Here is a 57,671-nt window from a genome sequence, read left to right on the forward strand (position 1 = left end):
AGCCGCACGCTCGGCATTGCTGATGCGCCGCGGTCGCTCGGATGCTGCGTCGACGAGTACGACCGTCGTAACGGCGCGGGTGTACAGCGTGCGGGGCTCGACGCCGGTCGGCGAGTACACCTCGTAGCAGACGTCGAGGCTCGCCCCGCCCATATTGCCGATCCAGAGTTCGATGTCGACGGGTTGGCGCTGATAGGGGATCGGCTCGAGGTACTCCACCTCCTGCCGTGCGATGAGCGTGATCGTGTTGGAACCGGGCGTGGCGTCGAGCACCGCCGTCGACGCGCCGACCGCGTGCTCGGGTGTGTCGTCGTTCACCCAGAAGGCCTGGATGCGAGCCTCTTCGAGCAAACCCAGCATTCGGGCGTTGTTCACGTGCCCGTAGGCGTCGAGATCACTCCAGCGCAACAGGGTCGGCACGTGCAGGCGCATGTCAGTCTCGTGTGAGCTTGCGGTACGCCGAGCGGTGCGGCTTGGCCGCGTCGGGGCCGAGCCGCTCGATCTTGTTCTGCTCGTACGACTCGAAGTTGCCCTCGAACCAGTACCAGTTCGCCGGGTCGTCTTCGGTGCCCTCGTACGAGAGGATGTGGGTCGCGATGCGGTCGAGGAACCAACGGTCGTGGGTGATCACCACCGCGCAGCCGGGGAACTCGAGGAGGGCGTTCTCGAGGCTCGACAGCGTTTCGACGTCGAGGTCGTTGGTCGGTTCGTCGAGAAGCAGGAGGTTTCCGCCCTGCTTCAGGGTGAGTGCCAGGTTCAGTCGGTTGCGCTCACCACCGGAGAGCACCCCCGCCTTCTTCTGCTGGTCGGGGCCCTTGAATCCGAATTGCGAGACGTAAGCCCGCGACGGGATCTCGGTCTTGCCCACGATGATGTAGTCGAGCCCGTCTGAGACGACCTCCCACAGGTTCTTGTTCGGGTCGATTCCGCCTCGGCTCTGGTCGACGTAGGAGATGTCGACGGTCTCGCCGATCTTCAGTTCGCCACCGTCGAGCGGCTCGAGTCCGACGATGGTCTTGAACAGCGTCGTCTTGCCGACACCGTTCGGACCGATGATGCCGACGATGCCGTTGCGCGGCAGGCTGAAGCTCAGGTTGTCGATCAGGATGCGTTCTCCGAAGCCCTTGCGGAGCTTCTTCGCCTCGATCACCTGCGCGCCGAGACGCGGACCGACGGGGATCACGATCTCTTCGAAGTCGAGTTTGCGAGTGCGCTCGGCCTCGGTCGCCATCTCTTCGTAGCGGGCAAGACGTGCCTTCGACTTCGCCTGGCGGCCCTTCGCGTTGGAACGAACCCATTCGAGCTCTTCGGAGAGGCGCTTGGCGAGCTTCTGGTCTTTCTTGCCCTGCACCTGCAGGCGTTCCTGCTTCTTCTCGAGGTAGACCGAGTAGTTGCCCTCGTAGGCGTAAAGGCGACCGCGGTCGACCTCGCAGATCCACTCGGCGACGTGGTCGAGGAAGTACCGGTCGTGGGTGACGGCGAGCACAGCGCCGGGGTACTTCGCGAGGTGCTGCTCGAGCCAGAGCACGCTCTCGGCATCGAGGTGGTTCGTGGGCTCGTCGAGGAGCAACAGGTCCGGCTTCTGCAGCAACAGCTTGCAGAGCGCGACACGGCGCTTCTCACCGCCCGAGAGCACGGAGACCTGCTCGTCGCCCGGTGGGCAACGAAGGGCATCCATGGCCTGCTCGAGCTGCGAGTCGAGGTCCCACGCATCGGCGGCGTCGATGGCCTCTTGGAGGGTGCCCATCTCGGCGAGGAGCGCGTCGAAGTCGGCGTCGGGGTCTGCCATCGCGAGCGAGATCTCGTTGAAGCGGTCGAGCTTCGCCTTGATCGGGCCGACTCCCTCTTGCACGTTCTCGAGCACCGTCTTGGTCTCATCGAGCACCGGCTCCTGCATGAGGATGCCGACGGAGTAACCCGGGCTCAGCCGCGCCTCGCCGTTCGAGGGCTGGTCGAGGCCCGCCATGATCTTCAGGATCGTGGACTTACCGGCGCCGTTCGGGCCGACCACGCCGATCTTCGCGCCGGGCAGGAATGCCATCGTCACGTCGTCGAGGATGAGCTTGTCGCCGACCGCTTTGCGGGCGCGAACCATCGAGTAAATGTATTCAGCCATATCGCCTACCAGTCTATGGGGCGGGTCTGGCCGACGAGACAGCCGCCGGCGCCGAGCGGCGGGCGCACCGCGCCGTGGTATCCGCCCGATGCCGGGCCGTACTGCCCGACGAGGCATTCGCCCTGGAACAGCACCGAGAACTGCACCGAGTCGGTTGGCTTTCCCTCGGTTGTCACGTCGCTCGTGACTTGCATCTGCGCCTTGTCGAATCCGGCCGCGGCGAGCGCGTCGATGAAGTCACGGCCACCAGCGGCACCGTTCGCGGCGACGACGCCCGCGTTCACCCAGTCGAAGAACCCCAGGTTCTCAGCGGCCGACAGTTCTGGCCGGAACTCGGGTGCCGTCGGCGTCGGCGCACTGGACTCCGAGGGTGTCGGCCGAGCCGTCGAGGGGGCCGTGGGCTGCGGATCTCCGGTCGTGCAACCGGCGGTGCCTGCGATGATCGCGACAGCCGCGAGCGCCACAGCCGCGGATGTGCCGAAGCGCCGTCTCATCGTTCCCCTCACCGGCGGTGCCGACCGCCCGAGCAGAGTCTATGCGTTCGCGTTCGACCGTTGCCCGGGCGGCCCGCCGTGCGGCGTCCGCTCGATCGATCAGACGGTGGCCATCGCTTCGTCGAGTTCAGCAGGTTCAGCGACGTCGTCGCTCGCGTCGTCGTGGCCCTCATCGGACGTTGCAACGTCGGGCCACGCCGATACGGCGTGCTCGACGTCTTCCGCCGCACCGAACGCGTCGGCCGCATCGGCACCACCCGACGAAGCGTCGTCGGCCGCGGCATCCGCTGGGCGCACGGAGCGCACCTTCGCGTAGGACGTGACGCACCAGGCGAGGTCGTGTCCGATCGAATCCGCCTCGATCTCGACCGCGGTGCCCGACCTCTCGCCGGTTTCCCATGCACGCAGCCGGAGCCGCCCGCGCACGATCAGCCGTTCCCCTTTGCGGATCGACAGCTTCGCATTCGCTGCGAGCTGCCGGAACGCCGAGACGGTGTACCAGTTCGTCTCGCCGTCTTCCCACGTGCCCTTCGCACGGTCGAAGACTCGCCTGGTCGATGCCAGACGGAAGGACGTGATGGCGAGGCCCCCGTTGGTGACGGTGTGTTTGGGATCGGTTCCCACGACGCCGGTCACGGTGATGATGTCGGTCATGTGCTGCACTCCTCAGTCGGATGCCGCCGCGAGTCGACGGCACGCGGCTCCGAGGTGCGCTCGTGCCGGGATCGTCACCCCGGAGCCGCGAGCACCAGCATCACGCCCCTGCCGAAGCATCCGATGCCCTCATCGACGACCGGTGCAGAAGCAGCGGGTACCGGCGGTTGTGGAGGACGAGTGACCCCGGATGACGATGTCGGGCGGCACCGGCAGGACCAGCGCGGCGCATCGCCATAGAGTTGCAGCATGAGCTATGTCGCCCTCCCCGAACGCTATGAACGGATGCAGTACAACCGCGTCGGCCGCAGTGGCCTGAAACTGCCTGCCCTTTCACTCGGCCTCTGGCACAACTTCGGTCATGAGCGCCCCTACGACACGCAGCGCGCAATCGTGCGACGCGCGTTCGACCTCGGCATCACGCACTTCGACCTCGCGAACAACTACGGGCCGCCCGCCGGGAGCGCCGAGGAGAACTTCGGGCGCATTCTCGCCGACGATCTCGCCCCCTACCGCGACGAGCTCATCATCTCGTCGAAGGCGGGGTACGACATGTGGCCCGGTCCGTACGGTGATTTCGGTTCGCGCAAGTATCTGCTCGCCTCGCTCGACCAGAGCCTCGGGCGCCTCGGCCTCGATTACGTCGACATCTTCTACTCGCACCGGCCCGACCCCGAGACGCCCATCGAAGAGACGATGGGCGCCCTCGCCACCGCGGTGCGCCAAGGCAAGGCGCTCTACGCGGGCATCTCGAACTACGACCCCGCTCAAACTCGTGCGGCCGCCGCTGCTCTGGCCGCCGAAGGCGTACCACTGCTCATCCACCAGCCGCGCTACTCGATGTTCGACCGACACATCGAAGACGGTCTCTTCCCGGCGCTCGAAGAGGTCGGCGCCGCGAGCATCGTCTTCTCACCGCTCGCGCAAGGGCTGCTCACCGATCGTTACCTGAACGGTGACGTGCCCGCGGATTCGCGGGCCGCAACCAGCCGATTCCTCTCCGCCGATCGCATCAGCTCCGACTACCTCGAGCGCGCGCGCGCGCTCGACGCGATCGCGAAAGACCGCGGCCAGACCCTCGCCCAACTCGCGCTCTCATGGGTACTCCGCCAGCCGCTCGTGGCAAGCGCGCTGATCGGCGCCTCGAGCGTCGCCCAGCTCGAACAGAACGTGGCAGCGCTCGATGCCGCGCCGCTCACCGATGAGGAGATCGAGCGCATCGAGCCGCTCGCGGCCCACGGCACCGCGCTCGGCTGAGCCGGCAGCACCGATCGGATGTCGGTGGCCCTCCGTACTCTCGTGACATACACCAGCAGGGCCGGCTGCGTCACGAGAGGAACGACATGTCCGCCATCGCCATGAACGCCGCGCGCACGCGCGAACCGTTCCCCATCGATGTACCCGGCCTGCTCATCTCGCCGGCCGCTCCGGGCCTGTGGCGCGTCACTCGCCCGCACGGCCCGGTGCTCGGTCACATCGAGCAGCGCGGTGCGGGCACCGAGACGCGCTTCGGGGCGAAGCGGTCGGTTGCCGGCGGCATCCGCTCGATCGACCTCGGCGAGTTCTGGTCGTCGCGAGACGCTGCCGAGCTGTTCCGGTGACCGGGCCGCGAGTGAATTCGGGCACGCCGCCCGTGCTCGCCCGGCACGACAGCAACGCGCGGTAGCCTGCCGCCATGCAGTGGTGGAATGATCTCGTCTCCTGGCTCGGCTCGGCAGCGGCACGACCCGCGGTCTTCTCGGCCGCCGTGCTGTTCCTGGCGGTGCTCGCCGCCGGACTCCTCGCGGTGTGGATCGCCAGTATCGCGATCAAGCGGCTCGTCACGCAGCGCGACCGTGAGGCCAAGGCGACCGCGATCGCCGCGCTCGTCGACGCCGCGACCGAGGCCTCCGTCTGGAACTCGCTCACTCCTCAAGAACAGGTGCTCGTCGATCGCGCCGTCGGCCAGGCCGACATCATCGTGCGCCTGCTCCCGATCCGCGGGTCGGATGTCGCAGCGAACTGGGCTTCCCACCAATTGCATGAGCTCAAGCGCGCATCGGCGACGTTCGGTTACCAACTCGATCCCGCTGTAGTGGAGTTCCGCGATCGACTGCTCGAATGGCAGCGTCACCCGTCGCGCACGCGCCGGCAGTTCCAGAACGACCTCGCACGGTGGCGCACGCAGCGTCAAGATCCAGATCAAGCCGCTGTCGAGCAGCAAGACGCGTGGGTGGCCGAACAGCACCAGCAGCGCTACCAGGGCAGCGTCAATCTCGCCGAGCCGAGTTCGCCCACCGCCACGGCGAACACCGCGCCCACACCGACGCTGCAGACCGAGCCACTGCGCTGATCTAGTGCTCAGCTGAGTCGCGGCTCCGGCCGATTCGGCTCAGCTCGAGTGACTGATCAACGCCACCAGTCATCGAACATCGACACGGGCACCGTGCGCTTGTGCCGGGTCTGCAAGAATCTGGCCTCGATGCGTTCGGCGATCGCCTCGTCGATGTCGTGGCCTTCGAGGAACGCGTCGATGTCGATGTAGCTCAGCCCGAGGTTCGCTTCGTCGGACTGCCCCGGGTTCGCATCGAGCAGGTCGGCGGTCGGCGCCTTCAGATACAGACGCTCGGGCGCGCCGAGATGCTCGAGCAGCGCACGGCCCTGCCGCTTCGTGAGCCCGGTCAACGGCAGGATGTCGGCGCCACCGTCGCCGAACTTCGTGAAGAAACCGGTGACGGCCTCCGCAGCATGGTCGGTGCCGACCACGAGAAGCCTGTGCTCTCCCGCCAGCGCGTATTGCGCCACCATCCGCAGTCGAGCCTTGACGTTGCCCTTGCCGAAGTCGCTGAGGGGCGCCTGCGTCGCCGCCTCGTAGTCTGATGCGAGTCCGTCGACACCACCCTTGATGTTGAACACCACGGCCTCTTGCGGGTCGATGAACTCGAGCGCGAGTTGCGCATCGTCTTCATCTCGCTGCACACCGTAGGGCAATCGCGCCGCGACGAAGCGTGCAGGAGTCCCCTCGGAGACGAGTTCATCGACGGCCAGGCGGCACAGCCGGCCTGCCAGTGTCGAATCCTGTCCCCCGCTGATGCCGAGGATGAAGCCGCCTGCGCCGGTCGAGCGCAGGTAGGACTTCAGGAAGTCGATGCGCGCACGCACCTGCTCTGCCGGTTCGATGACCGGGACGACGTTGAGTTCGGCGATGATTCGCGACTGCAGCTCTCGCATTCCACGACGATACCGCTGAGATGTTTCCTGGATGCAAACAGGCGCGGCCGCGTCATCGCGCGGATGCCACCGGGCCTCCGCTAACATCGCGGCAAGTGCAACGCTGCCGGCCTTGACGAAGTTGCGGACTGACGGGAGTTCGGATGGATATCTCGATCGGAACCATGGTGCTCGTGCCGGCGATCGCCGTTGCCGCACCACTGCTCGTGCGGGTGATCGGACGCTGGGTCGTGATCCCGCTCGTCGTCTTCGAGATCCTGCTCGGACTCGCACTCGGACCTGCAGTCCTCGGCTGGGTGGTGCCCGATGCGTTCATCGGCCAGCTCGCCGACTTCGGCCTCGCGATGCTGTTCTTCCTCGCGGGCAATGAGGTCGACTTCCGTTCGATCCGCGGACGCCCCCTGAGCCGTGCCGCCATCGGCTGGATCATCTCACTCGCCGCGGGCATCGGGATCGCCGCGGTGCTGGTGGCCGAGCTCCCCGCGGCAGCCTTCATCGGCATCGCCCTGACCTCGACGGCGCTCGGCACGATCATGCCGGTGCTTCGTGATTCGGGCGATCTCGGCACCCCGTTCGGCATCGGGGTCATCGCGCTCGGCGCAGTGGGTGAGTTCGGGCCGCTGCTCGCGATCTCGATCTTCCTCAGCGGGCGCACTCCGTTGCTCGCCACGATCGTGCTCCTCACCTTCGCGGTCATCGCCGGCATCGCCATCTGGCTGGCCGCGAAGGGTGTGGGCAAGCGGATGCATCGGGTGATCACCGCGACGCTCCACACGAGCGGGCAGTTCGCGGTGCGGCTCGTCATCTTCGTGTTGCTCGCGCTCGTGGCGCTCAGCATCGTGCTCGACCTCGACATGCTCCTCGGCGCATTCACCGCCGGCGTGATCTACCGCTTGCTCATGACCGGCGCGCCCGAGCGCGACGCAGAGATCGTCGAGACGAAGCTCGAAGCCGTCGGCTACGGCTTCCTCGTGCCCGTGTTCTTCATCAACACGGGCGTGACGTTCGACCTCGAGGCGCTCTTCGCCGACGTCCGCACGACGGCACTTCTCCCCATCTTCCTGGTGCTGATGCTGATCGTGCGCGGACTGCCCTCGCTTCTCGCCGCACCGAAGGGCTCGAGTCGGCGCGACCTCGCGGCGACCGCACTCTTCGGCGCCACCGGTCTGCCGATCATCGTCGCGGTCACGGCCATCGGAGTCGACAACGGCGACCTGCCGAGCGGTACCGCCGCGGCCCTCGTGGGGGCGGGGATGGCGTCGGTGCTGCTGTTCCCGCTCATCGCACTCACGATTCGCAAGGGCCGGACTGATGCCGCCGCGAAGCAGCCGGACGACGATCCGTACTTGCCCGTCGAGGGGTGACCCGGCCTGCCCCGGTATGCTTGACACCGTCGCCCCCGTAGCTCAGCGGATAGAGCAGGAGCCTTCTAATCTCTTGGTCGCAGGTTCAATTCCTGCCGGGGGCACTGAATCCGGGCCCTGGAGTCGTAACTGCGTCGACGGGTCGTCCATCTCGGCTTCCGTCGCCGCCAGAGGCGCTGACCGTCAGCGTCGGAGCGCCCCGGTAGACTCACCGCATGGCTTCCTCGAGTGACCGATTGGTCTGGATCGACTGTGAAATGACCGGACTCGACCTCGAGGTCGACGAACTCGTCGAAATCGCCGTCGTCATCACCGATTACGAACTGAACCCCGTCGATGCGGGGCTCAGCATCGTCATCAAGCCCGATCCGAGCGCGCTCGAGTTGATGGGCGAGTTCGTCCGAACCATGCACACTCAATCCGGACTCATCGAAGAGATCCCGAACGGCGTGAGCGTCGCAGAGGCGGAGTACGAAGTACTCGAGTACGTGCTGAAGCATGTACCCGAAGAACAGAAAGCACCCCTCGCGGGCAACTCGATCGGCACCGACCGCGCTTTCCTTCTGAAGTTCATGCCTCGCCTCGATGCGCACCTGCACTACCGCAGTGTCGACGTCTCCTCGATCAAGGAACTCGCCAAGCGCTGGTTCCCCCGCGCGTACTTCAACTCACCACAGAAACACGGCGGACACCGGGCGCTCGCCGACATCCTCGAATCGATCCGCGAACTGCATTACTACCGGCGCGCGGTCTTCGTCGCCGAACCCGGCCCATCGACCCAAGAACTCCAGACCCTTGCGGCGACCGTCGTGGACGAGTTCGACGCCAAGGTGTAGTAGTCTCTTTGAGTTGCCAGATCGCTTCGGCGGTCGACACATGGTGGGTATAGCTCAGTTGGCAGAGCGCCTGGTTGTGGTCCAGGAGGTCGCGGGTTCAAGCCCCGTTACTCACCCCATGTGCTCCTGGTAGTCATGAGATGCCAGGAGCCTTCACCCGCTCCGAACGGAGTTGCTCGTGGAACTCGATGCCGAGGCGTTCGAAGCTCTCGTCGTCGATGAGCTCGACCAATTGCCCGACGACATGGTCGACGGCCTCGAGAACGTCGTCTTCGTCGTCGAAGACCGCCCCGAAGACGGCTCGCTCGACCTGCTCGGCCTCTACGACGGGTGGGCGCTGACCGAACGCGACCGGTACGGATTCGGTGAGATGCCCGACCGCATCATCCTCTACCGCGAGCCGTTGCTTTCGATCTCAGACGACGAAGATGAACTCCGTGAAGAGATCCACGTCACGCTCGTACACGAGATCGCCCACTTCTACGGCATCGACGACGCTCGCCTGCACGAACTCGGCTGGGCCTGAGTCCGACGCGTCGCTCCACCGGCCGCCCCGGCCGCTCGGGGGCATCGAAGCGGCGCTCAGGGCGCTGACGGGCCACCCGGGGCATTGACGCGCCGCTCGACTGGCCGCTACTGTATCGACTGATCACTTCTGAATCGTTTCATCACCAGATTCACTCCACACGTTGAGCACATCAAAGATGATTGGCCCGCATTGATCAACGCGCTTTCGGCACGCACGCCCGTCCGCCTCCTCACTCTCGCAACCCTGACCGGGGCACTCGTCCTCACCCCCACCGCTCCCGCGCCGGCCGCCGAGACGACCGCACCCACTTCGTGCGACGCGGCCGCCACGGCCGACGGCCAGGCGCCGGTACTGCAACTCGAACTCCCTGCCAACGCTTCATGGCCGGGCGCCGTGCCCGACTACACGTTCAATGCACTTCAATCCGCCGAACACGGCTTCGACCGCGTGGGGTATTGCCTCGAGACGACGAGCGGCACAGGCACGCAGTGGGCCTGGTCCGGTATGGACGCCTTCACCGCAGATCCTTCGCTGCTCGGCCTTCATACGATCCCGGGCCAGATGACGCAGCAGCGCGTGAACGACTTGGATGTCGCCTCGAACGTCGCCGGCGTCGCGACGGGTGAAGGTATGACGGGGTGGATCGAACACTGGCCGAACACCTACGAGCGTTACCGCAGCGGGCAAGTACAGGGCGCGACGAACGGCGCGTACGACGCCGACGACCAGCCGACCGTCGGGTGGTACGGCTCGTTCCAGATCCACCGAGTGAACACCGAACCGGGCGATGCCCAGACCCCGAGCACCGTGATGGCGCTCAACGGGTTCACCTCGCCGGGAACGCTGGACATCGGGTTCGGAGACGCACCCCGAGGCGGCACGGCGGAGTCGGATTGGACCTTCGCCCGCAATGCGGATTCGTTCACGAGCCGAACGCTCACGGTCTACACACGCTCTGCGGTCGTCGAGCTGAGCAACGCTCCGCAAGATCGGCAGCTCTTCCCGCGCGATGCCGACAACGGTGCGAACGTGATCGTCGCCGGTACCTCGGATGCCGTGGTCGAGAACGTCCGTCTCTCGGTCACGAGTGCCGGAGAGACGACGACGCAGGCGAGTTCGGACTCGTCGTTCTCGTTCGACACGCGCATCACGGCGGGCCTCCACGATTACGAATTCCACTTGGAGACCCAGATCGACGGCATCTGGCGCACCAGCGGCCGGTGGACCCATGTCGTCGCCGGCGACGTCTTCGTGATTCAAGGACAATCCAACTCGGAGTCCGCCGCGTGGCAGGACGGATCGGATTCGAGCACCGGCAATCAGTCGCCATGGGTGCGGACTTACGGCACGACGTCATGGCACCCCGACACCTCACGAGGCAGCCGTGCATGGCAATACGCCTACGGTGACATGACCTCCGCGAACAAGAACCAGGTCACCAATGTCGGCATGGTCGGCCAGTGGGGCATGCGCATGGGTGGCCTGCTCTCGCAAGAGCTTCAGGTTCCGGTTGCGATCATCAATGGCGCACACGGCGGGCAGCCGATCCACGTGTTCCAGCGCAACGATTCCGACCCGGATGACATCGGAACGAACTACGGCCGTTTACGGCAGCGCCTGGAATCAGCTGGGGTCCTCGATGACGTCAAGGCGGTGCTCTGGTACCAGGGCGAGTCGGACAACGGCGATACGGCTCGTCATATCGACGGCTTCACGAATCTGCTCGAAGACTGGCGAAGCGAGTTCGGCTCCAACATCCGCGGCGGCGCGCACTACTACGCCTACCAGCTCCGAACATCGTGCAACGGCGCGGGAAACGCGGCCCGCGGCGACGATATCGCCCTGCGCGAAGCGCAACGGAACCTTTCGCGGACGCATGGCGTGACCGTGCTCTCCACGACGGGGGCACCCGTCCATGACGGTTGCCACTTCGGATACGAAGGTGGCTACCAGATGTTCGGCGATCAGGCGGCGGCCGTGCTCCTCCGCGACCTCTACGGCGGGCCGAGCGCCGGCGTTGCCGCACCGAACCCGATCGCCGCAGCAGCAACGGCAGCGTCGAGCACGGAGTTCACCATCCAGCTCGACTCCGCCACCGATCCGTTGACCATCGACGCGAACATCACCTCGACAGGTGACTTCGTGGTGAACGGGTCATCGGCCAAGGTGACGAACGTGAGCTACCACGAGGGAGGAAAGCTGCTCGTGACACTGACCGGTGCCATCGGCGCGAATGCGACGGTGAGCTATCTGTCGCACTACGGCGCCGGCCCGATGATTCGCACCTCGAACGATGTCGGGCTGCTGGCGTTCGACCGACTCCCGGTCGCGGTCGGGAAAGCTGCGCCCGAGCTCGTGACGTCGATTCCGAATGCGGTGGCCGGGGTCGAGCACTCGGTTCGACTCGGCGCCACCGGCTCCGAATCCGCGCGATACACGGTGACGGAGGGCTCTCTCCCAGCGGGGTTCGTGCTCGACGCCACGAGCGGCGAGCTCGCGGGCGAATCCGAGGTCGCCACCACGGCAACCTTCACGGTTCGGATGGATTCCGCGACGGGCTCGAGCAGCCGAGCGCTCACGTTCGAGATCACTCCGGGTCCGATCACCGAGATCACCCTCTCAGCGGTCTCACTCTCGGCCACGGTGGGCGACTCCGTGGAGATCACCGTCTCGGGTGAGGACGCGTTCGGGAATCACGACGATGTGACATCCGAGGTGATCTTGACGAGTGATCAACCAGGCGACGTCATCTCGGGCAACCGAGTGACATTCACCCATGCGAGCGCGCACACGATCACCGCGACCGTGGGTGCGGTGTCGGCATCGGTCACGATCGAAGTCTCACCGGCGGCCACCGGCGGCAACGGAGGAGGAAACCCGCCCGGCGACACGGAGGGTGGCGGCGGCGGCGCGTCGAACGATCCCAACTCCGCGGGCGGGCTCGCCGCCACCGGCGTCGATCCAGGCATCGGCGTCGTCCTGGTGATGTTCCTCACCGTGCTCGGCGCACTCGCCGTGTTTCGTGGTCGACGTACGCAGCGCCGCACCGAGTAGTCGGGTCGTCCTGGGCATGAACGCGGCCGGGTTACGCTGATTCCATGAGCATCACCCCCGGCCGCATCGTGGGCATCGCCGTCGGCGCGATCGCGATCCTCGGCATCGGGGTCTACGGTCCGGCGATGCTCCTCGGTCCGCTCCCGGCCGTGAGTGTCACGGTCGATGACACCACTGCAGCGGCATCCGCTGTGGGCTCGCCCACCGCGATCTCGCTTCCCACCGCGGGCGCGAGCGCGATCGCCGTCCTCGCTGACGACGGCGCGCCGACGACGCTCGCCGTCGCAGGCGACACGGCCGCGGTTCCGATCGGCAGCGCCGCAAAACTCATCGCCGTGCTCGCGACCCTCGACTCCCTACCGCTGCCCGCAGACGGCGGTGCCGGCCCGGCCATCAACATCGGACCCGAGGACTACACCGACTACCTCCGCTACGTCGCGGAGGACTCGCGCACCCTGCAGGTCTCGCCCGGCGAGAGCTGGACGGAGCGAGACGTCGTGCGTGCAGTGCTGCTCGCATCGAGCAACAACCACGCCGACACGCTCGTGCGCTGGGCGTTCGGCGGCGTCAACCCCTATGTCAAGGCGGCCAATGCCTGGCTCGCCGAGCAAGGCTTCACCGAGACCCGGGTCGCCGATGCGACGGGCCTGTCGGGCGACAATGTCGGCACCGCCGAAGAACTCACCCGCCTCGCGGCGCTGGCACTGGCCGACCCGGCGATCGCGGCGATATACGACACGGTGGAGTCCCCAGCGGTCGCCGGGGCGCGAAACGTGCCAGACGTGGTCGCCCACCTCGGCGACACGGGAGTGCGCGCCCTCGCCCGCAGCTACACCGACCAGGCGGGCCTGACCTTCCTCTTCGCAACCGAGATCCCGGGCGCGGAAAGCGAACCCCCACATCGCCTCGTCGGAGCGATGTCGCTCATGCCCGACTACGAGACGCTCGACGCAGCCGTCCGTACGGCGGTTGAATCGAGCGCGCTCACCGCGCAGCCCGTCGAAGTCATCACCGCCGGCACGCCCTACGCGAGTGTCGAAGCGGCCTGGGGAGACCGAGCCGAGCTCGTCGCCACCGTGAGCCAGACGGATGTCTCGTGGGGCAACCCGGGCGGCGAGGCATCCGTCGCCGTCGAAGCCTTCACGACCGCGTCGGCGGGCCGTGACGTCGGCAGAGTGGTCGTGGCCGCTGCCAGCGGGGATCTCGGCTCGCCGCTCGAGTTGACGAGCGACATCGGCGATCCGGGTCCGCTCTGGCGACTCATGAATCCGGCTGCGCTCATCGGGGCGTTCTTCGCCGATCAGCAGGGCTGAACCGAGGACCGAGACGAAGGCTGAACGGGTGGGCGCGCAGCCTCCCGCGTGCGGTACGTTCAGTCGTTCTCGTCGTCGGACTCGACCGGGTCGGAGTCATCCGCATCGAAGCGGAACTGCACTCGCACCTGTCCGTTGACCTCGCGCTCGTCGACCGCGTCATACCAGAACAGCGACTCGAGACCGTCGACGGCGGCGACCATGCCGACGCGCTGTTCGGGCTTGCCGCCCACGAGGATGCGCTGCTCGAACTCGCCCTCGAGTGGACCGTCGAGGAACTCCGCGACATATTGGGCGCCTGTCGTGTCTGTGCTCATGTGACTACCGTAGCGCTCGGTCGCACCAAGGGGCAGGGCGCCGCGCGAGGGCGCCGGCTCAGACGTCGACGACGCGAACCCGGAGATCGGCGCGACGCGCGGGTCCTGTACGCGCGACGTATCGGCGCCACTGCCGTTCCCAGAGTTCCCAATACGGATCGAATGCACCGTCGTCTCGTGCCAGCGCCCTGCGTTTGCGCACTCGTGCAGAGGCCTCCACCCAGACATGCACCGCGTCGACCCGCGCAACGGCCGCGAACGCGCCGCACCCCTCGATGACCAGCGTGTTGCCGGGATCGCTCGACTCGATCGGACCCGGACGATCCGTCGCCCAGTCCCATTGCCGCCACTGCCCCACCATGCCTCTCCCCCGGCGGGCGATGAGGGTGTGCGACAACTCGGTGCCGGCCCGTTCGAGCCCGGTCCAGCCGCGGTAGGCGTCGTCGAGACGAACGAGGTCGGGCGTTCGACCGGGCCAGGCCCGCAGGATCGCGTCGGCGAGCGTGCTCTTGCCGGAGCCGCTGGGTCCGTCGATCGCGATGATCTGCGATCGCCCCGTGCGTACCCGAGTGAGCACGGCCCGAACGGCGGATGCCGCGGGGCCGACCTCGACACTCGAGCGATCGGTCACGACCACACCGGGTGAAAAGTACCGGCCCAGATGGCCGCGCCGATCGCGAGCGCGGCGATGCCGACGGAGAGTGCGAGGAGCGCCGCGTCCGACCAACCGACACGGGAGACGCGCGCCCAGGTGCGCGGTCGGTCGGACCCGAAGCCGCGTGCCTCCATCGCGGTCGCGAGTTTGCTTCCCCGCCGAATGGCGAGCACGAGCAGCGCGAAGGCCATGGTCGCGAACCGGCGGATGGCCCCATGATCGCCGATGCCGCGCGCGCGGCGCGACAACGCCATCGCCCGCCAATCCTCGATGAACAGGCCGACGAGGCGTGCTCCCGCGAGTGCGCCCAGCACGAACCTGCTCGGCAGGCGAGCGATCTGTGCGAGCCCGTCGGCGAGCTCGGTCGGGTCGACGTTCATGAACAGCAGCACCGCCGGCAATCCGATCGCGAGTACGCGCACGGTGACGGCGATGGCGAGTTCGATGGAGCCGTCGGTGACCCGCGCCAGCCAGAACGACCAGTACTCGGTGCCCTCGGGCCGCCCGTACAACAGCATGCTGAGACCGGCGATCGGTGCCGCGATGAGGATCGGCCAGGTGCGGGCCACGAGCACTTTCGGGGTCACACCGGCCATGGCGAACAGTGCGAGCTGCACGATGAGTGCGACCGCGGCGCTCACCCAATCGACGGTGAGGAGCAGTGGTGTGGTGAGGAGCATCGCCGCGGCGAGGCGGCTGACGGGGTTGACGCGATCGACGAGACGCAGTCGAGGTGCCGCGATCATGCCGCCGCCTCCACCCGAAGGGACTCCCGGCTGAGATCGAGATGCTGATCGCCGAGCGCCGCGAGATATGCCGCATCATGACTGATCGAGAGCAGGGTCACCCCGTCGTCGACCAGCCCCCTGAGCAGGCCGACGAGTTCGATCCAGGTGAGACGGTCTTGGCCGAAGGTCGGCTCGTCGAGGATGATGACGCGGGGCTGCGCGACGAGCGCGCACGCGACCGTGAGCCGACGTTGCTCACCGCCGGAGAGCGTGAACGGGTTCGCCTCGGCGAGCCGGTCGAGCCCCAAGCGTTCGAGCACCTCGCGAGTGCGCAGACGGGTCGTCGCCGCGTCGAGACCCAGCGCCCGCGGGGCGACCTCGAGTTCGCGCTGCACGGTGGAGGCGACGAACTGGTGCTCCGGCTCTTGAAACACGGTTCCGATGCGGGTGAGCAACTCGCGCGAGCGCCATCGGATCGGCTCGCTGCGCAGCCCGCTCGCGAGTTCCGCTGACGCGCGCACGTGACCGGCGATCGGTGCCAGAAGTCCGCCCATCGTGAGGGCGAGGGTCGACTTTCCGGCGCCGTTCGGCCCCGTGAGCACCGTTGACGAGGCTCTCGGCAATGACAACTCGAGCCCCGCTCGCACGACCGCATCGCTCCGGCGGCCGATCGCGAGGTCGATACCGGCGAGATCGAGAACGGATGCCGCAGCGGCGGGCCGCGCCGACGTCACCGTCGGCGGCGAGCCGGGCACCCAGACCCCGGCGGCGAGGAGGGCCTCGCGCTGCGTGTCGATGACGTGTCGGGGGTCGCCGTCGGCGATGATACGACCGTTCCTGCCGAGCACCACCACGCGGGCCACGAGGTCGATCCAGACATCGACACGATGCTCGACCACGACGAAGGTCGCTCCGGTGCGCTCGAGCGTGCGGTCGACCGCGAGGCATACCTCGCTCACCCCGTCGGGGTCGAGGTTCGCGGTCGGTTCGTCGAGGAGCAAGAGCCCTGGACGCATCGCGAGGGCACCGGCAAGCGCGAGGCGCTGCTTCTGCCCGCCGGAGAGCGAGCTGGTCGGGTGATCGAGTGGAAGGTCGAGCCCGACGTCGTCGAGCGCGCGACGCACACGCGGCCAGATCTCGTCTCGCGGCACTCCGAGGTTCTCGCAGCCGAAGGCGACGTCGTCACCGACGCGAGCGAGGATCACTTGCGAGTCGGGATCCTGCAGCACGAGGCTCGCGCGGCCCCGCACCGATGCCGGCCACTCGCCGTCGATGCGCAGCGAACCGGTCTCCTCGCCCTCCTCGGCTCCGCCGTGAACTCCGGCAAGGGCGTGAAGGAGCGTCGATTTGCCCGAACCCGATGGCCCGAGCAGCAGCACCCGCTCCCCCGGTTCGATACGAAGGTCGATGCCATCGAGCGCTGCGTCGCGCCTGCCGGCGTGGCGCCACCCCCACCCGCGCGCCTCCACGCGCGCGGGCCGGATGGCTTCGGAGTCGTGACCCACGTCAGACCCGCTGAGTCACGTCTTGACCCGCGGCGAAACGGCTGAGCGCCCCGGTGGTTGCGAGGCCCCGCACGATGAGCCAGCCGAGCAGCCCGGCCAGGACCGCGCCCGACACGACCACCGTCGCGAAATAGAGTCCCAGGAACTCGGCGGACTTCTGCAGATTGCCGGAGGTGAAGAGCTCGAGGCTCCAGGCCGCCGCGCCGGCCGCCGCACCGGCGAGCATGGCGGGCAACACACCGAACCGGCGGTAGGCGAGGATCGCGAACACCAGTTCGGCGCCGAGCCCCTGCGCCACGCCCGAGTAGATCGTCTCGATGCCCCACTGGTTGCCGATCAGGGCTGACACGACCGCGGCGAGCAGCTCGACGAAGAGGGCCGCACCCGGCTTGCGGATGATGAGTCCGCCGAGCACGCCGCCGATGAGCCAGATGCCCACGGCGATACCGCCGAGGCCCGGCGTGAGCGCATCGGCCGCACTGAACCATGCGTAACCGATGTTGTTCCAGAAGAGGAAAAGAAGCCCCGTCGCGACGCCGATCACGCTGGCGACGACGATGTCGACGACCCGCCAACGCAGATTGCGCGGCTTCGGAGCGGCCGGGGATGTGCTGGTTTCAGTTGCTGCAGTGTGCACTGTCGTGCCCTTTCGATTCGTGGAAAGAGGCACGGGAATTGAGATGTGATTGCCCTCCCTGCGCTGGCATTACCCAGATCAGGTTCGACGGTCGAAGGTTGAGAACCTTCCTCTCAGCCCGGCTCACCGGACTCCCGTGTTCGCTGACGAGTATACGCCGACGAGCACGGTGAGGGTCGACCGCGACCGCCGCGACGGTGGGCGTCTCAGCGCTTGAGCGCTCTGATCACCATGCGCAGCGCCTTGCCGGTGACCCACACGAGCGGGGTGGCGACGAGCAGCAGGCCGATGAGGTTCGGTTCGAAGCGAACGCCGCCATCGCGACCGACGTATGCGCCGAGCGGAATGGAGAGGCCACCGCCGCCACCGCCGCCCGCCTCGTCGCCCTTCTCGTCGGAGCCGCTGCCGGCACCGAAGCCGTAGTATCCGAGCGCCACCGGCACGAGGGTGGTGCCGTCGATCTCGACGACGTCACCGTAGGAGGTCTTCACGCCGACGCCGGCGACGCTCTCAGCCAGTTCCAGTACGAGTTCAGCCATGCCTGCAACGCTACCCGCGGATGCGCCGCTCAGCCACCCCTCTCACGATTCGCCCTCGAACGGGTTCATCGCAACGCACTCACTCACCGCCCGCATCCTTGCGTCGTGACGACTCGACACGATCGACCGCCGGGCGCACGAGCGAAGCCGGCCGCACTGCGCCTCGACCGAAACGAGCGGTCACCTCATCGATGGTGCGCTCGGCCTCGCGCCACTCCTCGTCGGGGTCCCACAACATCGCACCGGTACCCGACGGCCGTAGCTGTTCGGCTCGAACACCGATGAGACGGATGCGCGCACCATCGCCGGCGAGTTCACCGAGGGCCGCGGATGCCTCGTCGTAGATGCGGCGCGCGACATCCGTGGGCTCGCCCAGCGTGCGCGACCTGGTGACCGTGCGAAAGTCGCCGTAGCGGAGCTTCAACACGACCGTGCGGCCGAGCAGCCCCGCCTTGCGCAGCCGCACAGCGACGTCGTCGGAGAGCCGGAGGAGCTCGCGCCGCAACTGCTCGAGATCGGTGAGGTCGTAGCCGAACGTGACCTCGTGGCCGATGCTCTTCTCTTCACGGCCCGTGACGACGTCGCGCGCGTCGACGCCCATCGCGAGATGGCTGAGTTTGGCCGCGAGGGCCGGCCCGAGCGCACGTTCGAGCGCATCGACCGGCATGGCAGCGACATCGCCGACCGTGCGCAGCCCGATGCGCGTGAGCGACTCCTCGGTGACTCGCCCGACCCCCCAGAGCGCCGAGACCGGCAGCGGGTGCAGGAAATCGAGCGTGCGCTCGGCCGGCACCACGAGCATGCCGTCGGGCTTCGCCCTGCTCGACGCCACTTTCGCCACGAACTTCGTCGCCGCCACGCCGACCGAGCAGGTCAACCCGGTCTCGCGGTGCACCCGCTGCCGCAGGGTCCACGCGATCTCGGCCGGGCTGCCGTGCAGGCGTCGCGCGCCCGACACGTCGAGGAACGCCTCATCGATCGAGAGCTGCTCGACGAGCGGGGTGACCTCTTCGAAGATGGTCATCACCCGACGCGAGTACTCGGTGTAGCTCGCATAATCGCCCCGCAACACGATCGCGTTCGGGCAGCGCTGCAATGCGAGCGACATCGGCATCGCCGAGTTCACGCCGTACTTTCGGGCCTCGTAGCTCGCCGCAGAAACAACCCCACGCCCGGCGGTACCGCCGACCAGCACCGGCTTGCCGCGCAGATCGGGCCGCTTCAACAACTCGACCGACACGAAGAACGCATCCATGTCGACGTGCAGGATGGGTGTCGCCGAATCGTCGACCGGGCCGGTGGTGACCTGCCGCGACGAGCCGTCCTGCTTGCTCATGCTCCGAACCTAGCCCGTGCCACTGTCATCGGAAGCTCAGGGCCAGCGATGGAGCATCAGAAACCGAAGTCGCCACCACCACCGAAATCGCCACCGCCGAAGTCTCCGAAGCCGCCCTGGTCGGAACCAGAAGCGTCATAGCCACCGGCATCGGCGCCCGTGCCAGCACCGTTCTCGCCGCCCGAGTCGCCCCCGGTGTCCCCGCCGTCGGCGCCCGCCTCGAACGAGGCGGGGTCGGGCAGGAACGCCTGCGCGATCGCCGAACCGACCACCACACCCGCGATGGAGCCGAGCAGCGAGCCTGCGAACATACCGCCGAACGACGGCCCGCCCTGCTGGGCGCGGCCACCCGAGGCATCCGCCCGGTTGAAGGCACGTTCTACGCTGCCGGGAGCTCGAAGCTCGGCACGGGTCGCCGCCCGAGCCAGTGCGCCGGGCTCGTCGGAGACGAGTCGTTCACCGGCCGGTGCCTCTTCGGAGAGCGAGGCGAAGACCGCCGCTCTCTGCTCGGGAGTGAGCTTGGCGAATGCCTCGGCGTGCACCGTCTCGACCGACTCGGGCGGCGCCGTGCGCAGCAGGTAGCGGTATCGCTCGACGGCGACCTCGTCGTCACTCAGTCTGCGTGCAGAAGGAACCGGGCGCGCCGCAGGTTCGTCGGGGACGGTGCCGAACAGTCGGTCCAGGAATCCCATTTCGTGCTCCTCAATCGTTCAAAGGACGACCACTGTACGGCCGTCAGTATCGTGCGGGCTGTGAGTCGGTCTCGATACGCTCGCTGCGCTCGCTACTCGACCAGCGGTATGAGAACGCTCGCTACTCGACCGGCGGTATGAGAACGCTCGCTGCACGCGCTACTCGGCCACCGGAGTCGCGGCCCGCTCGAGCACGAGCTCGCGCACACGCGCCGCATCGGCCTTGCCCTGCATCGCCTTCATGACGGCGCCGATCACCGCACCGGCCGCCTGCACCTTGCCATCGCGGATCTTCGCGAGCACGTCGGGCTGCGAGGCGAGTGCCGCATCGATCGCCGCGATCAGCGCGCCATCATCGGAGACGACGGCGAGACCGCGCGCGTCGATGACCTGTTGCGGCGAGCCCTCGCCGGCGATGACGCCCTCGAGCACCTGGCGGGCCAGGCGATCGGTGAGCGTGCCGGAATCGACGAGCTGCGCGAGCTCGGCGACGTGCTCGGGCGACACGAGGCCCGTGGCATCCCGGTCGGCGGCGTTCGCGAGACGCGCGATCTCACCCGTCCACCACTTGCGCGCGGCAGCCGGGGTTGCGCCGGCGGCGACGGTCGCGGCGAGCTCGTTGAGCATGCCCGAGTTCGCCACGATCTGGAACTCGTCGTCGGTGAAGCCCCACTCGGCCTTCAGACGCCGGCGGCGCGCGGCGGGCGCCTCGGGCAGCGCGGCGCGCAATTCCTCGATCAGCTCCGCCGAGGGCACGACCGGCAGCAGGTCGGGCTCGGGGAAGTACCGGTAGTCGTCGGCGTCGGACTTCGGACGGCCGGCGCTCGTCGCACCCGTGTCTTCGTGCCAGTGACGCGTCTCTTGAGTGATCGTGCCGCCACCGGCGAGGATTGCGGCCTGACGCTGGATCTCGTAGCGCACCGCACGCTCGACCGACCGCATCGAGTTGACGTTCTTCGTCTCGGTGCGTGTGCCGAGCTTCTCCTGCCCGCGGGGGCGGAGCGAGACGTTCGCGTCGCAACGGAGGTTGCCGCGCTCCATGCGCGCCTCGGAGATGCCGAGCGAGAGCACGATGTCGCGGATCGTCGACACGTACGCCTTCGCGAGCGCAGGAGTGTCGGCTTCGCCGCCGAAGATCGGGCGCGTGACGATCTCGACGAGCGGCACACCGGCACGGTTGTAGTCGACGAGCGAGTACTCGGCGCCTTGGATGCGACCGGTCGAACCGCCGACGTGCGTGAGCTTGCCGGCGTCTTCCTCCATGTGCGCGCGCTCGATCGGCACCGTGAAGGTGCGCCCGTTCTCGAGCTCGACCTCGACCTCGCCGTCGAACGCGATCGGCTCGTCGTACTGCGAGATCTGGTAGTTCTTCGCGAGGTCGGGGTAGAAGTAGTTCTTGCGGGCGAACCGGCTCGACGGGGCGATCGAGCAGCCGAGCGCGAGCCCCAGACTGATCGAGTACTTCACGGCCTCGCCGTTGACGACGGGCAGCGAACCGGGCAGGCCGAGGCAGACGGGCGTGATGAGCGTGTTCGGCTCCGCGCCGTGGAACTGCGAGTTCGCGGGGTTCGGCGCCGACGAGAACATCTTCGTCGTGGTGTTCAGCTCGACGTGCACCTCGAGGCCGATGACCGGCTCGAAGAGTTCGAGGGCCTTGTCGAAGTCCATCAGTTCAGCGCGGGCCATCAGAGTGCGCCTTCCTCGGTCGCGGTGAGCTCATGGGCGGAGAGGTCGGGCGCCTGCGCGAGGAGCGGGCCGCCCCAACGTGCCTCGAGCAACTGCTCGAGCGCAGCGCCGACGTTGTAGAGACGTGCGTCCTCGCGCGCCGGCGCGAGGAACTGGATGCCGACGGGCAGCCCGTCTTCGGGGGCGAGCCCCGACGGCAGCGAGATGCCCGGCACACCGGCGAGGTTCGCGGGAATCGTCGCGATGTCGTTCAGGTACATCGACACGGGGTCGGCGAGCTTCTCGCCGAACTTGAACGCGGTCGTCGGTGCGGTCGGCGAGGCGAGCACGTCGACGTTCGCGAAGGCCGCACCGAAGTCGCGCTGTACGAGCGTGCGTACCTTCTGCGCGCTGCCGTAATAGGCGTCATAGTAGCCCGCCGAGAGTGCATAGGTGCCGAGGATGATGCGTCGCTTGACCTCGGGGCCGAAACCGGCCTCGCGGGTCGCAGCCATGACCTGCTCGACCGTGCCGCCGCCCTCGGGCGTGACACGGAGGCCGAATCGCACAGAGTCGAACTTCGCGAGGTTCGACGACGCTTCTGCGGGCAGGATCAGGTAGTACGCCGCGATCGCGTACTCGAAGTGCGGTGCTGAGACCTCCACGATCTCGGCGCCCTGCTGTTCGAGCAGTTCGAGCGACTCGTGGAAACGCTGCCGAACACCGGCCTGGAAGCCCTCGCCGTCGAGCTCCTTGATGACGCCGATACGGAGGCCCGAGACATCCGCTCGCCGCACGGCGTCGGCCATCGACGGCCACGCCTCGGGGATGGAGGTCGAATCGAGCGGATCGTGCCCGGCGATGACGTCGTGCAGCAGCGCCGCGTCGAGCACGGTGCGCGTGACCGGGCCGATCTGGTCGAGCGACGACGCGAGGGCGATCGAGCCGTAGCGGCTGACCGCGCCGTAGGTCGGCTTCACACCGACGGTGCCGGTGACGTGCGCCGGCTGGCGGATCGAGCCGCCGGTGTCGGAGCCGAGCGCCAGGGGCGCCTCGAAGGCGGCGACGGATGCCGCCGAGCCGCCGCCCGACCCGCCGGGGATGCGCTCGAGATCCCACGGGTTGTGGGTGGGGCCGTACGCGGAATGCTCGGTCGACGAGCCCATGGCGAACTCGTCCATGTTCGTCTTGCCGAGCGGGATCATGCCCGCTTCGCGCACCTTGGTGACCGGAGTCGCGTCGTACGGCGGAACCCAGCCTTCGAGGATGCGCGATCCGGCGGTCGACGGCATGCCCTTGGTGACGAGCACGTCTTTGATCGCGATCGGCACGCCGGCGAGCGGGCCGAGCGGGGCACCTGCTGCACGCTGCCGGTCGACCTCGGCGGCCGTCTCGATGGCGCGATCGCCCTCGATGTGGAGGAACGCGTGCACGGCCCCGTCGACGGCCGCGATGCGGTCGAGGTGCGCGCGGGTCGCCTCGACCGACGAGACCTCGCCCGAGGCGAGCTTCTCGCCGAGCGCGGCGGCTGACAGGCGGATGAGTTCGTCGCTCACTGCTCTTCTCCCAGGATCGCGGAGACCTTGAACCGCGCGTCGTCGGACTCGGGGGCGCCCGCGAGCGCCTCGTCTGCCGTGATCACGGTGTCGCCCACGACATCGTCTCGGTACACGTTCTGCATCGGGATCGGGTGACTCGTCGGCGGCACGTCGGACGTGGCCACCTCGCTCACCTGCTCGACCGCGTGCATGATCTGGCCGAGCTCCGTCGTGAGGTGCTCGATCTCTTCATCGGTGAGCGCGATGCGGGCGAGGTTCGCGAGATGCGCGACCTGCTCCGCAGTGATTTCGGACATGCTGCTCCGTCGTCTCGGGATGGGGATGGATCGATTCTATCGGGGCACGCCGAACAGCCCGTCGCCGTAGCGGTGCAGCAGTTCGTAGGCCTCGGCATACGTCTCGGGCTGCGGTTCGCCCGGCTTGCCGTACTTCGCGAGCAGCAGGCCGAGCAGTCCTTGACCGGGCGGACTCAACGGCCGCGTCGACGCGCTATCCGTTTCGTCAGGCGGGCGCTCCTCGTCGTTCGGCGGCACGTACTGCGGGGTCGGCGACGGCCAGGTCGACGGATGCCTCGGCGCGGTGAGGTTGAGCGCCGCACTGAGATCACGGGCGCCGGCGTCGCGATCGGTCAACGTGTCGAGATCGTACGTGTTCGCCAGCGTTGCGATGACGGCGGCGTGGTGGAACTCGTCGCTGATGATCGTGCCGGCCCCGGTGTAGGCCGAGATGGCGATCGCCGGCACGCGGCATCCGAGACGATCGAACCCGAACCCCATCTCGCCTTCGCCGTCGTCGTTCGGGGGCTTCGCCGAGGGCGGGGGCACGTGGTCGTAGGTGCCGCCGTGCTCATCGAAGGTGATGAGCAGCATCGTGTTGAGGGCGTTGGAACCCGACTCCGATGCCGCCCCGCGCACGGCCTGATAGACGCGGCCGACCAGCGCATCACCCGCACGCACGTCGGAAACGGCGCTGTCGACGATGGGCTCTCCGTCGAACTCTCCTTCGCGGAGCTTGCCGAACGGCGGGTGGAAGTCGTTGTGGTCGTAGACCATGCGCGGTTCGATGAACGCGTACGCGGGCAGCGTGCCCTCCGCGGCGTCACTCTCGAAATCCTCCATCGTGGCGAAGTGCTCCGTGCGCCAGAAGCGTTCGAGTACCGGTGCGTGCAGGAATCCGGTGAAGGAGATCAACTGGCGCTGGTCGAAGTAGATGCGCCAGCTCACGCCCTGCTCTTCGAGGCGGTTGAAGATCGTCGGCGAATCAGGGGCGTCGAGCCATTTGCGGTAGCCGCCGTTCAGCACGTTCGTGACGAAGCCGTGCGACGTGGAGGCGTGGAAGAACGACCGGTTGCAGAACGTCTGCGACGGCACACCGCAATACCAGTGGTCGAAGACCGCGAACTCGCGAGCCAGCGTCGACAGCACCGGCAGCATGACGGGGTCGAACCCGCCCATGATCTGGCGAACCTCGTCGGCCTCGGGCGCGCGTCCGCGGCGGAGCGCGCGGAGATTCGACTCGTAGTCGCGCACGAAGCCCGACATGTCGGGCTGCGAGGTGTCGCTCGGCGCATTGTACGGCGCGGTCATCTCCGCAGTCTCACGACCTTCGTTGTGCTCGGGGTCGATCGTGCCGAACAGTTGGGTGTTGACGTGCGGGTACTCCTCGCCGGGGTCAGGATCGGGCTGCTCCATGATCCGGTCGGTCGCACCCGTGTAGACGTGCGCGGACACCGTGCTGCCATCGGACGCGACATTCGAGTACTCGCCGAAGTCGAGCCCGTCGAAGCTCGCACCCTCGGGCAACGACTCCGTCGTGTACAGCCGGCCGAGGAGATTGTCGAACGAGCGGTTCTCTCCCATCAACACGACGAGGTGTTCGATCGGCGTTGCGCCCTCAGGCACGGCCATCGCGCTCGGCGATGGCGCGGTCGCGGTCGCGTTCGATGCTCCCCCGGCAAGCGCGGCACCGACCGCGCCACCGGCCGCGCCGCCGACGACGACTCCGGCCGCCGCCGCACCGCCGACCCTGAGGAACTCGCGGCGCGAGGGGCCGCGCGGAGCCTGTTTCGACGAAGCATCCGCCGATGCCGCTGCGTCGTCCTCTGGTGCCGACATACTCCCCCTGATTCCCGGCTAGTCGCCTTCAGCTGCCTCGATCGCCGGCAACGCAGCCGGACCTTCGCTCACGAGCACCGCGAACTGGGCGGCGTCGAGCACGCGGATGCCGAGCTCTTCGGCTTTCGCGAGCTTGGAACCGGCTCCCGGCCCGGCAGCGACGAAGTCGGTCTTCTTCGAGACGCTCGACGCGGCTTTGCCGCCCGCGGCGATGATCGCCTCGAGCGCGCCGTCACGTGTGAAGCCCTCGAGCGATCCGGTCGCGACGATCGTGAGCCCCGTGAGTACTCCCCCGGCTTCGGCTGCGGCGCCCGGCCCCGGATGCCCCGGCGTCGCCCATTGGACGCCTGCGGCGGTCCACCGGTCGATGATCTCGAGATGCCAGTCGACACCGAACCAGTCGATGAGCGAGTCCGCGATGATGCCGCCGACGCCGTCGACTTCGGCGAGCTCTTCCCTGGATGCACCGCGGATCGCCTCGAGCGAGCCGAAGTGGTCGGCGAGCGCTCGCGCCGCGACCGGCCCGACGTGGCGGATGTTGAGTGAGACGAGCAGGCGAGAGAGTGGTTTCGTCTTGGCCTTGCCGAGTTCGGAAAGCAGTTTCGTCGCCGCCTCGGACGGCCCGACCTCGCGGAAGTTCTTCTTCACGCCTGCTGCTCGGCGTTCGGCCGGCTTCATGGTCTCGGTGCCTGGCGGATAGCTCGCGGGCCCGAGCTTCTGGAATGGCGCTCGCTTCACCGGCTCGCCGGTCTCGTCGTCGACCTTCGGTTCGCCCGTCTCGGCGTCGCGCACGACGACTTCGATCGGCACGAGCTCGTCGATCGTGAGATCGAAGAGGCGGGCCTCGGTGGGCAGCGGCGGCTGCGTCGGGAAGGACGGCTGGGTGAGCGCGGCCGCGGTCACCTCGCCGAGCGCCTCGATGTCGAGGCCGCCCCGTGAGCCGATGTGCTCGACCCGCCCGCGCACTTGGGCGGGGCAGGATTTCGCATTGGGGCAACGCAGATCGATGTCGCCCTCTTTCATGGCGCGCAGCGGCGTGCCGCACTCGGGACAGCGCTCGGGCATGTGCCACTCCCGTTCGCTGCCGTCGCGCAATTGTTCGACCGCACCGAGGATCTCGGGGATGACTTCGCCCGCCTTGCGCAGCACCACGGTGTCGCCGATGAGCACGCCCTTCGCCTTCACAACCTGCTGGTTGTGCAGTGTCGCCTGCCGCACGGTGCTGCCGGCGACCTTCACGGGTTCCATGACGGCGTAGGGCGTCGCGCGGCCGGTGCGGCCGACGCCGACGACGATGTCGAGGAGCTTCGTGTGCACTTCTTCGGGCGGGTACTTGTACGCGATCGCCCAACGCGGCGCGCGACTGGTCGCTCCGAGCTCGTCGTGCAGTGCGAGCTCGTCGACCTTGACGACGATGCCGTCGATCTCGTGTTCGACGTCGTGGCGATGCTCGCCGCGTTCGACGATGTACCCGGCGACGTCGTCGACCGAGTCGAATACGCGGGAGTGCGGCGAGACCGGCAGACCCCACCCGGCGAGGAGCGAGTAGATGTCGGACTGGTTCGCCACATCGGGCCCAGCCGGTGAGGCACTGCGCCAAGCGCCGATGCCGTGGAGATACAGGGCGAGTCGGCCGAGCCGCTCGCGCATGAGCGAGAGCTCGAACGTGCTCTTCTTCTCGCGGCGCTGGCGCAGGCTGCCTGCCGCAGTATTGCGTGCGTTGGCGAACTCGGGATACTTCGTGGGGATCTGCTCGATCGCACGACCCTTTGCGATCTGCTCGGCCTCGAAAGCGGCCTGCAGTTCGTGCTGTCGCTCGTTCAGCGCCTCGAAGTCGCTCGTGCGCAGGAACACCTCGCCGCGCACCTCGAAGAACGCGGGGTACCCGTCGCCCTCGAGCCGCGGCGGGATGGCGGGGATCAGGTCGACGTTCTCGGTGATGTCTTCACCGACGCGGCCGTCGCCTCGCGTCGTCGCGGTCTCGAGCACACCGTCGCGGTAGGCCAGGCTGATCGCCAGTCCGTCGATCTTCAACTCGGAGAGCCAGCGCACGGGCCGCCCTGCCGCAGCGGCGGTCTTCGTCGCCCAGTCGCGGAACTCGTCGATCGAGAAGACGTTGTCGAGGCTGAGCATGCGTTCGGCGTGCTCGTGCTCGGGGAAACCCGCCGAGACGATGGCCGCGCCGACCTGCTGGGTCGGGCTGTCTTGGCCCGCGAGCTCGGGGAACGCCCGCTCGAGCGCCTCGAGCCGGTGGAAGTCGGCGTCGTACTCGGCGTCGGAGAACGGCGAGTCGCCATCGCCGTAGTAGGCGAGCCGCGCATCCTCGATGCGGTCGGCGAGCACCGCGGCTTCGGCACGGGCTGCTTCGAACTCGGTGGGGATGTCGCTCACACGCCCATAGTACGAGGCGGCACCGACGCCCGCCGGGCGTTCGGGGCGCCTGTCTGCTACCGATCGAACCCGACGAGATCGACGCGACGGTGGTAGCGCACCCCGACGACGCCGCCGAGGATGGCACCGCCGATGCTCACGAGGGCCGCAACGACCGCGGCGGTGATGACCGCGATCGTCAGGGCGCTCTCGGGCACGGGGACGCGCGGGAACGCGTCGAGGTAGCCGAGGATGTCGTCCTGGCGACCCAGCACCACGCTGAGCACCGCCGCCAGGATCGCGATCACGAGCGCCCAGAGCCACACGGCGAGACCCTGCAGGACGCCGCTGAAGCGCGCCATGCGGCCGGTGACGTAGCCGCCGCAATAGAACGCCGCCAATACGATCACGAGCAGTGCGCTGACCCCGACCCATCCGACGGTGTCAGCATCGAGCAGCGCGTCGCCGGTCGACGACGCCGCACCGCGCGCCGCACCGCGACCGAGCGCAATGCCGATGGCTACGAGCAGCCCGGTGAGGATGGCCGTGACGCCTGCCGCAGTGAGCCACCCGAAGAGGGCCGAGCCGATCTTCATGCCGCCGAACACCTGCCGCTGGCGTTCGATGACCTCCTCGGCGGTGATGGGGGCGATCTCCACGATCGGTTCCCATCCGTCGGCGGGCGGGGAGACGATCGCGATACGGCCCGTCGTGGGCGCCGGGTCGAGGTTTCGGAACGGGTCGGCCAGGTCGCGGTTCGGGTCAGCGGGACTTTGCGGGTAGGACACAACGACTCCTCGTCATTGACGCGGCGCCGGGGGTAGCGCCAGCGCGAATCTACGCGATGCTGGCCGTCGAGGCGAGCCTGTCCGGGGCTACGCGTCGACCGGCACGGCGCTGACCGTGCGGTCGATCGTGAACTGGCCGAGCACCCGCGTACCGACGTAGATCACCGCGGTCTGGCCGGGCGCCACTCCATCGAGCGGATGCCCCGGCGTCACCACGAACTCGCCGTCGACGAGCTCGGCGACCGCCGGCACGGGGTCGGCGTGCGCGCGGATCTGCACCTCGCACTCGAACGGGGTCGACAGGTCGGCGGGCGCGAGGCCGGCCCATGAGAACCGCGACCCGGCGATGAGCCCGATCGCGAGTGCCGCTTTCGGTCCGACCACGACGGTGTTCTCTTTCGGGCGCACCTCGAGCACGAAGCGCGGCTTGCCGTCGGCGGCCGGGGTGCCGAGTCGCATGCCGCGGCGCTGGCCGACGGTGAACGCGTGCGCGCCCTCGTGCGACCCCACCACGGCGCCGGTGCGGTCGACGATGTCGCCCGTCTCGGTGCCGACGCGCTCGGCGAGCCAGCCCTTCGTGTCGCCGTCGGGGATGAAGCAGATGTCGTAGGAGTCGGGCTTCTGCGCGACCGAGAGACCGCGTTCGGCGGCTTCGGCGCGCACGAGCGTCTTCGACGGCGTGTCGCCGAGCGGGAAATACGCGTGCGCGAGCTGCTCGGCGGTGAGCACCCCGAGCACATAGCTCTGGTCTTTCGCCTCGGCGCTCGCACGGTGGAGCTCACGGTTGCCCGCGGCATCCGTCACGATCTTGGCGTAGTGGCCGGTGGCCACCGCGTCGAAGCCGAGCGCGAGCGCCTTCTCGAGCAGCGCCGCGAACTTGATGCGCTCGTTGCAGCGCATGCAGGGGTTCGGGGTGCGACCCGCGGAGTACTCGGCGATGAAGTCGTCGACGACGTCGGCCTTGAACCGCTCGGAGAAGTCCCAGACGTAATACGGGATGCCGAGCACGTTGGCCGCCCGCTGCGCGTCCATCGAGTCTTCGATCGTGCAGCAGCCGCGGCTGCCGGTGCGCAGGGTGCCGGGCATGCGGCTGAGCGCGAGATGCACGCCGACGACCTCGTGGCCGGCCTCGACGGCGCGCGCAGCGGCAACGGCGCTGTCGACGCCGCCGCTCATCGCTGCGAGTACCTTCACGCGTTCCAGTCTAAGCATGACTGCCTGACCGGATGCCTCGCACCCCGGCCGCTCGATGGGTCAGCGGTCGAAGGAGGTGGCACGCGCGGCGAGACCGGCGCGAGCCGCTTGGGCGTGCGCGGCCGGCAGTGCCGCAAGGAACGCATCGACGTCGGCGTCGGTCGAAGCGTGGCCGATCGTGATGCGGAGGGCCCCGCGCGCGTCGGACTCGGAGCGACCCATGGCCATCAGCACGTGGGAGGGTTCGGGCACGCCTGCCTGGCAGGCCGACCCCGTCGAGACGGCGACCCCGGCCGCATCGAGGAGGAACAGGAGCGAGTCGCCCTCGCAGCCGGGGAACGAGAAGTGCGCATTGCCGGGCAGGCGGCCGTGAGCGGCGGCATCCCCGGAGAGTCGCGCTTCGGGCACCGCTTCGAGCGTGCTCGCGATCAGTCGGTCGCGGAGCGTGGCCATGCGCGCCGCATCGGCGTCGAGATGAGAGGCCACGACGGATGCCGCCGCTGCGAACGAAGCTGCTGCAGCGACGTCTTGCGTGCCCGAGCGCACCTTGCGCTGCTGCCCGCCGCCGTGGATGAGCGGCTCGACGGCCGCGGAGCGGTCGAGCACGAGCGCGCCGATGCCGGCGGGGCCGCCGATCTTGTGCGCCGAGACGCTGAGCGCGACGAGCCCGGCGCCCCGCGGGGCATCCGTCGACCGCCTGACGTCGTGGAAGTCGATCGGCACCTGCCCGTAGGCCGAGATCGCGTCGACGTGCAGTGGCACGCCGGCTCGCGCGGTCAGACGTGCGACCTCCTCGACGGGCTGGATGGTGCCGACCTCGTTGTTGGCCCAGAGCATCGTCACGAGTGCCACGGATGAGGCACCCCGCGACAGCTCGGCGGCGAGCACGTCGAGGCGCACCCTGCCCACCTCGTCGAGCGGGATCTCGACCACATCGGCATCTTCGTGGGTCGCGAGCCATTCCACCGTGTCGACGGTGGCGTGGTGCTCGCCCGCCGGCACCAGGATGCGCGTGCGTGCCGCAACCGCCCCCGCATTCGTTCGCCGTTGCCACCAGATGCCCTTGATCGCCAAATTGACGGCCTCGGTGCCGTTGCCCGTGAAGACCACTTCGATGCCGTCGGCGCCGAGCGTCGCCGCAACGCGTTCGCGCGACTCCTCGAGGAGTCGTTTGGCCTGCTGGCCGGCGCTGTGGATCGACGAGGGGTTGCCGACCACGGCGAGCGCGGCGGTCAGCGCCTCGATGGCCTCGGGCAGCATCGGGGTCGTCGCGGCGTGGTCGAGATAGACCATGCGACCTCCAACCCTGATGATTGCCTTGATGACCGAGTGCGTGCGAACACGCGCTTGTCTGCGCTTGCAGGCGTGTCGCCTCCACGAACTACTGTAGAACGCATGCCTGAGCGCGATCCCCTGCACGACCTCGGTGTTCGGGCCGATGCCGACGGCGGGGTCGCCCGAGTGTGGTCGCAGCACGCGACATCCGTCGATCTCGTCGTCTTCGACGCCGACGACCTCGACTGGGCGGTCGCACGGACTCCGCTCACGCGCGACGCGCACGGCGTCTGGCAGGGTGAGTCGACCGCCCTTCGAGCCGGAGCGCGCTACGGGCTCCGCGTCGACGGACCCGCCGGCATCGATCACGCGTTCAACCCGGTGCACACGCTGCTCGACCCCTACGCCCGCGGACTCGCCCGCGCCGACGACGGCTCATGGCGAGGCGTCGCCCTCGATTCGCTCACCGCGACGGGTTTCGAGTGGGGCGACTCGGCGAAGCCCCGAGTGCCGCTCGACCGCACCGTCGTCTACGAGGCCCACGTGCGAGGGTTCTCCAAGCTCAACCCGGCGATTCCCGAGGCGCTGCGCGGCACCTACGCAGGGCTCGCGCACGACGCATCGCTCGAGTACCTCACGGGGCTCGGCGTCACGACGGTCGAGCTCCTGCCCGCGCAGGCCTTCGTCACCGAACAACGGCTCGTGCGCCAGGGCAAGCTCAACTACTGGGGCTACAACACGCTTGCGTTCTTCGCGACGCACGCGCCCTATGCGAGTGCTGCGGCACAGGCCGAGGGGGCCGTCACCGTGCGGCGGGAGTTCGCCGGCATGGTTCGGCGCTTGCACGAGGCCGGCCTCGAAGTCGTGCTCGACGTCGTCTACAACCACACGGCCGAAGAGGGGCGCGAGGGGCCGACCTACTCGTTCCGCGGCATCGACAACGCCGCCTACTACCGGCACGACGCCCACGGGCGCTACGTCGACACGACCGGATGCGGCAACAGCCTCGACTTCGGGGCCGATGCACCGCAGCGACTCGTGCTCGACTCGATGCGGTACTTCGCCGAGGAGTTGCAGGTCGACGGGTTCCGGCTCGACCTCGCCGCGACGCTCGGTCGTGACGACCACCAGGCGTTCACACCCGAGCACCCGCTGCTGCGCGCGATGCTCGACGACCCGGTGCTCGGCAGCACGAAGCTCATCGCCGAGCCGTGGGATGTCGGACCCGGCGGCTGGCAGACCGGAAACTTCCCGGCGGGCTTCTCCGAATGGAACGACCGCTATCGCGACCGGATGCGCGACTTCTGGCTGGGCGACCTGCGTCGTGAGCGCGAGACCGGCTCGGCCGGCAGCGGCATCGGCCGCTTCGCGACGCGGCTCGCGGGCTCGTCGAACACCTTCTCGGCCGATCGGGGGCCGCTCGCGAGCCTGAATTTCGTGACCTCGCACGACGGATTCACGCTCGCCGACCTCACCGCCTACGACACGAAGCACAATCAGGGCAACGGCGAGGGCAACCGCGACGGCACCGACTCGAACAACTCCTACAACCACGGGGTCGAGGGCGAGGCGGCCGACCCCGCCATTCGGGCGGCACGCCGGCGCAGCATCCGGAACCTGCTCGGTACCCTGCTGCTCTCGGCGGGCGTGCCGATGATCACCGCGGGCGACGAGTTCGGCCGCAGCCAGCGCGGCAACAACAACGCCTACTGTCACGACTCGCCGCTCACCTGGCTCGCCTGGGACCCGGCCGAGCGTGCTCCGTTCGGCCCAGAACTCCTCGCGACGGCGCGCCACCTCATCCGGATCCGCGCCGAGAACCCTGCGCTTCGACCGGTGCGGTTCGGTCGCCTCGGCGAGCGAACACCGAGCGCCACCCGCATGGACTGGTTCAACGCCGACGGCGAGTCGATGGACATCGAAGACTGGAACTCCCCCGCCGAGCGCACCCTGCAGTACCTCGCCGCCTCGACGCCCGAGACCGAGGCGTTCAACCAGATCCTCCTCGTCGTGCACGCGCACGAGTCGACCACCGTCGTCGTGCTGCCCGAGCACGAGGGCGTCAGCGGCTACGCCCTGCTCTGGGACTCGGCAGACGAAGCGCCACCGGCCGCCGGCACGCCGACAGTCGCGCCAGGCGGCCGCGTCGACGTCGATGCCCAATCGATGCGCCTCTACCGTGCCGAGGGCCGCGAGTGATGGCCAAACGAGCGGATGCCTCGGCGAGCACGCCCGCCACACTCGCTCTCACCCGGGCAGGCGTCACCTTCACTGCGCACGCATACGACCACGATCCCCGTGCCGGCGCCTACGGCCTCGAAGCAGCCGAGAAACTCGGCCTCGATCCCGACCGGGTGTTCAAGACCTTGCTCGCGAACGTGGATGGCGCCTTGGCCGTCGGCATCGTTCCCGTCGCCATGCAACTCGACCTGAAGACGTTCGCCGCTGCGCTCGGCGGCAAGCGTGCAGAGATGGCGGACCCCGCCCTCGCCGAACGGAAGACCGGGTACGTCGTCGGCGGCATCAGCCCCATCGGGCAGAAGACTGCGCTCGCGACCGTGCTCGACGAATCGGCGATGCTCTGCGAGACGATCTACGTCTCGGGCGGGCGGCGCGGCCTCGACCTCGAACTCGCCCCCGACGACCTGCTCGCCGTCACCCATGGCCGCGCCGCACCCATCGCCCGCGCTCGCTGAGCTTCAGCTCGCAACGACCGGGCTCAGCTCGCGACGGCCACGAGGCCGAGTTCCGCCGTCGACAAGAGCAGTGGATGCCGCGGCACCACGCGTACCGTGTACCCGAACGCCCCCGGCCGGTCGAGCACGACGGTGCCCGTGTACAGGTGCTGGCCCGGCGAGACCGTGGCCGCCGAGGCATCCGTCGCCGGATCGAGCGCGGCCCGCTGTACGGCGTCGATCGTGTCGTCGGCACGGCTGCGACCGTAGACGACCTCGACGGTGACGTCGTCGGGCGAGAGCTCGCCGAGTGCGATGTAGGCGCGCAAGTGCAGCTCGTCGCCGACGTGCGGCGCATCGACACCGCCCGACTCGACGTGCGCGACCTGCACGCCGGCCCACGCCGCCCGCACTCTCGCGCTCCACGCCGAGAGCTCTCGTGCACCGCGTGCGCCCTCGGCGGAGACGTGGGCGAAGTGCTCGGCCGCCGGCCGGTACAGACGCTCGACGTACTCGCGCACCATGCGATCGGCGCCGAGCTCGGGAGCGAGGGTCGCGAGGGTGGTGCGCACCCGGCGCACCCACTCGACCGGTACCGCGTCGACGTCGCGCTCGTAGTACCTCGTCGCGACCCGGTGTTCGAGGAGGTCGTAGAGGGCGGCCGCCTCGAGCGCGTCGCGCTCACCCGCGTCGCCCGCGGAATCGGCCGACGCGATCACCCAACCGGAGTCCTCGCTCGCGAATTCGGCCCACCAACCGTCGAGGATCGACAAGTTGAGCGCGCCGTTCATGGCCGCCTTCATACCCGAGGTGCCGCACGCCTCGAGGGGGCGCAAGGGATTGTTCAGCCAGACATCGCACCCCGGGTAGAGGATCTCGGCCATGCCCATGTCGTAATCGGGCAGGAATACGATGCGCTCACGCAACTCGGGCTGCTGCGCGAACTGCACGAGCTGCTGGATGAGCCGTTTGCCTTCATCGTCGGCCGGGTGCGACTTGCCGGCGATCACGAACTGCACGGGCCGCTCGGGGTTCGTGAGGATCGACTTCAGTCGCTCGGGGTCGGCGAGCATGAGCGTGAGTCGCTTGTAGGTCGGCACTCGGCGCGCGAACCCGACCGTGAGCGTGTCAGGGTCGAGCACCTGGAACACCCACTTCGGCGGCTCGGCACCCGAGTGCTGTTCCCGCCACGCCGCCGCGAGACGCCTGCGCGCATCGTCGACGAGCTGTTGACGCATCCTTCGCTTGACCGCCCAGAACTCGCCGTCGGTGAGCGCGGGGCTTCGCCAGTCGGCGTGCTCGGTGTCGCCCGTGCCGAGCGTCGTCTCGGCGAGGTCGAGCAGTGCAGGGTCCGTCCACGTCGGCGCATGCACGCCGTTCGTGATCGACGTGATCGGCACCTCGTCGGAGTCGAAGCCGGGCCACAGCTCGCCGAACATGCGCCGGCTCACCTCGCCGTGCAGTTTCGAGACGCCGTTCGCATGCTGGGCGAGCCGCAGACCCATGACGGCCATGTTGAACGCACTCGTCTCCGGATCGGCACCGGGTTCAATGCCGAGGGCGAGCGCATCGGCGGGGTCGACGCCGGGCAGCAGCGAACTCGAGAGGTACCGTTCGACGAGCGCCCGGTCGAAGCGGTCGATGCCGGCGGGCACGGGCGTGTGCGTCGTGAAGACCGTACCGGCACGCACGAGCTGCAGCGCCTCGGCGAATGTGAGTCCCTCACCGATGTAGGTGGCGATGCGCTCGAGCCCCAGGAACCCAGCATGTCCCTCGTTCATATGGAACACGTCGGGAGCGGGGCGTCCGCTGAGCTCAGTCCACGCCCGCACCGCACGGGCGCCGCCGATGCCGAGCAACAGCTCCTGCAGCAGTCGGTGCTCGCCACCGCCGCCGTAGAGCCGATCGGTGACCGAACGCAGCTCGTCGGCATTGGCCGGGATGTCGGTGTCCAGCAGCAGGAGCGGAATGCGGCCGACGTCGGCCTTCCACACGCGCGCGTACAGCGAACGGTCGTCGGGAAGCGCGAGCGTCACCTGCACCGGTGCGCCGTCTGCGCCGCGCAGCACCGAGAGCGGCAGGCCATCGGGGTCGAGCACCGGGTAACGCTCCTGTTGCCAGCCATCGGGCGAGATCGACTGCGAGAAGTACCCCGCCTTGTAGAAGAGCCCGACGCCGACGAGGGGCACGCCGAGGTCGGATGCCGCCTTCAGATGGTCGCCCGCGAGGATACCGAGACCGCCCGAGTACTGGGGCAACGCCGCGGTGATGCCGAACTCGGGCGAGAGATACGCGATCGTTCGCGGCGCCTCGGCGCCGAGCGACTGGAACCATCGCGGCTCCGCGAGGTACTCGCGAAGGCCCGCCCGCTCGCGTTCGGCCCACTCGACGTAACCGCCGTCGACGGCCAACTCGTCGAGACGCGCCGGGTCGACCTCGCCGAGAAACGCGACCGGATCGCGCTCGGAGGTGCGCCACAGCTCGGGGTCGATGTGCTGGAACAGGCGACGAGTGGGCTCGTGCCACGACCAGCGCAGATTGGCGGCGAGCTCTTCGAGCGAAGAGAGCGAGCCGGGAACGACGGCGCGAACGGTGAACTTGCGAATCGGCTTCACGGCTCAACCCTAGGTCGAGAGCATGTCGAGCGTGTGAACGGCGGCACGCGCGCAGGCGCACGTTTCGACCGGCTCGATCAGCGCAAACGCGCTACGGTCGAACCGTGACGTCCAGCCCTGTGCTCGCCGGCCGGATCCCAGTGACCCGGCTCACCCCAGCCGTGCCCGACGAACGGTGGCGACCGCGCGCCTTCGAGGGCGAAGTCGTGCCGTTCCGTGCGACGGTGTTTCGCGAGGGGCACGACCAGGTGGGCGCGATGCTCGTCATCACGAGCCCGTCGGGCCAGACGCACAGCGAGCGGATGTCTCCGCTGGCGGCCGGCACCGACCGGTGGGAGGCCGAAGTCCTCCTCGACACGATCGGCGAGTGGCGCTGGCGCGTCACGGGATTCGACGACGAGATCTCGACCTGGCGCCACGATGCCGCGCTCAAGGTCGACGCCGGCGTCGACACCGAGCTGATGTTCGAGATCGGAGCGCGCCTCGTCGATCGGGCGGTCGCCGAGAAGACCCGGCCGCTCGCGGCTCGCCGGCGCCTCACGACCCTGGCCGCCGGGTTGCGCGACCGCGAGGCATCCGTCGCCGAACGTCGAGCCCTCATCGACGACCCCGCATTCGACGAGTTCGACGCCCACCCGCTCGCGCGGCTCTCGACCGATTCCCCCGAGCGCACGATCCTCGTCGAGCGTCGCCGCGCCGGCGTCGGCTCCTGGTACGAGTTCTTCCCGAGGTCGGAGGGGGCGAAGCAGCTGAAGGACGGCAGCTGGAAGTCGGGTACGTTCCGCTCTGCTGCCAAGCGCCTCGACGGCGTCGCCGCGATGGGCTTCGACGTCGTCTACCTGCCGCCGATCCATCCGATCGGCGTCACCAACCGCAAGGGACGCAACAACACCCTCGCCGCCGGGCCGCACGACCCCGGCTCGCCGTGGGCGATCGGCGGGCCGCTGGCCGACGGCACCCCGGGCGGCCACGACGCGATCCACCCCGACCTCGGCACGCTCGCCGACTTCCGGGCCTTCGTGCGCCGCGCGGCCGCACTCGGCATCGAGGTCGCGCTCGACCTCGCACTGCAGGTGTCACCCGACCATCCGTGGGTGAGCGCGCATCCCGAGTGGTTCACGCAGCTGCCCGACGGCACGATCCGGTACGCGGAGAACCCGCCGAAGAAGTACCAGGACATCTACCCCGTGAACTTCGACGACGACCCGGCACGGCTCTTCGACGAGGTGCTGCGCGTCGTTCGGCACTGGATGAAACAGGGCGTGCGCATCTTCCGGGTCGACAACCCGCACACGAAGCCGCTCGCCTTCTGGGAGCGGCTGCTCGGCGCAGTGAACGCCGATGACCCAGGCGTGATCTTCCTCGCCGAGGCGTTCACTCGACCCGCGATGATGCAGGCCCTCGCGATGGTCGGCTTCCAGCAGTCGTACTCGTACTTCACCTGGCGCAACACGAAGGCCGAACTCGAGGAGTTCCTCGCCTCGGTGTCGCAGGAGACCGCCGACTTCATGCGCCCGAACCTCTTCGTGAACACCCCCGACATCCTCACCGAGTACCTGCAGTTCGGCGGTCCGGCCGCATTCACGGTGCGCGCGACGATCGCCGCAACCGCCGCGCCGCTCTGGGGCGTCTACGCGGGGTTCGAGCATTTCGAGTCGGTGGCGCGACCCGGCGCCGAAGAGGCCATCGACAACGAGAAGTACGAGTACAAGCCGCGCGACTTCGCTGCCGCCGAGCGGGAGGGCCGCTCGCTGGCGCTCTACCTCGGCATCCTCAACCGCATTCGGGCGGAGCATCCTGCGCTCGGCCAGCTCCGCAACATCAGCTTCCATGCCAGCGACGACGATTCGGTGCTCGTCTACTCGAAGCACCTCGAGGCACGATTCACCGGCAGCGGGGCACGGCACGGCACCGATGACACGATCATCGTCGTCGCGAACGTCGACCCGCACTCGGTGCGGGAGACCACCGTGCACCTCGATCTCGAAGCACTGGGCCTCGAAGCCGGCAGCACATTCGAGGTCGAAGAACTCGTGACCGGCGAACGATGGCGCTGGGGCGCATCCAACTACGTGCGACTCGACGCCTTCACGCGACCCGCGCACATTCTGTACGTGAGAAGGGGCACGGATGCCTGAACCACTCACCGCACCCGTCATCGCCGACGAGGTGCTCGCGGCCGTCGCCGAGGGGCGGCACCCCGATCCGCACTCGGTGCTCGGACAGCATGGATTCGACGAATCGCAGCTCGAGGGGCCGCTCACGGTGATCCGCACCCGACGCCCGCTCGCCGAATCTGTCGAAGCCCTGCTCGACGGCGGCGAGGTGCTCACCCTCGCACACGTCGGCCACGGCATCTGGGTCGGCGCCGGAGCATTCGGACCGATCGACTATCGCATCCACGCCCGGTACGCGGAAGATGCGGAGTGGACGAGCGACGACCCGTACCGCTTCGCGCCCACCATCGGCGAGCTCGACCTGCACCTGATCGACGAGGGGCGGCACGAACAGCTCTGGCATGTGCTCGGCGCGCACCATCGCGACCATTGGGGCGTCGCAGGCAGCGTTCATGGCACCGCCTTCACCGTGTGGGCGCCGCGCGCCCGCGCTGCGCGGGTCGTCGGAGTGTTCAACCGTTGGGACGGGTCGGGACATGCCATGCGCAGCATGGGCGCGACCGGCATCTGGGAACTCTTCATCCCCGACGTCGAGCCCGGCGCGATCTACAAGTTCGAGCTGCTCACCGCCTCGGGCGACTGGGTCATGAAGGCCGACCCGATGGCACGAGAGGCGGAGGTCGCTCCCGCGACCGCTTCCGTGGTGTCGGTGAGCGATCACGACTGGGGCGACGACGACTGGATGTCGCGGCGCGCCCGCACCGACCTCCATTCGCTGCCCATGAGCATCTACGAACTGCACCTCGGCTCCTGGCGCCCCGGCAAGGGATACCGCGACGTCGCCGACGAGCTCATCGAGTACCTCGATTGGCTGGGTTACACGCACGTCGAGTTCATGCCCCTCGCGGAGCATCCGTTCGGCGGTTCGTGGGGCTATCAGGTGACCGGATACTACGCGGTGACCAGCCGATTCGGCTCCCCCGACGATCTCAAGTACCTCATCGACCGACTGCACGGTGCCGGCGTCGGCGTCATCATGGACTGGGTGCCCGGGCACTTCCCGAAAGACGAGTGGGCACTCGCCCGCTTCGACGGCGAGCCGCTCTACGAACACGCCGACCCCCGCCGCGGCGAGCAGCTCGACTGGGGCACCTACGTGTTCGACTACGGCAACCCGCGGGTGCGCAATTTCCTCGTCGCGAACGCCCTCTTCTGGTTCGAGGAGATGCATGTCGACGGGTTGCGCGTCGACGCCGTCGCCTCGATGCTCTACCTCGACTACTCGCGCGAAGAGGGCGGCTGGCTGCCGAACATCCACGGTGGCCGCGAGCACCTCGAGGCGATCGCCTTTCTGCAGGAGGCGACCGCGACCGCGTACAAGCGCAATCCAGGCATCGTCATGATCGCCGAGGAGTCGACGAGTTGGCCCGGAGTCACCGCGCCGACCTCGACCGGTGGGCTCGGCTTCGGCTACAAGTGGAACATGGGCTGGATGCACGATTCGCTGCAGTACATCCAGAACGACCCGATGTACCGCTCGCATCACCACCACGACCTCACCTTCTCGTTCCTCTACGCGTTCAGCGAGCACTTCGTGCTGCCGATCAGCCACGACGAGGTCGTGCACGGCAAGGGCTCGCTCGTTCGCAAGATGCCGGGCGACCACTGGCAGCAGCTCGCGAACGTGCGCGCCTACCTCGCCTTCATGTGGGCGCACCCCGGCAAGCAACTGCTCTTCATGGGGCAGGAGTTCGGCCAGCTCTCCGAGTGGAGCGAGGAGCGTGGCCTCGATTGGTGGATCCTCGACCAGCCGAGCCACCGACAGCTCGCCGAGTTCGTCGGAGCGCTGAACCGCGGCTATCGCGCGACCCCGGCGCTGTGGCAACTCGATGACGACGACGCCGGATTCGAGTGGGTCGAGGGCGGGGCCGCCGCCGAGAATGTCATCGCGTTTCTCCGCTACGACCGCGAGCATCGTCCGCTGCTCTGCGTCGTGAACTTCGCAGGAGTGCCGCACGAGGGTTTCCGGCTGGGACTGCCGACTGCCGGCCGCTGGCGCGAACTCCTGAACTCGGATGCCGCGGAGTTCGGCGGCTCGGGCGTGGGCAACCTCGGCGGGGTCGATGCAACCGCGACGCCGTGGGCGGGGCGACCGGCCTCGGCGTCATTCGCACTGCCACCGCTGGGAGCGGTCTGGTTCACGCTCGACCATACGTTGATCGAGTAGCGAACGCCGGCGGGCGACACATCATTGATCGAGTAGCGAGCGCCGGCGGGCGACACATCGTTGATCGAGTAGTGAGCGCAAGCGAACGTATCGAGATCCGCCCGCCCGCGCCCGCCTCAGTACAAGAGGTTCGTGAACCGTCGCCGCGCGGCGACGACTCTCGGGTCGTCGGTGCCGACGACCTCGAACAGCTCGACGAGCCGCTCGCGCACGAGCTTCTTGCCGTCGGCATCGAGGTTCGGGAACACCGTCAGCAACCGGTCGAACGCATCGTCGATGTGCCCGCCCGACAGATCGAGGTCGGCGACGTCGAGCTGGGCACCGAGATCGTCCGGTGATGCTGCCGCAGCATTTCGGATCTCGTCGAGGGTCTTGCCCTGCAACCGACCGAGCAGGTTCGCCTGAGCGAGCCCCGCCACGGCCAGGCTGTCACGGGGGTCCTGCGCGATCGCCGTGCGATAGGCGGACGCCGCGGCATCGAAGTCGCCGCGCTCGATCGCGTCGTACGCCTCTTGATGCAACGGCGGCAACGGTTCTTCGACCGGCTCAGCGGGTGCAGCGTCACGGGTCTCGCCCTGCTCGATGCTGCCGGTCACGCCGTGTTGACCGGCGAGCTCGAGCAACTGATCGAACACCTGGTCGATGACCTCGTCGGGCTGCTCCCCTGCGAAGAGCGGCACCGGCTGGCCGGCGACCACCGCGACAACCGTCGGGATGGACTGCGCCTGGAACGCCTGCACGAGCTGGGCGCTGCGATCGGCGTCGGCCGCAGCGAGCACCAGGCGTCCGTCCCGCGCACGAACGAGGCGTTCGAGCGTGGCGAGCAGCGCCTTCGACGGCTCACTCCAGGTCGCCCAGAGCGCGACGACTACCGGCACGGTGCGCGAGAGTTCGAGCGTGGCGCCGAACGCCGCGTCATCCGTCTCGAAGACGATCTGATCGGTCGGGCCGGATGCCGCGTGCGCACCTTGCTCGCCCTGACCGGCCGGCGGCTGCCGTTGCACGAGGGCCGACAGGTCGACCGCGCCGCGAAGCGCTGCGCCTGAGGGCGGAATCGGGTTGGTCACGGTATCTCCGATGCTCCGATGAGGCTTTCCGACCAGCCGAGCAGTCGGATCTGGTCGTCGGCGTCGTTGCCGACGCCTGGGACGTAGAAGAGCAGTTGGATGCCGATGACGCGCTGCACACCCTTCGCGCTCTTGTCGGCGAAGCCGGACAATGCGGCGGCAGGCCCCGGCTCGTATCCGATCGTGCCGCCGTCGTTGGGAACGACCTTCTCGGTCTGCTCGATCGAGACGGTCACGAGCGCGCCGGCGTCGTTCGTGGCAAGCGCAATCGTCGGACTGCCTCCGACCGCGTTCGAGTAGGTCGCGTCGGCTGTTGCGGGCAACTGGTCGTTCGTCGCCTGTTGCCCGGTCACCCCGAGTTGCTCCCTGAGCGCATCGCCCTCTGGGTCGAACATCGGCGCGAACTCGGAGGCGTCGCCCTTGAGCAGGATGTCGGCGTATGCCGCTGCGACCTGGCCCGTCGGCATCACGAGACCCTTGAACTCCGGAGAGATGGGCGGAGCACCGATGGACGCCGGTGCGACCTCGGGAACATCGGCATCGGGCGCGAGCGCCATCGCATAGAGGATCTGGTAGTTCTCGCGCGGCGTCTGCTGCACGAGCACGAGTGCCGTCGGTGCGATGGTCGGATCATCGGCGTTCTTCGCGATGGTGAGCACCGTGCGCGGCCAGCCGGTGGCCTGCTGCGGCAGCGTCAATGTGAGCGGCGACGCCGGGATGGGCGAGGGTGCGGGATGCTCGGCCAGAGCGCCACGGATCGCATAATTGGCGGTGCGCGCCGCGAGCGCCGGCCCCGTGAATCGTTGCGCAGCAGCCGCCGCGTCGCCCGAGGCATCGACTTCGTTGGCGAACACCGCAACGCGACGCATGATGCGCTCCATCTGCGGAACCGTCACCGCCGGCTGCGCCTCAGCCTCTGCGTCGCCCGTGCCTTCGTCCGCCGGCGTGGTCGCGAGGTCCGTGGCTGGAGCCGTCGTCTCGACGGCGCCCTGGTCGAAGCTCGGCCAGTAGTCGGACGAACACGCGCTGAGTGCGAGTGCCGGTATCACGAGGAACGGCACGATCGCGACACGCCTGGCGCGGCCGATGGCGCGACGACCGCCGCCGCCACCGATCTGGGTACGGCCCGGTTTCGGGGCGCTCGGAAGCTTGCCTCGCGACCCCTTCGACAGGTTGCGGCGAGGACCTCGCGAACGGCGGTGGTTCACGAACCCCGAGATCAGCAGCGCGATGCCCAGCAAGAAGACGAGTGCGCCGCCGACGATGAGCGGACCCGCCCACGGCGTGGCGTTGTCGAGCGGCCAGTCGATCTTCACGCGGGAGGGAAGGGTGTCGCCGCCGCCGGCCGTGATCAGCACCGAGATGCCATCGGGCACGTCGATCGTCGTGGTGAGCACCATGCTGTCGCTGAATTCGTCGAGCCAGAGGTCGGAGCCGACAGGTGAGGGAACGACGGCTGTCTCATCGACCGTCTCGGGCGGAGTCGTGGTGGCCGGTGGCGTGGCCGTCTCCGAGTCGTCGACGGGGTCGGCCACGACGATCTCGTTGGTCAGCTCGCCGGCGGCTGCGTCATACCCCACGGCCACGTACTGCGTCTCGCCGAGCCAGGCCTCCACATCAGAGCTTCGCCCGTAAGAGAGGTACGCCTTCGGAGAGCCCGACACGGTGATCGTCTGCTTGCCGTCATGAGCTGCCAACGCCTCTGGACCGAGCACGACGAAGTCGGCCTCGCCGCCTGAGAGCTGGGCGGACATCGAGACGCGGTCGGGCTCGAGGAACACCGTGCGCTGTGCGATGCCGAGCCCGATCATCACGGCCGCGGCGATGAACGCCACGATTGCGAAGACGAAGCGCACGAACTGACCTCCACTGTCACCAACGGCGACATCTGACAAAGACATTCCACACTATCGGCGGAGTCTGGGAGACTCCTAACTGCTCGCTGGACGAGCGGTGTTCTACGCGTCAACCCCGCGACCCGTAGAATCGGACGCACATCCCGCATGCGCCCCCACGAACGCGGGAACGAGCCCGGAGGAAGAATGGCCGTCGAAGAGACCGAGTTCACGCAAGTGTTCCGCGGATACGACAAAGACGAGGTCGACAAGGCGATCAATGGACTTCGCCGCGACATCATCGCAGCGAACAACCAGGGCACCGACAGCGTCAAGGAGAACAAGCGTCTCCTCGCCCGTATTGAAGAACTCACCGCTGAACTCGAAGAGGTCGGCAGCCCAACCTTCTCCGGACTCGGCACCAAGCTCGAGAACACGCTCCGCGTCGCCGAAGAACAGTCGACCCGCCTCATCGCCCAGGCCGATATCGACGCAGAGAAGCTCCGTCGTTCTGCAGAAGACGAGGCGCACCTCATGCGCTCCGACGCGCACGAGCTCGCCGAGCGCACCCTCACCGAGGCGCGTGCGCAGGCCAACCGCATCCTCGAGAACGCCAGGGCCGAAGCCGACGACATGGTCTCCCGCTCGCACGAGTCGAGTGAGCAGCTCCGGCAAGACGCCGCCCGTGACGCTGCGGCGATCCGTGGCGCCGTCGCGACCGAGACCGCCGAGATCCGCACGAGTGCGAAACGCGAGTCCGCCGCGATGACTGCCGCGGCCGAGCGCAAGGCATCCGAGATCCTGGTCGCCGCGAACGCCGAGGCCGCTGACGCCCGTGCGACCGCTGCCGGCCTCACCCAGGAGACCGAGCAGACCCGCGCCGAAGTGGCCATCGAGCTCGACCGCGCACGCGCCGACCTGGCCCGTGAGACCGATCAGGCTCGCATCGACCTCGCCGCGGAGACCGAGCAGGCACGCCTCGACCTCGAGCGCGAATCCGCCGAAGCGCGTGCCGCGATCGATGCGGAGATCGCCGAGCGCCGCGCCGACCTCGTGCACGAACTCGAGCAGGCACGGTCCGACCTCGATCGCGAGCTCGAAGGCATCCGCGCCGAACTCCTGCAGCAGCGCGAGCAGGCCAAGACCGACCTCGAGCGTGAGGCCGAGGCCGCCCGCCTGAAGCTGCAGCACGAACTCGAGCGCATCCGTGCCAAGCACGCGGCCGACCTCGACCAGATGCGTGCAGACCTTGCCCTCGAGCAGGAGCAGGCGCGCGCCGACTTCGACGCCGAGTCCGAACAGGGCCGCATCGACCTCGACAACCAGCTCACGGCGATGCGCAAGAAGACCACTCACGAGGTCAACCGCATGCGACGCGAGATCGAGAAGGCGCACCTCGACCTGGAGTCCGAGATCTCCACCAAGCGCGACGAGGCCGAGCAGGAGCTGCTCACCGCCCACCAAGAGGCGGTCTCGCAGACGCAGAAGTTCCTCGAAGATGCCAACGCCGAACTCGCCGAAGCCGTCTCCCGCACCTCCGAGAGCCGCGCCGAAGCCGACCGGCTCGAGACCGCGGTGCGCTCCGAGATCGCGGTCGTCCGCGACAAGGCCGACGACGACGCACGCGACCGCATCGCGGCCGCGCACGAGCAGGCACGCAAGCTCATCGCCGATGCCGAGGAGCGCACCCGTGCCCTCGTCGCCGATGCGGAAGACCGCCTCTCGCAGATCAGGATCGAACGCGACGCGGTCGCCGGCTACTTCGAAAGCCTGCGCGGCGTGCTCACACAGGCCGAACAGATCGCGGCCAAGACCAAATAGTCGGTTCGAAGAGAGGGCGCGGGCCGTTCCATGAAGATCCAGAACGCGTTCCGCATCGGGCTGGTCGGCACCCTCGGCGTCGGTGTCGGCCTCCTCATCCTCACCTCGGTCGTCACGCTCTCGACGATCATCACCTACATCGGCGCGGCCCTCTTCCTGGCCCTCGGCCTCGACCCGGCGATCAGCTGGGTCGAGCGCCGAGGGCTTCCGCGTTGGGCCGCCATCCTGATCGTCATGACCGGGGTCGGGCTCCTCGTCGCCGCTCTCGTGCTCGCGGTCGTACCGATCATCGTCGACCAGGTCAGCCAGCTCGTCGAGGAGATCCCGCGGATCGTCGATCGGATCGACTCCCAGGAGTGGATCGAAAATCTGAAGGACCAGTTCCCCCAGGTTCCGGTCGACGAGATCAACCACCAGGTGACCACCGGCCTCACCGATTTCTTCACCAATCCCGACAAGCTCAGCGAACTCGCCGGCGGCGTGTTGCAGGTCGCCGTGGCGATCGGCGTCGGCGTCTTCGGCGTCGTCATCGTCTTCATCCTCACGCTCTACTTCGCTGCGTCGCTGAACACGATGAAGCGCGCCGCCTACCAGTTGGTTCCCGCATCGAAGCGCGCCCGCTTCGCCGACCTCACCGAGCAGATCACGCAGTCGGTCGGCCGGTACGTACTGGGGCAGGTCTCACTCGCGGCGGTCAACGGCGTCGCGAGCTTCATCTTCCTCTCGATCATCCAGGCACCGTTCCCGGCAGTCCTCGCATTCCTCGCGTTCCTCTTCTCACTGGTGCCGCTCGTCGGCACCCTGAGCGGCTCGGTAGTGATCGTGCTCGTCTGCCTGATCCCCGGCCTCGGCTCCCCGCTCACCGCGCTCGTCGCAGCGATCTACTACATCGTCTACATGCAGGTCGAGGCGTACGTGCTCAGCCCCCGCATCATGAACCGTGCGGTGAAGGTGCCCGGCGCGGTCGTCGTGATCGCGGCACTCGCCGGCGGCTCACTCGGCGGGGTGCTCGGCGCGCTCGTCGCGATCCCGGTCGCGGCAGCCACCCTCTTGATCATCAAGCAAGTCGTCATCCCCCACCAGAACGAGCGGTGAGCTCCCGCAGCCCGGCTCCGTCTCACGCCGCAGGCGGTGGCCAGACGGTGGGTAGCGGCGCGGCCGCCGGGTTGACGACCGCAACGATCTCATCGAGCACACGTCGGGTCTGGGCCTCGCCGACCCACAAGTGCTTGCCGCCCGCGACATCGATGCGCGTGAGCTTCGGCAGTCCCGCGAAACGCTCGGCGGCTTCGGTCGGTCGCAGATAGTCGTCGTGCTCGGGAATCAGGGCGACGAGCGCCGGCGACGCGTCCTTCCACCGGGCGAGCTCATCATCGCTCGTGCGATGCAGCGGCGGCGACAACAGGATCGCCCCGTCGATGCCGTGCTCGAGCCCGTACTTCAGCGCGAGCTCCGTGCCGAACGACCAGCCGACGAGCCATGGGTGCGGCAGTGCCCGCTCCTCGACGAACGCCATCGCCGCTGCGACATCCGCTCGCTCGCCGACACCGTGGCCGAACGAGCCCTCGCTCGTGCCTCGCGGTGAAGCAGTGCCGCGCGTGTTGAAGCGCAGCACTGCGAGATCGGCGAGGGCCGGAAGCCGAGCGGCAGCCTTGCGGATGATGTGCGAGTCCATGAACCCACCGGCGGTGGGCAACGGATGCAGCGTGACGAGTGTGGCGACCGGTGCTCGCTCGATCGGGGTCGCAAGCTCGCCGACGAGCGTCAGCCCGTCGCTCGTGTGCAGCTGGATCTCTTCGCGTCTGGCCGGCAATTCGACGCCCGCGCGGATTTCGATGGGGCCATCGCTCATGGGGTGCCGATCCTCCAACAGTGGATGTGCCAGTGCCGACGGGAGGCGAGATCCGCGGCGTCGCCGAGCACGCCGTCGGCGCGCCACGCCACGAGGTGCGCCACGCCGGGTGCGACATCGAGCCCGCATCCGGGGCAGAGGTAGGCCTTCACGGCCTGCGCCTCTGACACCGGTTGCACGTTCCATTCACGGCCGCCGCGCGATTCGCTGCGCTTCCAGCCCGAGGTGAGGCGCTCGACGTCGAGCTCGGGATGACCCTCACGGGCACGAGCCGCCCGACTCCGGGATCGGTTCGAGCGGGCCATGTCTCAAGTCTAAGCGAGGCCGCAAGGTCGCCTCACACGGCGATGGCCGACTCAGTACCAGCCGGAGTCTTGTGAATGAGCCCACGCCCCGCAGGGCGTGCCATAACGACCGGATACGTAGCCGAGGCCCCACTCGACCTGCGTCGCCGGGTTCGTCTCCCAGTCGGCACCGGCCGTGGCCATCTTCGACCCGGGCAGCGCCTGAGGAATGCCGTACGCGCCGCTCGACGCGTTGTACGCGTTCACCCGCCAGCCCGACTCCTTGCTCCAGAGCGCGACGAGACAGTCGAACTCACTCGACGGCCAGCCGCGGGCGGCGACTGCGCCGGCCGCGTACGCCTGCGCTGAACCCGGATCGGGCGTGATCGCGGGCGGAGCCCAACCGCTTTCGGCGCTCGTCGAAGCAGGCGCGAGCTTCACTTCTTCGGGCTTCTTCTCGACGACGTAGCTCTCTTGGCCGACGTCGATCGAATAATCACCGTCGATCTCGATCGCCTGCACGGCGGCGCCACCGAAGCGGTCGCGGTCACTCGCGAAATTCGAGGAGGCGGTCGCTCCTGAGAACGGATCGACGATGTTCACGAGGAGGAAGCTCACGGATGCCGCGAAGGCGAACACAACGGTGGCGGCCTGCTTGACCCGACCGGTTCGCGCTGGCGCGACTGCGATGCGTGGGCTGTCGGGCGTCGATCGACGGGACTGGTCCGTCTCGTCACTGTCTCTATGCCTACCCACGATGGCACGAGTGTATCGGAGGTCGGCCCGCCGTCGCGAGCGCGACTCGCGCGCGCTCACCGCACCGCCAGCATCACGTCGACGACCGCGTCGAGCAGGAGGTCGACCTGAGCCTCACGATATCCGCCGCGCTGAGTCTTGAACACGACCGTGCGCACGTTGTCGATCGAAATCGGCCAACCGTCACTGAAGTAGCGGGTGAGCTTGTCTGCGAGTCGGTCGACGTCGCGCGTGCTGTATCCGCGAACAAGCGGATTGACGCGATCGAACCGCCGGCCCTCCGGCCGCGCGAGCCGGTTGGAGACGACCTGTGCCGTCGTGCGCGCTTCGCGCAACCACGCCTCGCCACCGTGCAGACGGGCGGCGACCTGTCGCTCCTGCGCCGCGAACGCGTCTTCGAGTCGTTCCAGCGCCTGATCGACGTGGGTCGTGGAGTAGCCGCCCTTCTGCATGCCGAAGGCGGTGAGCCGAATGCGATCGGATGTCAGCGGCTCGTCACCGGGTCTGACGGTGCCGTCGTAGGCGCGCCTGGCGAGCTGGAGGAACTCCTCGACCTGGGAGGTGTTGTACCCGAGCTTGGGCTTTCGTACGCGAGGGAAGGTGGCATCCACCGCTCCATTATTGCGGAGGCACAGCGCGCAGGCTCACCCGAAGATCCGGAAGGCGACGAATGCGACCGCGGCCGACGGAAGGATCGAGTCGAGTCGATCGAGGAATCCGCCGTGCCCTGGCAACCAGGAACTCATGTCCTTGATGCCGATGTCGCGCTTGATCAACGACTCGACCAGGTCGCCGAGAGTCGCGCTCAAGAAGATCGCCGTGCCGAAGATGAGTCCGAACCACCAGGTGTTGCCGAGCATCAGCGTCGAGAGCAGCACACCTGCCAGAAGGCTCACGGCCGCTCCCCCGGCGAACCCTTCCCAGGTCTTCTTCGGACTGATGATCGGCGCCATCTTGTGCTTGCCGAACATGAGCCCGAAGGCGTAGGCGCCCGTGTCGGCCGCAACGGCGACGGCGATGAAGGCGAGTGTCCAGAGTTCGCCCCCCTCGGCCGCCGTCAGCACCACCGCGAAGGTCGCGAGGAAGGTGACGTATCCCTGCACGAAGGCACCCCCGACGAGATCGCGGGTGAGCGCTCGAGCCGACGAGCGCCGCAGCGATGGCACCATCTGTTCGCCGATCCGCCAGAGCGTGACGATCAGGATGCCGCCGAGCACGGCGATCAGTTGTCCGACGGCACCGCCGTAGTACGAGAGCGGCACCGCAGCCACGGCGACCACGACGGTCGGGATGCGGGGAACGTGATAGTCGGCCTTGCGCAACGCCTGCGCGAGTTCGTAACTCGCGAATGCGGCGATGAAGACGGCGAAGAGCAGGAACAACTCTTTGATCCACAGGAGGCTGAGCAGTAGTACGGCGCCGAATGCGAGTCCGATGAGAATCGCGAGGATCAGGTTGCGACCCGTGCGGGCTTTGATCTTCTCCTGAGTCTGATCGAACTGTGCTCTGCCCACCTCGAACTGACGCTCGAGATCGGCTTTGCGTGCGTGCACCTGCGCGCGGAACTCGTCGCGCGAGGTTCGTTCAGGCCCCCCGTCACCCGACTGATCCTCTTCTGGGCCGCCCGACATCTCTTGCCTCAGACCTCGAGGAGTTCGGCTTCCTTGCGCTTCAAGGCCTCGTCGATGGCATCCACGTTGGACTTCGTGATCTGCTCGAGTTCCTTCTCTGCGCGCGAAACCTCGTCGTCACCCACCTCGCCCTTGAGGGCGTCGAGGTCGTCTTTCGCCTTGCGACGGATGTTGCGCGCCGACACGCGCGCGTCTTCCGCCTTGGCACGAACGATCTTCACGAACTCGCGGCGGCGCTCTTCGGTGAGCTCGGGCAGCGTCACCCGGATGATGTTGCCGTCGTTCGACGGGTTCGCACCGAGGTTCGGAGTGTCGCGTATGGCCTGCTCGATGTCTTTCAGCGCGCCCTTGTCGTAGGGTGTCACGACGAGCGTGCGGGCCTCGGGGTTCGCAAGCGAGGCGAGCTGCGCGAGCGGCGTGGGCGTGCCGTAGTAGCTCACCAGGATCTTCTGGAAGAGCTGTGGGTTGGCCCGGCCCGTGCGAACGGTCGCGAAGTCGTCTTTGGCGACCTCTACGGCCTTCTGCATGCGTGCGGTGGCATCGGAAAGTACGTCCGCGATCACGGGGGCTCCTTCTGGTTCGCTACTGCGGACAGTCTATCGACTGGTGGCGGGCACGCCGTTGCTGACGATGGTGCCGAGGTCGGCGCCGAGGATCGCCGCCGTCACGTTGCCGTGCGGCGTCATGCCGAACACCTGCATCGGCATGCCGTTGTCCATGCACAGGCTGAACGCCGTCGAGTCGACGACCTTGAGCCCCCGCTGCAACGCCTCCTGGTAGCTGATGCGGTCGATCTTGTGCGCATCGGGATTCGTACGCGGATCGTCCGAGTAGACGCCGTCGACACCGTTCTTCGCGACGAGCACGACCTCGGCACCGATCTCGAGCGCCCGCTGCGCGGCGACGGTGTCGGTCGAGAAGTACGGCAAGCCGGCGCCGGCGCCGAAGATGACGACCCGGCCCTTCTCGAGGTGACGCTCCGCACGGCGAGGGATGTACGGCTCCGCGACCTGCGTCATGGAGATCGCCGACTGCACGCGGGTCTCGGCGCCGGCCTGCTCGAGGAAGTCCTGCAGGGCGAGCGCGTTCATCACGGTGCCGAGCATGCCCATGTAATCGGCCCGGCCGCGGTCCATACCGCGCTGGGAGAGCTCAGCACCCCGGAAGAAGTTGCCGCCGCCGACGACGATGGCGATCTCGACCGTTCGTGCCGCATCGGCGATCTCGCGCGCGAGTGCACTGATCACGTCGGGATTCACGCCGAGCGACCCCGCCCCGAACGCCTCACCCGAGAGTTTCAACAGGACCCTGCGCTTGTGTTCCGTCATCCCGACCGATCCTTCCCCTGTGGGTGTAAAACTACTGGTTCGCCGACCCCAGCGCAGCGTCGATTGTCGTGCGTGTTCGACGAGTGTGGCGGGTCGGGCATCCGAATTCCCTCCGGACACAGCAAAGGAGTCCGGATCGCGAACGATCCGGACTCCCGTGGTGCACCTAGGCGCCGACCTTGTAGCGAGCGAAGTCGCTCACCGTGAGGCCTGCGTCGGAAAGGACCTTCGCGACGGACAGCTTGTTGTCTTTCGCGTAGTCCTGCTCGAGCAGTGCGACCTGCTTGAAGAAGGCACCGAGTCGGCCTTCGATGATCTTCGGAAGGGCGGCCTCAGGCTTGCCCTCCTCGCGCGAGATCTGCTCGACGATGCCGCGCTCCTTCTCGACCGCGTCGGCCGGAACGTCCTCGCGGGCGAGGTACTCCGGGTTCGCGAACGAGATGTGCTGGGCCACCGAGCGAGCGGTCTCCGCGTCGTCACCGGAGTACCCGAGTACGACGCCCACCTGCGGCGGGAGGTCCTTCGACGTCTTGTGCAGGTAGATCGAGAAGTGCTCGCCCTTGACGAGACGGATGCGACGAAGCTCGACCTTCTCGCCGAGGATCGCAGCTTCTTCGTCGATCACGGTCGCGACGGTCTTGCCGTCGGCCGGCGCGGCCAGGGCGGCCTCGACGGTCTCGGCACGAGCCGCGGCGACGGCCGCGAGAACCCGGTCGGCGAGGCCGACGAACTTGTCGCCCTTGGCGACGAAGTCGGTCTCGCAGGCGAGCTCGATGATCGTGGCGGTGCCGTCGCCGTTGTCGACGGCGGCGACGAGGCCCTCAGCTGTGGAGCGGTCGGCACGCTTCGCGTTACCCTTCGCACCCTTCAAGCGGAGGATCTCGACGGCCTTCTCGAGGTCACCGTCGGCCTCCACGAGTGCGTTCTTCGTGTCGACCATGCCGGTGCCGAGGCGCTCGCGCAGGTTCTTGACGTCTTCGAGAGTGAAGTTGGCCATATCTGTAAGTCTCCTGGACTCGTGGTCTTACTTGGACTCGGCGGCGGGCTCGGCCTCGACGACTGCTTCAGCCTCGACGACCGGCTCAGCCTCGACGGCTGCTTCAGCCTCGACGACCGGCTCAGCCTCGACGACCGGCTCAGCCTCGACGACTGCTTCAGCGTCGACTGCTGCTTCAGCGTCGACTGCTGCTTCAGCGTCGTCGGCCGACTCGGTCGCGGCTTCCGCGGTGGCATCCGCTGAAACGACCTCGACGATCTCGGCAACCTCTTCGGCCTCGGCCGCTGCGCCGTCGACCTTGTCGGTCTCGGGCGAGGACTGCTCGGGCGTACCCGCCTGGAGAAGCTCCTTCTCCCACTCGGCGAGCGGCTCGACGGCGGAGACGTTCCCCTCGGCCTCGGGCTTCTGGTGGCGCTCGATGAGGCCCTCGGCTGCGGCGTCGGCGACGATGCGGGTGAGCAGGCTCACCGAACGGATCGCGTCGTCGTTGCCCGGAATCGGGTACTGGACCTCGTCGGGGTCGCAGTTGGTGTCGAGGATGCCGATGACGGGGATGCCGAGCTTCTTGGCCTCGTCGATCGCGAGGTGCTCTTTCTTGGTGTCGACCACCCAGAGCGCCGAAGGCGTCTTCGTCAGGTTGCGGATGCCGCCGAGCGACTTGTGCAACTTGTCGAGCTCGCGCTTCTTGATGAGCAGCTCTTTCTTGGTGAAGCCGCTCGTGGTGCCCTCGAAGTCGAGCTCCTCGAGCTCCTTCATGCGCGCGAGGCGCTTGGAGACCGTCTGGAAGTTGGTGAGGAGGCCACCGAGCCAGCGCTGGTTCACGTAGGGCTGGCCGACGCGAGTCGCCTGCTCGGCGATCGCGTTCTGCGCCTGCTTCTTGGTGCCGACGAAGAGGATGGTGCCACCGTGGGCGACCGTCTCGCGCACGAAGTCGTACGTCTTGTCGATGTAGGCGAGCGACTGCTGCAGGTCGATGATGTAGCTGCCCGAACGCTCCGTGAGGATGAAGCGCTTCATCTTCGGGTTCCAACGGCGGGTCTGGTGCCCGAAGTGCACGCCGCTGTCGAGCAGCTGGCGGATGGTGACGACGGCCATGAGCCGTACTCCTTTGTTCTCAGTTGTCGCTCCAGCCGGCGGCTGGAGCCCTGGCGCCCGGCACGGCTCCGCCTGCTCCGGCTGCGGAACAGCGTGGAGCGGGACTGAGTGGAGTCGTCGGCCGAAATGGCGCGCGTAGTCACCCCGGAAGACCGGAGTGCTCCCGATACTCTATCATCGGCACTCCCCCTCCCCAACCGCGTCCGGATCGCCGGCGTACACATCTGAGCGATCGAGACGAACGGATGCCGCGTGGCGCCCGAGCATCGAAGCATGAACGCAGCTCTCCCCCCGCCGGCATCCTCGCCGATCGCATGCCCACGGGGGCGCCGCTGGCCCGCTGCAGCGGCATCCGCACTGGCCTCGTCGATGCTGCTCGCCCTGGCTACGACCGCACCCTTGGCCTCCGCGCTGGGGATCGGCGACGGCGGTCCGGCATCGCGCGAGTACCGAGCCGTCGCCGAGTATGCCGAGCAGTGGCGCTGGCCCGTCGCCGCGCCCATCCGCGTCGTCTCGCCATTCCGCGCCCCTCCTTCGCCATACGAGGCCGGTCACCGCGGCATCGATGTGGCGACCGAGGTCGGCGCATCCGTGGTCGCACCGGCCGCCGGCGTGGTCAGCTACGCCGGCATGGTCGCCGGGCGGCCCGTCGTCGCGATCGACCATGGTGGCGGCGTCGTGAGCGCGATCGAACCCGTTGCCGCGCTCGTCGAGACCGGAGCTTCCGTCGCCGCAGGCGACCCCATCGGCACCGTGTCGACGGGCGGGCACTGTGCGTCGGGCTGCGTGCACTTCGGCGTGCGAGTCGACGGCGAGTACGTCTCACCGTTCCTCTTCCTCGGCGGCCTGCCGCGCGCCGTGCTGCTGCCGTCGAACTGATCGCTGAGCTCACGCGCGAGGGTGCGCGGTGCGGTAGCTCTGCTTCAGCCGTTCCGTCGACACGTGCGTGTAGATCTGAGTGGTGCCGAGACTTGCGTGCCCGAGAAACTCCTGCACTGCACGCAGGTCCGCGCCCCCGTCGAGCAGGTGCGTGGCGGCGCTGTGGCGGAAGGCGTGCGGGCCGCTCGGCCCGGTGCCGGGTATCTCCGCGAGCAGCGCTGCGACGAGTCGATAGACGCTGCGCACGCCCATGCGACCGCCGCGGGCGCCCAGGAACACGGCGCGCGTGCGTCCGGACGTCACGCCGACCGCTCGACCGGGTGCGTCCGTGGCTGTCGCAGCGGTCTCGACGGCCGCCACCATCGCGGGCCGCGCCTCATCGAGGTATCGGTCGATCGCGCGTGCTGCCGGCGCTCCGTAGGGCACCATTCGCTCCTTCGCGCCTTTGCCGAGCACCCGCACGAGACGGCGGCGGCGGTCGATGTCCTCCAGGTCGAGCCCGACGAGCTCGGAGACCCGCAGGGCCGAGGCGTACAGCAACTCGATGATCGCGGCATCCCGGATCTCGGCGGGTTCACCGGTGGCGGCTCGAGCGTCGAGCCCGGCGAGCGTCTCGGCGACCGCCTGCTCGGTGACGACGCGGGGCAGGGTGCGCTGGGCGCGTGGCGCCTTGAGTCTCGCCCCGGGGTCGGTCGCGAGGGTGCCGCGACGCGTGAGCCAGGCGGTGAACCCGCGAACGGATGCCGCGCGGCGGGCGATGCTCGTTCGGGCGAGGCCTCGTTCGGTTGCCGCCCAGAGCCAGTCGCGCAGCAGCGGCAGGTCGAGTGCTGCGGCTTCTGCCGGACCCCGCTCTTCGGCGAATGAGATGAGTTCGAGGAGGTCGCTCCGGTACGCGGCGACTGTGTGCTGTGAGTATCCGCGCTCGACGGCGACGTGCGACAGATAGTCGTCGAGGAGGAGGTCGAGGCTCACGACTCCAGCTTGCTCCCCCGGTGCCCGTCGCGCGGTCCGACGCGCCCGCGGCGCGCCGTGGCCGCACTCACTCCGCGGGGCGCTTGCGGGAGAACCGCTCGAGGCGCTCATCGGGCGTCAGCGCCTCGATCTCGGCGAGGAACGTCTCGCTGAAGCTCGTGACCGGCGGGAACGGACCCACCGGCACCACCGAGGTCACCAGGCCGTCGTCGGCGAGATGCACGAGCGTGAACGAGCGGCCCCCGTCGATGCCGACGAGCTCGCGCGGCGGGGCCGAGAGATCCATCGTGTACGAGGTCGCACCTGCGACGGAGACGGGGATGCCTGCGAAGCTGCCGTTGGTCGCGTAGTGCAGGTGACCGCCGAGGATGAGTCGTACGTCGCGGTCGCGGACGACCTCGGCGAGCCGTTCCTGCCCACGCAGCTCGAGCAGGTCCATCAGCGCGAGCGGCGTGGCGATGGGCGCGTGGTGCATCGCGATGACGGTGCCGTTCGCCGAGGGTTCGGCGAGCGCGGCATCGAGCCAGTCGAGCGACGCATCATCGAGTTCGCCGTGGTGGAAGCCCGGCACGGTCGAGTCGAGGGCGATGATGCGCAACCCGTCGACCTCGATGATGCGATGCACGGGAGAATCATCGGCGCGCTCGCCGAGCAGGCCGGCGCGGAACGCGGCTCGTTCGTCGTGGTTTCCCATGACCCAGACGAGGCGGGCGCCGGTGCGCTCGGCGAGCGGCTCGAGGGAGCCGCGAGCGAGCCGGTAGGCGTCGGGCTCCCCGAGATCGGCCACGTCGCCGGTGACGACGATCGCGTCGATCGAGGAGCCGAGTCGGTCGAGTTGCGCGATCACCTGGGAGAGCGCGGCGACCGTGTCGGCGACGCCGCCGAGCGGTGCGCCCTCGCGCAGCAGGTGCGTGTCGCTGATGTGGGCGATGACGTGCCGGGCGGCCGGATACCGGCCGAGTTGCGGTTGATGCATAGACCCCTCTTTCCGCCGCCAGCCTAGAGGCTGCCGCCGACGCGCTGGCCTGCCACTGCTGCGCGCTCTACCTGCGACCCGTACTGTTGAACGGATGAGCACCAACGCTTCAGCAGTTCGAGAAACCGTGGTCTTCGACGTTCTCGGCACCTTGGTCGATCAACGAGGGAGTCTGTTGGGGCAGTTGAACTCGGTGATCGTGGCGGACGAAGACGCTGCGAACCTCGCTCTCTCCGCTTGGCTCGCACACGTCGAGGCGCAGCAGGAGGAGATCGTCTCGGGGCGACGCGCGTTCGCTCCGAGCGATGCTCTCGACCGGGAGGCGCTCGATGAACTCGCCAGCCAGTGGCGATTCAGGCCCGGGCGAAGTGTCGCCGACCTCTACGCCGCCGGCGAGCAGCTGACCCCATGGCACGACACGATCGACGGAGTGAACCGATTGGCCCGAGACGCGACCGTCATGGGTCTCTCCAATGCGAGTCGGAGCACGCTGACCGGGCTCAGCTCGCGCTCGGGACTGCGGTGGCATCAGGTGATCTCGGGCGAAGACGTGCAGAGCTACAAGCCGGCAGCGCGAATCTACGAGGCGGCCATCGCAAACGCCCCTTCTTCTTCTGGGACCCCGATCATGGTTGCAGCGCACGCCTGGGACCTCCGCGCTGCAGCAGAGGCGGGCATGAGGACGGCGTACCTTCCCCGACCGAATGGCGAAGCGCCGACAGCAGAGGACGATTTCACCTTCTTCGCCGAGAGCATTCACGACCTTCACCTGCAGCTTCAGGCCGCAGCGCCTTCGGCCGGGTACAGCTAGCCGTAGACCTGGCCGGCTCCGCGGCCGGCCCGACGTGCTCATTTCCGCTTCGCCCGCAACCAGCCCTGCGGATGCCTCGCGGCCAGTGCGGCGGCCTCGAGTCCGCCGAGCACACCCATCACCGCGATCGGCGCCATACCGCACCGGCGTGCCACGTCGACGAGCTCTCGAGGGCTACGGGAGCTGAGCGCGTCGAGCACCCGCACCGCCTCGGGCGTCGACTCGATTCCCCATCGTCGGGCCGGAGTCTCGTGCGCCGCGCGGGCCGAGGCGCCGCCCTGTTCGGGTGCACCGTGCTGCGTCGCGATGACGCGCCCCCGCTGACCACCGGCGAGCTCGGCCATCTGATCGGCATCCACGACGCACACCGCGTCGAACTCTCGCAGGAGTCGGTGGCAGCCGGCCGACGCCGGGCTCGTCACCGGACCGGGAACCGCGCCCAACGGGCGGCCGAGGGTGGCCGCGTGTCCGGCAGTGTTCAAGGACCCCGAGCGAAGTCCGGCCTCGAGCACCACGGTCGCATCGCTCGCGGCGGCGATGAGTCGATTGCGTTGCAGGAACCGCCATTTCGTCGGCGCAGCGCCGCAAGGAAGCTCGGAGATCACGGCACCGGTTTCGACGATTCGGGTCAGCAGTGTCTCGTGCCCCATCGGATAGAACCGGTCGACGCCTCCGGCGAGGAAGGCGACGGTCGTGCCGCTGCTCGCAAGCGCGGCCCGGTGCGCCATGCCGTCGATGCCGTACGCGCCCCCGGAGACCACGGCGAAGCCTCGATCGACGAGCCCCGCC

At 68.3% G+C, this 57,671-nt stretch carries 52 protein-coding genes, 2 tRNA genes and 1 riboswitch (2 of these 55 cut by a window edge); of the genes, 18 read left to right on the forward strand and 36 right to left on the reverse strand.

Features of this window, described 5'->3' with window-relative positions; all coding sequences use genetic code 11:
* From AC1C2R_RS17995 to ssb, 4 genes are all read right to left on the reverse strand, one after another.
* A protein-coding gene (locus tag AC1C2R_RS17995; RefSeq protein WP_495380807.1) for an acyl-CoA thioesterase crosses the window boundary here: on the reverse strand, positions 1-432 show its 5' portion. Its footprint begins 45 nt before the window's first position; 432 of the gene's 477 nt are visible here — the first part of the coding sequence; its start codon is at positions 430-432; its stop codon lies off the left edge, out of view.
* 1 nt (position 433) lies between these two features.
* The gene (gene ettA, locus AC1C2R_RS18000) at positions 434-2,116 is read right to left on the reverse strand and encodes an energy-dependent translational throttle protein EttA (RefSeq protein ID WP_495353727.1); all 1,683 of its coding nucleotides are present in this window, start codon (positions 2,114-2,116) and stop codon (positions 434-436) included.
* A gap of 5 nt (positions 2,117-2,121) precedes the next feature.
* Entirely contained in the window at positions 2,122-2,610 is a 489-nt protein-coding gene (locus AC1C2R_RS18005) for a DUF6993 domain-containing protein (protein ID WP_495353726.1), read from the reverse strand.
* 99 nt (positions 2,611-2,709) lie between these two features.
* A complete protein-coding gene (gene ssb / locus AC1C2R_RS18010) occupies positions 2,710-3,264 on the reverse strand; it encodes a single-stranded DNA-binding protein (RefSeq protein ID WP_495353725.1) in 555 nt (184 codons plus the stop codon).
* 249 nt (positions 3,265-3,513) lie between these two features.
* Between ssb and AC1C2R_RS18015 the strand changes: the two genes are divergently transcribed.
* The 3 genes from AC1C2R_RS18015 (at position 3,514) to AC1C2R_RS18025 (ending at position 5,596) form a co-directional block, all read left to right on the forward strand.
* Positions 3,514-4,521, forward strand: a complete 1,008-nt coding sequence (locus AC1C2R_RS18015; protein ID WP_495380808.1) for an aldo/keto reductase — start codon at positions 3,514-3,516, stop codon at positions 4,519-4,521.
* A gap of 86 nt (positions 4,522-4,607) precedes the next feature.
* On the forward strand, positions 4,608-4,865 hold the full coding sequence (locus tag AC1C2R_RS18020) for a hypothetical protein (protein WP_495353723.1): 258 nt from the start codon (positions 4,608-4,610) through the stop codon (positions 4,863-4,865).
* 74 nt (positions 4,866-4,939) lie between these two features.
* Positions 4,940-5,596 carry a hypothetical protein gene (locus tag AC1C2R_RS18025; RefSeq protein ID WP_495353722.1) on the forward strand — a complete coding sequence of 219 codons (657 nt, stop codon included), beginning with the start codon at positions 4,940-4,942 and terminating at the stop codon, positions 5,594-5,596.
* A gap of 56 nt (positions 5,597-5,652) precedes the next feature.
* Here AC1C2R_RS18025 and nadE read toward each other — a convergent pair whose 3' ends face one another.
* On the reverse strand, positions 5,653-6,474 hold the full coding sequence (gene nadE, locus AC1C2R_RS18030; RefSeq protein ID WP_495353721.1) for an NAD(+) synthase: 822 nt from the start codon (positions 6,472-6,474) through the stop codon (positions 5,653-5,655).
* 143 nt (positions 6,475-6,617) lie between these two features.
* Between nadE and AC1C2R_RS18035 the strand changes: the two genes are divergently transcribed.
* The 7 genes from AC1C2R_RS18035 (at position 6,618) to AC1C2R_RS18065 (ending at position 13,570) form a co-directional block, all read left to right on the forward strand.
* Positions 6,618-7,838, forward strand: a complete 1,221-nt coding sequence (locus AC1C2R_RS18035; RefSeq protein WP_495353720.1) for a cation:proton antiporter — start codon at positions 6,618-6,620, stop codon at positions 7,836-7,838.
* A 31-nt stretch (positions 7,839-7,869) separates the two neighbouring features.
* A tRNA-Arg gene (locus AC1C2R_RS18040) sits at positions 7,870-7,942 on the forward strand.
* Between the two features lie 111 nt (positions 7,943-8,053).
* Positions 8,054-8,674, forward strand: coding sequence for an oligoribonuclease (orn, locus tag AC1C2R_RS18045; RefSeq protein WP_495380809.1), 621 nt, complete (start codon positions 8,054-8,056; stop codon positions 8,672-8,674).
* 43 nt (positions 8,675-8,717) lie between these two features.
* A tRNA-His gene (locus tag AC1C2R_RS18050) sits at positions 8,718-8,793 on the forward strand.
* Positions 8,794-8,852: 59 nt separating this feature from the next.
* Positions 8,853-9,200: a metallopeptidase family protein gene (locus tag AC1C2R_RS18055; protein WP_495353718.1), complete on the forward strand. Its 348-nt coding sequence runs from the start codon at positions 8,853-8,855 to the stop codon at positions 9,198-9,200.
* Between the two features lie 192 nt (positions 9,201-9,392).
* Positions 9,393-12,257 (forward strand): sialate O-acetylesterase, encoded by a 2,865-nt coding sequence (locus AC1C2R_RS18060; protein WP_495380810.1) that lies wholly within the window; start codon positions 9,393-9,395, stop codon positions 12,255-12,257.
* A gap of 44 nt (positions 12,258-12,301) precedes the next feature.
* On the forward strand, positions 12,302-13,570 hold the full coding sequence (locus AC1C2R_RS18065; RefSeq protein WP_495380811.1) for a serine hydrolase family protein: 1,269 nt from the start codon (positions 12,302-12,304) through the stop codon (positions 13,568-13,570).
* Positions 13,571-13,629: 59 nt separating this feature from the next.
* On the opposite strand, the gene AC1C2R_RS18070 is transcribed toward AC1C2R_RS18065, so the two are convergent.
* The 16 genes from AC1C2R_RS18070 to AC1C2R_RS18145 form a co-directional block, all read right to left on the reverse strand.
* A complete protein-coding gene (locus tag AC1C2R_RS18070) occupies positions 13,630-13,887 on the reverse strand; it encodes a hypothetical protein (protein ID WP_495353715.1) in 258 nt (85 codons plus the stop codon).
* Between the two features lie 58 nt (positions 13,888-13,945).
* The gene (locus AC1C2R_RS18075; protein WP_495380813.1) at positions 13,946-14,518 is read right to left on the reverse strand and encodes a nucleoside/nucleotide kinase family protein; all 573 of its coding nucleotides are present in this window, start codon (positions 14,516-14,518) and stop codon (positions 13,946-13,948) included.
* On the reverse strand, positions 14,515-15,288 hold the full coding sequence (locus AC1C2R_RS18080) for an energy-coupling factor transporter transmembrane component T family protein (RefSeq protein WP_495380815.1): 774 nt from the start codon (positions 15,286-15,288) through the stop codon (positions 14,515-14,517). The genes AC1C2R_RS18075 and AC1C2R_RS18080 overlap by 4 nt, the downstream gene beginning before the upstream one ends.
* Positions 15,285-16,775 carry an ABC transporter ATP-binding protein gene (locus AC1C2R_RS18085; RefSeq protein ID WP_495380816.1) on the reverse strand — a complete coding sequence of 497 codons (1,491 nt, stop codon included), beginning with the start codon at positions 16,773-16,775 and terminating at the stop codon, positions 15,285-15,287. The genes AC1C2R_RS18080 and AC1C2R_RS18085 overlap by 4 nt, the downstream gene beginning before the upstream one ends.
* A 1-nt stretch (position 16,776) precedes the next feature.
* Positions 16,777-17,412 carry an ECF transporter S component gene (locus tag AC1C2R_RS18090; protein ID WP_495353711.1) on the reverse strand — a complete coding sequence of 212 codons (636 nt, stop codon included), beginning with the start codon at positions 17,410-17,412 and terminating at the stop codon, positions 16,777-16,779.
* Between the two features lie 38 nt (positions 17,413-17,450).
* Positions 17,451-17,560, reverse strand: a riboswitch (TPP riboswitch).
* Positions 17,561-17,618: 58 nt separating this feature from the next.
* Complete coding sequence (locus AC1C2R_RS18095; RefSeq protein WP_495353710.1) at positions 17,619-17,951, reverse strand: spore germination protein GerW family protein; 333 nt, start codon at positions 17,949-17,951, stop codon at positions 17,619-17,621.
* A 79-nt stretch (positions 17,952-18,030) separates the two neighbouring features.
* Positions 18,031-19,287 (reverse strand): DNA polymerase IV, encoded by a 1,257-nt coding sequence (locus AC1C2R_RS18100; RefSeq protein WP_495380817.1) that lies wholly within the window; start codon positions 19,285-19,287, stop codon positions 18,031-18,033.
* A gap of 56 nt (positions 19,288-19,343) precedes the next feature.
* Positions 19,344-19,979 carry a hypothetical protein gene (locus tag AC1C2R_RS18105; protein ID WP_495380818.1) on the reverse strand — a complete coding sequence of 212 codons (636 nt, stop codon included), beginning with the start codon at positions 19,977-19,979 and terminating at the stop codon, positions 19,344-19,346.
* A gap of 159 nt (positions 19,980-20,138) precedes the next feature.
* Entirely contained in the window at positions 20,139-21,665 is a 1,527-nt protein-coding gene (gene gatB, locus AC1C2R_RS18110; RefSeq protein ID WP_495353707.1) for an Asp-tRNA(Asn)/Glu-tRNA(Gln) amidotransferase subunit GatB, read from the reverse strand.
* Entirely contained in the window at positions 21,665-23,200 is a 1,536-nt protein-coding gene (gene gatA / locus AC1C2R_RS18115) for an Asp-tRNA(Asn)/Glu-tRNA(Gln) amidotransferase subunit GatA (RefSeq protein WP_495380819.1), read from the reverse strand. Before gatA ends, gatB begins: the two co-directional genes overlap by 1 nt.
* Positions 23,197-23,499: an Asp-tRNA(Asn)/Glu-tRNA(Gln) amidotransferase subunit GatC gene (gatC, locus tag AC1C2R_RS18120; RefSeq protein WP_495380820.1), complete on the reverse strand. Its 303-nt coding sequence runs from the start codon at positions 23,497-23,499 to the stop codon at positions 23,197-23,199. The genes gatA and gatC overlap by 4 nt, the downstream gene beginning before the upstream one ends.
* A gap of 36 nt (positions 23,500-23,535) precedes the next feature.
* A complete protein-coding gene (locus AC1C2R_RS18125; RefSeq protein WP_495380821.1) occupies positions 23,536-25,317 on the reverse strand; it encodes an alkaline phosphatase family protein in 1,782 nt (593 codons plus the stop codon).
* Positions 25,318-25,335: 18 nt separating this feature from the next.
* Positions 25,336-27,708, reverse strand: coding sequence for an NAD-dependent DNA ligase LigA (ligA, locus tag AC1C2R_RS18130; RefSeq protein ID WP_495380822.1), 2,373 nt, complete (start codon positions 27,706-27,708; stop codon positions 25,336-25,338).
* Between the two features lie 56 nt (positions 27,709-27,764).
* The gene (locus tag AC1C2R_RS18135; protein WP_495380823.1) at positions 27,765-28,475 is read right to left on the reverse strand and encodes a hypothetical protein; all 711 of its coding nucleotides are present in this window, start codon (positions 28,473-28,475) and stop codon (positions 27,765-27,767) included.
* An 87-nt stretch (positions 28,476-28,562) separates the two neighbouring features.
* Complete coding sequence (gene mnmA, locus AC1C2R_RS18140) at positions 28,563-29,669, reverse strand: tRNA 2-thiouridine(34) synthase MnmA (protein WP_495380824.1); 1,107 nt, start codon at positions 29,667-29,669, stop codon at positions 28,563-28,565.
* A 60-nt stretch (positions 29,670-29,729) separates the two neighbouring features.
* Positions 29,730-30,962, reverse strand: a complete 1,233-nt coding sequence (locus AC1C2R_RS18145) for a cysteine desulfurase family protein (RefSeq protein WP_495380825.1) — start codon at positions 30,960-30,962, stop codon at positions 29,730-29,732.
* A 102-nt stretch (positions 30,963-31,064) separates the two neighbouring features.
* Here AC1C2R_RS18145 and glgX point away from each other — a divergent pair, with 102 nt between their 5' ends.
* The gene (glgX, locus tag AC1C2R_RS18150; RefSeq protein WP_495380826.1) at positions 31,065-33,143 is read left to right on the forward strand and encodes a glycogen debranching protein GlgX; all 2,079 of its coding nucleotides are present in this window, start codon (positions 31,065-31,067) and stop codon (positions 33,141-33,143) included.
* On the forward strand, positions 33,143-33,640 hold the full coding sequence (ybaK, locus tag AC1C2R_RS18155) for a Cys-tRNA(Pro) deacylase (RefSeq protein WP_495380827.1): 498 nt from the start codon (positions 33,143-33,145) through the stop codon (positions 33,638-33,640). The genes glgX and ybaK overlap by 1 nt, the downstream gene beginning before the upstream one ends.
* A 23-nt stretch (positions 33,641-33,663) precedes the next feature.
* On the opposite strand, the gene glgP is transcribed toward ybaK, so the two are convergent.
* Positions 33,664-36,234 (reverse strand): alpha-glucan family phosphorylase, encoded by a 2,571-nt coding sequence (glgP, locus tag AC1C2R_RS18160; protein WP_495380828.1) that lies wholly within the window; start codon positions 36,232-36,234, stop codon positions 33,664-33,666.
* A 104-nt stretch (positions 36,235-36,338) separates the two neighbouring features.
* On the opposite strand from glgP, the gene AC1C2R_RS18165 reads away from it, so the two are divergent.
* Positions 36,339-38,372: an alpha-1,4-glucan--maltose-1-phosphate maltosyltransferase gene (locus AC1C2R_RS18165; RefSeq protein WP_495380829.1), complete on the forward strand. Its 2,034-nt coding sequence runs from the start codon at positions 36,339-36,341 to the stop codon at positions 38,370-38,372.
* A complete protein-coding gene (gene glgB, locus AC1C2R_RS18170) occupies positions 38,365-40,578 on the forward strand; it encodes a 1,4-alpha-glucan branching protein GlgB (protein WP_495380830.1) in 2,214 nt (737 codons plus the stop codon). Before AC1C2R_RS18165 ends, glgB begins: the two co-directional genes overlap by 8 nt.
* A gap of 116 nt (positions 40,579-40,694) precedes the next feature.
* Here the strand turns inward: glgB and AC1C2R_RS18175 are convergent, their stop codons facing one another.
* The gene (locus AC1C2R_RS18175) at positions 40,695-41,645 is read right to left on the reverse strand and encodes a co-chaperone YbbN (protein WP_495380831.1); all 951 of its coding nucleotides are present in this window, start codon (positions 41,643-41,645) and stop codon (positions 40,695-40,697) included.
* The gene (locus tag AC1C2R_RS18180; protein ID WP_495380832.1) at positions 41,642-43,546 is read right to left on the reverse strand and encodes a DUF8094 domain-containing protein; all 1,905 of its coding nucleotides are present in this window, start codon (positions 43,544-43,546) and stop codon (positions 41,642-41,644) included. Before AC1C2R_RS18180 ends, AC1C2R_RS18175 begins: the two co-directional genes overlap by 4 nt.
* Before the next feature lie 141 nt (positions 43,547-43,687).
* On the opposite strand from AC1C2R_RS18180, the gene AC1C2R_RS18185 reads away from it, so the two are divergent.
* Positions 43,688-45,301 (forward strand): DivIVA domain-containing protein, encoded by a 1,614-nt coding sequence (locus AC1C2R_RS18185; RefSeq protein WP_495380833.1) that lies wholly within the window; start codon positions 43,688-43,690, stop codon positions 45,299-45,301.
* A gap of 30 nt (positions 45,302-45,331) precedes the next feature.
* Positions 45,332-46,396 (forward strand): AI-2E family transporter, encoded by a 1,065-nt coding sequence (locus tag AC1C2R_RS18190; RefSeq protein ID WP_495353691.1) that lies wholly within the window; start codon positions 45,332-45,334, stop codon positions 46,394-46,396.
* Between the two features lie 22 nt (positions 46,397-46,418).
* Here the strand turns inward: AC1C2R_RS18190 and AC1C2R_RS18195 are convergent, their stop codons facing one another.
* From AC1C2R_RS18195 to rpsB, 9 genes are all read right to left on the reverse strand, one after another.
* Positions 46,419-47,153, reverse strand: coding sequence for an alpha/beta hydrolase (locus AC1C2R_RS18195; protein WP_495353690.1), 735 nt, complete (start codon positions 47,151-47,153; stop codon positions 46,419-46,421).
* Positions 47,150-47,458: an Rv1322 family protein gene (locus AC1C2R_RS18200; RefSeq protein ID WP_495380834.1), complete on the reverse strand. Its 309-nt coding sequence runs from the start codon at positions 47,456-47,458 to the stop codon at positions 47,150-47,152. The genes AC1C2R_RS18195 and AC1C2R_RS18200 overlap by 4 nt, the downstream gene beginning before the upstream one ends.
* A 51-nt stretch (positions 47,459-47,509) precedes the next feature.
* Positions 47,510-48,193 (reverse strand): aggregation-promoting factor C-terminal-like domain-containing protein, encoded by a 684-nt coding sequence (locus tag AC1C2R_RS18205; protein ID WP_495380835.1) that lies wholly within the window; start codon positions 48,191-48,193, stop codon positions 47,510-47,512.
* Positions 48,194-48,249: 56 nt separating this feature from the next.
* Positions 48,250-48,804, reverse strand: coding sequence for a DivIVA domain-containing protein (locus tag AC1C2R_RS18210; RefSeq protein WP_495353687.1), 555 nt, complete (start codon positions 48,802-48,804; stop codon positions 48,250-48,252).
* Positions 48,805-48,837: 33 nt separating this feature from the next.
* Positions 48,838-49,824 carry a phosphatidate cytidylyltransferase gene (locus AC1C2R_RS18215; RefSeq protein ID WP_495353686.1) on the reverse strand — a complete coding sequence of 329 codons (987 nt, stop codon included), beginning with the start codon at positions 49,822-49,824 and terminating at the stop codon, positions 48,838-48,840.
* Positions 49,825-49,832: 8 nt separating this feature from the next.
* The gene (gene frr / locus AC1C2R_RS18220; protein WP_495353685.1) at positions 49,833-50,387 is read right to left on the reverse strand and encodes a ribosome recycling factor; all 555 of its coding nucleotides are present in this window, start codon (positions 50,385-50,387) and stop codon (positions 49,833-49,835) included.
* A 33-nt stretch (positions 50,388-50,420) separates the two neighbouring features.
* Entirely contained in the window at positions 50,421-51,152 is a 732-nt protein-coding gene (pyrH, locus tag AC1C2R_RS18225; RefSeq protein WP_495353684.1) for a UMP kinase, read from the reverse strand.
* Positions 51,153-51,318: 166 nt separating this feature from the next.
* The gene (gene tsf, locus AC1C2R_RS18230) at positions 51,319-52,149 is read right to left on the reverse strand and encodes a translation elongation factor Ts (protein WP_495353683.1); all 831 of its coding nucleotides are present in this window, start codon (positions 52,147-52,149) and stop codon (positions 51,319-51,321) included.
* A gap of 27 nt (positions 52,150-52,176) precedes the next feature.
* On the reverse strand, positions 52,177-53,244 hold the full coding sequence (gene rpsB / locus AC1C2R_RS18235) for a 30S ribosomal protein S2 (protein ID WP_495380836.1): 1,068 nt from the start codon (positions 53,242-53,244) through the stop codon (positions 52,177-52,179).
* Positions 53,245-53,517: 273 nt separating this feature from the next.
* On the opposite strand from rpsB, the gene AC1C2R_RS18240 reads away from it, so the two are divergent.
* Positions 53,518-54,123 carry a murein hydrolase activator EnvC family protein gene (locus AC1C2R_RS18240; protein ID WP_495380837.1) on the forward strand — a complete coding sequence of 202 codons (606 nt, stop codon included), beginning with the start codon at positions 53,518-53,520 and terminating at the stop codon, positions 54,121-54,123.
* A 9-nt stretch (positions 54,124-54,132) separates the two neighbouring features.
* Here AC1C2R_RS18240 and AC1C2R_RS18245 read toward each other — a convergent pair whose 3' ends face one another.
* Complete coding sequence (locus AC1C2R_RS18245) at positions 54,133-55,095, reverse strand: tyrosine recombinase XerC (RefSeq protein ID WP_495353680.1); 963 nt, start codon at positions 55,093-55,095, stop codon at positions 54,133-54,135.
* 67 nt (positions 55,096-55,162) lie between these two features.
* The gene (locus tag AC1C2R_RS18250; protein WP_495380838.1) at positions 55,163-56,071 is read right to left on the reverse strand and encodes a phosphodiesterase; all 909 of its coding nucleotides are present in this window, start codon (positions 56,069-56,071) and stop codon (positions 55,163-55,165) included.
* 94 nt (positions 56,072-56,165) lie between these two features.
* Between AC1C2R_RS18250 and AC1C2R_RS18255 the strand changes: the two genes are divergently transcribed.
* Positions 56,166-56,882 carry a haloacid dehalogenase type II gene (locus AC1C2R_RS18255; protein ID WP_495380839.1) on the forward strand — a complete coding sequence of 239 codons (717 nt, stop codon included), beginning with the start codon at positions 56,166-56,168 and terminating at the stop codon, positions 56,880-56,882.
* Positions 56,883-56,920: 38 nt separating this feature from the next.
* Here AC1C2R_RS18255 and dprA read toward each other — a convergent pair whose 3' ends face one another.
* On the reverse strand, positions 56,921-57,671 hold the 3' portion of the coding sequence (gene dprA / locus AC1C2R_RS18260; protein ID WP_495380840.1) for a DNA-processing protein DprA. Its footprint extends 536 nt past the window's final position; 751 of the gene's 1,287 nt are visible here — the last part of the coding sequence; its start codon lies beyond the right edge, outside the window — the gene reads right to left on this strand; it ends in the stop codon at positions 56,921-56,923.

Source organism: Agromyces sp. Y182 (assembly GCF_059445385.1).

Bases quoted from the DNA above. Each gene is read 5' to 3' on its own strand.
- ettA (WP_495353727.1), bottom strand. From the start codon at position 2,116: ATGGCTGAATACATTTACTCGATGGTTCGCGCCCGCAAAGCGGTCGGC.
- AC1C2R_RS18005 (WP_495353726.1), bottom strand. From the start codon at position 2,610: ATGAGACGGCGCTTCGGCACATCCGCGGCTGTGGCGCTCGCGGCTGTC.
- ssb (WP_495353725.1), bottom strand. From the start codon at position 3,264: ATGACCGACATCATCACCGTGACCGGCGTCGTGGGAACCGATCCCAAA.
- AC1C2R_RS18015 (WP_495380808.1), top strand. From the start codon at position 3,514: ATGAGCTATGTCGCCCTCCCCGAACGCTATGAACGGATGCAGTACAAC.
- AC1C2R_RS18020 (WP_495353723.1), top strand. From the start codon at position 4,608: ATGTCCGCCATCGCCATGAACGCCGCGCGCACGCGCGAACCGTTCCCC.
- AC1C2R_RS18025 (WP_495353722.1), top strand. From the start codon at position 4,940: ATGCAGTGGTGGAATGATCTCGTCTCCTGGCTCGGCTCGGCAGCGGCA.
- nadE (WP_495353721.1), bottom strand. From the start codon at position 6,474: ATGCGAGAGCTGCAGTCGCGAATCATCGCCGAACTCAACGTCGTCCCG.
- AC1C2R_RS18035 (WP_495353720.1), top strand. From the start codon at position 6,618: ATGGATATCTCGATCGGAACCATGGTGCTCGTGCCGGCGATCGCCGTT.
- orn (WP_495380809.1), top strand. From the start codon at position 8,054: ATGGCTTCCTCGAGTGACCGATTGGTCTGGATCGACTGTGAAATGACC.
- AC1C2R_RS18065 (WP_495380811.1), top strand. From the start codon at position 12,302: ATGAGCATCACCCCCGGCCGCATCGTGGGCATCGCCGTCGGCGCGATC.
- AC1C2R_RS18070 (WP_495353715.1), bottom strand. From the start codon at position 13,887: ATGAGCACAGACACGACAGGCGCCCAATATGTCGCGGAGTTCCTCGAC.
- AC1C2R_RS18080 (WP_495380815.1), bottom strand. From the start codon at position 15,288: ATGATCGCGGCACCTCGACTGCGTCTCGTCGATCGCGTCAACCCCGTC.
- AC1C2R_RS18095 (WP_495353710.1), bottom strand. From the start codon at position 17,951: ATGGCTGAACTCGTACTGGAACTGGCTGAGAGCGTCGCCGGCGTCGGC.
- AC1C2R_RS18100 (WP_495380817.1), bottom strand. From the start codon at position 19,287: ATGAGCAAGCAGGACGGCTCGTCGCGGCAGGTCACCACCGGCCCGGTC.
- AC1C2R_RS18105 (WP_495380818.1), bottom strand. From the start codon at position 19,979: ATGGGATTCCTGGACCGACTGTTCGGCACCGTCCCCGACGAACCTGCG.
- gatB (WP_495353707.1), bottom strand. From the start codon at position 21,665: ATGGCCCGCGCTGAACTGATGGACTTCGACAAGGCCCTCGAACTCTTC.
- gatC (WP_495380820.1), bottom strand. From the start codon at position 23,499: ATGTCCGAAATCACTGCGGAGCAGGTCGCGCATCTCGCGAACCTCGCC.
- AC1C2R_RS18125 (WP_495380821.1), bottom strand. From the start codon at position 25,317: ATGTCGGCACCAGAGGACGACGCAGCGGCATCGGCGGATGCTTCGTCG.
- AC1C2R_RS18145 (WP_495380825.1), bottom strand. From the start codon at position 30,962: ATGGTCTATCTCGACCACGCCGCGACGACCCCGATGCTGCCCGAGGCC.
- glgX (WP_495380826.1), top strand. From the start codon at position 31,065: ATGCCTGAGCGCGATCCCCTGCACGACCTCGGTGTTCGGGCCGATGCC.
- ybaK (WP_495380827.1), top strand. From the start codon at position 33,143: ATGGCCAAACGAGCGGATGCCTCGGCGAGCACGCCCGCCACACTCGCT.
- glgB (WP_495380830.1), top strand. From the start codon at position 38,365: ATGCCTGAACCACTCACCGCACCCGTCATCGCCGACGAGGTGCTCGCG.
- AC1C2R_RS18180 (WP_495380832.1), bottom strand. From the start codon at position 43,546: ATGTCTTTGTCAGATGTCGCCGTTGGTGACAGTGGAGGTCAGTTCGTG.
- AC1C2R_RS18185 (WP_495380833.1), top strand. From the start codon at position 43,688: ATGGCCGTCGAAGAGACCGAGTTCACGCAAGTGTTCCGCGGATACGAC.
- AC1C2R_RS18190 (WP_495353691.1), top strand. From the start codon at position 45,332: ATGAAGATCCAGAACGCGTTCCGCATCGGGCTGGTCGGCACCCTCGGC.
- AC1C2R_RS18195 (WP_495353690.1), bottom strand. From the start codon at position 47,153: ATGAGCGATGGCCCCATCGAAATCCGCGCGGGCGTCGAATTGCCGGCC.
- AC1C2R_RS18200 (WP_495380834.1), bottom strand. From the start codon at position 47,458: ATGGCCCGCTCGAACCGATCCCGGAGTCGGGCGGCTCGTGCCCGTGAG.
- AC1C2R_RS18215 (WP_495353686.1), bottom strand. From the start codon at position 49,824: ATGTCGGGCGGCCCAGAAGAGGATCAGTCGGGTGACGGGGGGCCTGAA.
- pyrH (WP_495353684.1), bottom strand. From the start codon at position 51,152: ATGACGGAACACAAGCGCAGGGTCCTGTTGAAACTCTCGGGTGAGGCG.
- tsf (WP_495353683.1), bottom strand. From the start codon at position 52,149: ATGGCCAACTTCACTCTCGAAGACGTCAAGAACCTGCGCGAGCGCCTC.
- rpsB (WP_495380836.1), bottom strand. From the start codon at position 53,244: ATGGCCGTCGTCACCATCCGCCAGCTGCTCGACAGCGGCGTGCACTTC.
- AC1C2R_RS18240 (WP_495380837.1), top strand. From the start codon at position 53,518: ATGAACGCAGCTCTCCCCCCGCCGGCATCCTCGCCGATCGCATGCCCA.
- AC1C2R_RS18250 (WP_495380838.1), bottom strand. From the start codon at position 56,071: ATGCATCAACCGCAACTCGGCCGGTATCCGGCCGCCCGGCACGTCATC.
- AC1C2R_RS18255 (WP_495380839.1), top strand. From the start codon at position 56,166: ATGAGCACCAACGCTTCAGCAGTTCGAGAAACCGTGGTCTTCGACGTT.